General features: G+C 71.8%; 54 protein-coding genes, 2 tRNA genes and 1 pseudogene (2 of these 57 only partly in view). 33 read left to right on the forward strand and 24 right to left on the reverse strand.

Features of this window, described 5'->3' with window-relative positions; translation table 11 throughout:
- The 5 genes in view from ACFE76_RS06150 to ACFE76_RS06170 are tightly spaced (at most 4 nt apart) and all read right to left on the reverse strand, a layout consistent with a single transcriptional unit that may run on beyond the window.
- Positions 1–39 carry the beginning of a peptidoglycan D,D-transpeptidase FtsI family protein gene (locus tag ACFE76_RS06150; protein ID WP_375430866.1) on the reverse strand. Its footprint begins 1,398 nt before the window's first position, so 39 of the gene's 1,437 nt are visible here — the first part of the coding sequence; it begins with the start codon at positions 37–39; the stop codon falls past the left edge of the window.
- Positions 36–1,532 carry an FtsW/RodA/SpoVE family cell cycle protein gene (locus ACFE76_RS06155; RefSeq protein ID WP_375430961.1) on the reverse strand — a complete coding sequence of 499 codons (1,497 nt, stop codon included), beginning with the start codon at positions 1,530–1,532 and terminating at the stop codon, positions 36–38. The genes ACFE76_RS06150 and ACFE76_RS06155 overlap by 4 nt, the downstream gene beginning before the upstream one ends.
- A 2-nt stretch (positions 1,533–1,534) precedes the next feature.
- Complete coding sequence (locus tag ACFE76_RS06160; protein ID WP_375430867.1) at positions 1,535–2,941, reverse strand: PP2C family protein-serine/threonine phosphatase; 1,407 nt, start codon at positions 2,939–2,941, stop codon at positions 1,535–1,537.
- A 4-nt stretch (positions 2,942–2,945) separates the two neighbouring features.
- The gene (locus ACFE76_RS06165) at positions 2,946–3,425 is read right to left on the reverse strand and encodes an FHA domain-containing protein (RefSeq protein ID WP_375430868.1); all 480 of its coding nucleotides are present in this window, start codon (positions 3,423–3,425) and stop codon (positions 2,946–2,948) included.
- A 3-nt stretch (positions 3,426–3,428) separates the two neighbouring features.
- Positions 3,429–4,187: an FhaA domain-containing protein gene (locus ACFE76_RS06170; RefSeq protein ID WP_375430869.1), complete on the reverse strand. Its 759-nt coding sequence runs from the start codon at positions 4,185–4,187 to the stop codon at positions 3,429–3,431.
- A gap of 180 nt (positions 4,188–4,367) precedes the next feature.
- Here ACFE76_RS06170 and ACFE76_RS06175 point away from each other — a divergent pair.
- The 7 genes and pseudogenes from ACFE76_RS06175 to ACFE76_RS06205 all read left to right on the forward strand — a co-directional run bounded on the left by ACFE76_RS06175 (position 4,368) and on the right by ACFE76_RS06205 (position 8,804).
- Positions 4,368–4,450: transfer RNA gene (locus ACFE76_RS06175), tRNA-Leu, on the forward strand.
- A gap of 113 nt (positions 4,451–4,563) precedes the next feature.
- The gene (locus ACFE76_RS06180) at positions 4,564–5,259 is read left to right on the forward strand and encodes a hypothetical protein (protein ID WP_375430870.1); all 696 of its coding nucleotides are present in this window, start codon (positions 4,564–4,566) and stop codon (positions 5,257–5,259) included.
- A gap of 5 nt (positions 5,260–5,264) precedes the next feature.
- Positions 5,265–5,924 (forward strand): response regulator transcription factor, encoded by a 660-nt coding sequence (locus tag ACFE76_RS06185; protein ID WP_375430871.1) that lies wholly within the window; start codon positions 5,265–5,267, stop codon positions 5,922–5,924.
- The gene (locus tag ACFE76_RS06190; protein WP_375430872.1) at positions 5,921–7,327 is read left to right on the forward strand and encodes an ATP-binding protein; all 1,407 of its coding nucleotides are present in this window, start codon (positions 5,921–5,923) and stop codon (positions 7,325–7,327) included. The genes ACFE76_RS06185 and ACFE76_RS06190 overlap by 4 nt, the downstream gene beginning before the upstream one ends.
- Positions 7,328–7,437: 110 nt before the next feature.
- Positions 7,438–8,103, forward strand: coding sequence for a PepSY domain-containing protein (locus tag ACFE76_RS06195; RefSeq protein ID WP_375430873.1), 666 nt, complete (start codon positions 7,438–7,440; stop codon positions 8,101–8,103).
- 84 nt (positions 8,104–8,187) lie between these two features.
- Positions 8,188–8,493: pseudogene (locus tag ACFE76_RS06200) on the forward strand (hypothetical protein); the annotation flags it as partial.
- Between the two features lie 101 nt (positions 8,494–8,594).
- Positions 8,595–8,804: a hypothetical protein gene (locus tag ACFE76_RS06205; protein WP_375430969.1), complete on the forward strand. Its 210-nt coding sequence runs from the start codon at positions 8,595–8,597 to the stop codon at positions 8,802–8,804.
- Between the two features lie 27 nt (positions 8,805–8,831).
- Here the strand turns inward: ACFE76_RS06205 and ACFE76_RS06210 are convergent, their stop codons facing one another.
- On the reverse strand, positions 8,832–8,996 hold the full coding sequence (locus tag ACFE76_RS06210; protein ID WP_375430970.1) for a hypothetical protein: 165 nt from the start codon (positions 8,994–8,996) through the stop codon (positions 8,832–8,834).
- 186 nt (positions 8,997–9,182) lie between these two features.
- On the opposite strand from ACFE76_RS06210, the gene ACFE76_RS06215 reads away from it, so the two are divergent.
- The 3 genes from ACFE76_RS06215 (at position 9,183) to fucP (ending at position 11,877) form a co-directional block, all read left to right on the forward strand.
- Positions 9,183–10,091 carry a LysR family transcriptional regulator gene (locus ACFE76_RS06215; RefSeq protein ID WP_375430874.1) on the forward strand — a complete coding sequence of 303 codons (909 nt, stop codon included), beginning with the start codon at positions 9,183–9,185 and terminating at the stop codon, positions 10,089–10,091.
- 54 nt (positions 10,092–10,145) lie between these two features.
- Positions 10,146–10,451 carry a putative quinol monooxygenase gene (locus ACFE76_RS06220; RefSeq protein WP_375430875.1) on the forward strand — a complete coding sequence of 102 codons (306 nt, stop codon included), beginning with the start codon at positions 10,146–10,148 and terminating at the stop codon, positions 10,449–10,451.
- Between the two features lie 76 nt (positions 10,452–10,527).
- Positions 10,528–11,877 carry an L-fucose:H+ symporter permease gene (gene fucP, locus ACFE76_RS06225; protein ID WP_375430876.1) on the forward strand — a complete coding sequence of 450 codons (1,350 nt, stop codon included), beginning with the start codon at positions 10,528–10,530 and terminating at the stop codon, positions 11,875–11,877.
- Between the two features lie 15 nt (positions 11,878–11,892).
- Here the strand turns inward: fucP and ACFE76_RS06230 are convergent, their stop codons facing one another.
- A complete protein-coding gene (locus ACFE76_RS06230) occupies positions 11,893–12,312 on the reverse strand; it encodes a Rieske (2Fe-2S) protein (protein ID WP_375430877.1) in 420 nt (139 codons plus the stop codon).
- A gap of 114 nt (positions 12,313–12,426) precedes the next feature.
- On the opposite strand from ACFE76_RS06230, the gene ACFE76_RS06235 reads away from it, so the two are divergent.
- Together ACFE76_RS06235 and mmuM are read left to right on the forward strand one after the other, a co-directional pair.
- The gene (locus ACFE76_RS06235) at positions 12,427–13,239 is read left to right on the forward strand and encodes an LLM class F420-dependent oxidoreductase (protein ID WP_375430878.1); all 813 of its coding nucleotides are present in this window, start codon (positions 12,427–12,429) and stop codon (positions 13,237–13,239) included.
- Positions 13,236–14,159, forward strand: a complete 924-nt coding sequence (gene mmuM / locus ACFE76_RS06240; protein ID WP_375430879.1) for a homocysteine S-methyltransferase — start codon at positions 13,236–13,238, stop codon at positions 14,157–14,159. The genes ACFE76_RS06235 and mmuM overlap by 4 nt, the downstream gene beginning before the upstream one ends.
- A gap of 355 nt (positions 14,160–14,514) precedes the next feature.
- Here mmuM and ACFE76_RS06245 read toward each other — a convergent pair whose 3' ends face one another.
- Positions 14,515–15,768 (reverse strand): sigma factor-like helix-turn-helix DNA-binding protein, encoded by a 1,254-nt coding sequence (locus tag ACFE76_RS06245; RefSeq protein WP_375430880.1) that lies wholly within the window; start codon positions 15,766–15,768, stop codon positions 14,515–14,517.
- A 186-nt stretch (positions 15,769–15,954) separates the two neighbouring features.
- Here ACFE76_RS06245 and ACFE76_RS06250 point away from each other — a divergent pair, with 186 nt between their 5' ends.
- Positions 15,955–16,746, forward strand: coding sequence for an SGNH/GDSL hydrolase family protein (locus ACFE76_RS06250; RefSeq protein WP_375430881.1), 792 nt, complete (start codon positions 15,955–15,957; stop codon positions 16,744–16,746).
- Here ACFE76_RS06250 and efeB read toward each other — a convergent pair.
- Genes efeB through efeU form a run of 3 tightly spaced genes read right to left on the reverse strand, consistent with a single transcriptional unit; the run spans position 16,728 to position 20,145 of the window.
- Complete coding sequence (gene efeB / locus ACFE76_RS06255; protein ID WP_375430882.1) at positions 16,728–18,068, reverse strand: iron uptake transporter deferrochelatase/peroxidase subunit; 1,341 nt, start codon at positions 18,066–18,068, stop codon at positions 16,728–16,730. The two genes, ACFE76_RS06250 and efeB, sit on opposite strands and share 19 nt — an antisense overlap.
- Before the next feature lie 14 nt (positions 18,069–18,082).
- Positions 18,083–19,273, reverse strand: coding sequence for an iron uptake system protein EfeO (gene efeO, locus ACFE76_RS06260; RefSeq protein ID WP_375430883.1), 1,191 nt, complete (start codon positions 19,271–19,273; stop codon positions 18,083–18,085).
- A complete protein-coding gene (gene efeU, locus ACFE76_RS06265) occupies positions 19,270–20,145 on the reverse strand; it encodes an iron uptake transporter permease EfeU (RefSeq protein ID WP_375430884.1) in 876 nt (291 codons plus the stop codon). The genes efeO and efeU overlap by 4 nt, the downstream gene beginning before the upstream one ends.
- A 156-nt stretch (positions 20,146–20,301) precedes the next feature.
- On the opposite strand from efeU, the gene ACFE76_RS06270 reads away from it, so the two are divergent.
- Positions 20,302–21,072 (forward strand): SDR family oxidoreductase, encoded by a 771-nt coding sequence (locus tag ACFE76_RS06270; RefSeq protein ID WP_375430885.1) that lies wholly within the window; start codon positions 20,302–20,304, stop codon positions 21,070–21,072.
- A gap of 61 nt (positions 21,073–21,133) precedes the next feature.
- Here the strand turns inward: ACFE76_RS06270 and ACFE76_RS06275 are convergent, their stop codons facing one another.
- A complete protein-coding gene (locus ACFE76_RS06275; protein ID WP_375430886.1) occupies positions 21,134–21,835 on the reverse strand; it encodes a hypothetical protein in 702 nt (233 codons plus the stop codon).
- 88 nt (positions 21,836–21,923) lie between these two features.
- On the opposite strand from ACFE76_RS06275, the gene aat reads away from it, so the two are divergent.
- The 5 genes from aat to ACFE76_RS06300 all read left to right on the forward strand — a co-directional run bounded on the left by aat (position 21,924) and on the right by ACFE76_RS06300 (position 25,996).
- Entirely contained in the window at positions 21,924–22,637 is a 714-nt protein-coding gene (gene aat / locus ACFE76_RS06280; RefSeq protein WP_375430887.1) for a leucyl/phenylalanyl-tRNA--protein transferase, read from the forward strand.
- Between the two features lie 125 nt (positions 22,638–22,762).
- On the forward strand, positions 22,763–23,626 hold the full coding sequence (locus ACFE76_RS06285) for an Fpg/Nei family DNA glycosylase (protein ID WP_375430888.1): 864 nt from the start codon (positions 22,763–22,765) through the stop codon (positions 23,624–23,626).
- A gap of 79 nt (positions 23,627–23,705) precedes the next feature.
- Positions 23,706–24,017, forward strand: coding sequence for a rhodanese-like domain-containing protein (locus ACFE76_RS06290; protein WP_375430889.1), 312 nt, complete (start codon positions 23,706–23,708; stop codon positions 24,015–24,017).
- A gap of 117 nt (positions 24,018–24,134) precedes the next feature.
- Positions 24,135–25,067 carry a manganese catalase family protein gene (locus ACFE76_RS06295; RefSeq protein WP_375430890.1) on the forward strand — a complete coding sequence of 311 codons (933 nt, stop codon included), beginning with the start codon at positions 24,135–24,137 and terminating at the stop codon, positions 25,065–25,067.
- A gap of 134 nt (positions 25,068–25,201) precedes the next feature.
- Positions 25,202–25,996, forward strand: coding sequence for a glycerophosphodiester phosphodiesterase (locus ACFE76_RS06300; protein WP_375430891.1), 795 nt, complete (start codon positions 25,202–25,204; stop codon positions 25,994–25,996).
- Positions 25,997–26,010: 14 nt separating this feature from the next.
- On the opposite strand, the gene ACFE76_RS06305 is transcribed toward ACFE76_RS06300, so the two are convergent.
- Positions 26,011–27,228, reverse strand: a complete 1,218-nt coding sequence (locus ACFE76_RS06305; RefSeq protein ID WP_375430892.1) for an arginine deiminase — start codon at positions 27,226–27,228, stop codon at positions 26,011–26,013.
- A gap of 84 nt (positions 27,229–27,312) precedes the next feature.
- Here ACFE76_RS06305 and ACFE76_RS06310 point away from each other — a divergent pair, with 84 nt between their 5' ends.
- Both ACFE76_RS06310 and mptB read left to right on the forward strand, forming a co-directional pair.
- Entirely contained in the window at positions 27,313–28,107 is a 795-nt protein-coding gene (locus tag ACFE76_RS06310; RefSeq protein WP_375430893.1) for a glycosyltransferase family 2 protein, read from the forward strand.
- Entirely contained in the window at positions 28,104–29,783 is a 1,680-nt protein-coding gene (gene mptB / locus ACFE76_RS06315) for a polyprenol phosphomannose-dependent alpha 1,6 mannosyltransferase MptB (RefSeq protein ID WP_375430894.1), read from the forward strand. Before ACFE76_RS06310 ends, mptB begins: the two co-directional genes overlap by 4 nt.
- Here the strand turns inward: mptB and add are convergent.
- Positions 29,725–30,804, reverse strand: coding sequence for an adenosine deaminase (gene add / locus ACFE76_RS06320; protein ID WP_375430895.1), 1,080 nt, complete (start codon positions 30,802–30,804; stop codon positions 29,725–29,727). The genes mptB and add overlap by 59 nt on opposite strands.
- Positions 30,805–31,075: 271 nt before the next feature.
- On the opposite strand from add, the gene pheA reads away from it, so the two are divergent.
- Positions 31,076–32,005, forward strand: coding sequence for a prephenate dehydratase (pheA, locus tag ACFE76_RS06325; RefSeq protein ID WP_375430896.1), 930 nt, complete (start codon positions 31,076–31,078; stop codon positions 32,003–32,005).
- A 79-nt stretch (positions 32,006–32,084) separates the two neighbouring features.
- Here pheA and ACFE76_RS06330 read toward each other — a convergent pair whose 3' ends face one another.
- The gene (locus tag ACFE76_RS06330) at positions 32,085–33,755 is read right to left on the reverse strand and encodes a diacylglycerol kinase family protein (protein ID WP_375430897.1); all 1,671 of its coding nucleotides are present in this window, start codon (positions 33,753–33,755) and stop codon (positions 32,085–32,087) included.
- Positions 33,756–33,814: 59 nt separating this feature from the next.
- Between ACFE76_RS06330 and serS the strand changes: the two genes are divergently transcribed.
- The 4 genes from serS (at position 33,815) to ACFE76_RS06350 (ending at position 37,666) form a co-directional block, all read left to right on the forward strand.
- Positions 33,815–35,086 (forward strand): serine--tRNA ligase, encoded by a 1,272-nt coding sequence (gene serS, locus ACFE76_RS06335; protein ID WP_375430898.1) that lies wholly within the window; start codon positions 33,815–33,817, stop codon positions 35,084–35,086.
- 49 nt (positions 35,087–35,135) lie between these two features.
- On the forward strand, positions 35,136–35,903 hold the full coding sequence (locus ACFE76_RS06340) for an HAD family hydrolase (protein WP_375430962.1): 768 nt from the start codon (positions 35,136–35,138) through the stop codon (positions 35,901–35,903).
- A 126-nt stretch (positions 35,904–36,029) separates the two neighbouring features.
- Positions 36,030–36,542: a SigE family RNA polymerase sigma factor gene (locus tag ACFE76_RS06345; protein WP_375430899.1), complete on the forward strand. Its 513-nt coding sequence runs from the start codon at positions 36,030–36,032 to the stop codon at positions 36,540–36,542.
- Complete coding sequence (locus tag ACFE76_RS06350; protein WP_375430900.1) at positions 36,539–37,666, forward strand: hypothetical protein; 1,128 nt, start codon at positions 36,539–36,541, stop codon at positions 37,664–37,666. The genes ACFE76_RS06345 and ACFE76_RS06350 overlap by 4 nt, the downstream gene beginning before the upstream one ends.
- Before the next feature lie 141 nt (positions 37,667–37,807).
- Here the strand turns inward: ACFE76_RS06350 and ACFE76_RS06355 are convergent, their stop codons facing one another.
- The gene (locus tag ACFE76_RS06355; RefSeq protein WP_375430901.1) at positions 37,808–38,389 is read right to left on the reverse strand and encodes a bacterial proteasome activator family protein; all 582 of its coding nucleotides are present in this window, start codon (positions 38,387–38,389) and stop codon (positions 37,808–37,810) included.
- A gap of 90 nt (positions 38,390–38,479) precedes the next feature.
- Here ACFE76_RS06355 and ACFE76_RS06360 point away from each other — a divergent pair, with 90 nt between their 5' ends.
- From ACFE76_RS06360 to ACFE76_RS06375, 4 genes are all read left to right on the forward strand, one after another.
- Positions 38,480–40,402, forward strand: a complete 1,923-nt coding sequence (locus tag ACFE76_RS06360) for an ABC transporter transmembrane domain-containing protein (protein WP_375430902.1) — start codon at positions 38,480–38,482, stop codon at positions 40,400–40,402.
- The gene (locus ACFE76_RS06365) at positions 40,399–42,327 is read left to right on the forward strand and encodes an ABC transporter ATP-binding protein (RefSeq protein ID WP_375430903.1); all 1,929 of its coding nucleotides are present in this window, start codon (positions 40,399–40,401) and stop codon (positions 42,325–42,327) included. Before ACFE76_RS06360 ends, ACFE76_RS06365 begins: the two co-directional genes overlap by 4 nt.
- Before the next feature lie 222 nt (positions 42,328–42,549).
- Positions 42,550–42,915 carry a PadR family transcriptional regulator gene (locus tag ACFE76_RS06370; protein ID WP_375430904.1) on the forward strand — a complete coding sequence of 122 codons (366 nt, stop codon included), beginning with the start codon at positions 42,550–42,552 and terminating at the stop codon, positions 42,913–42,915.
- Complete coding sequence (locus ACFE76_RS06375; protein WP_375430905.1) at positions 42,912–43,436, forward strand: hypothetical protein; 525 nt, start codon at positions 42,912–42,914, stop codon at positions 43,434–43,436. The genes ACFE76_RS06370 and ACFE76_RS06375 overlap by 4 nt, the downstream gene beginning before the upstream one ends.
- Positions 43,437–43,505: 69 nt before the next feature.
- Here ACFE76_RS06375 and ACFE76_RS06380 read toward each other — a convergent pair whose 3' ends face one another.
- The 3 genes from ACFE76_RS06380 to selA form a co-directional block, all read right to left on the reverse strand.
- Positions 43,506–44,417, reverse strand: a complete 912-nt coding sequence (locus ACFE76_RS06380; RefSeq protein WP_375430906.1) for a hypothetical protein — start codon at positions 44,415–44,417, stop codon at positions 43,506–43,508.
- Between the two features lie 135 nt (positions 44,418–44,552).
- Positions 44,553–46,328: a selenocysteine-specific translation elongation factor gene (selB, locus tag ACFE76_RS06385; protein ID WP_375430907.1), complete on the reverse strand. Its 1,776-nt coding sequence runs from the start codon at positions 46,326–46,328 to the stop codon at positions 44,553–44,555.
- A 1-nt stretch (position 46,329) separates the two neighbouring features.
- Positions 46,330–47,649 (reverse strand): L-seryl-tRNA(Sec) selenium transferase, encoded by a 1,320-nt coding sequence (gene selA, locus ACFE76_RS06390; RefSeq protein ID WP_375430908.1) that lies wholly within the window; start codon positions 47,647–47,649, stop codon positions 46,330–46,332.
- Between the two features lie 99 nt (positions 47,650–47,748).
- Here selA and ACFE76_RS06395 point away from each other — a divergent pair, with 99 nt between their 5' ends.
- Both ACFE76_RS06395 and ACFE76_RS06400 read left to right on the forward strand, forming a co-directional pair.
- Entirely contained in the window at positions 47,749–48,168 is a 420-nt protein-coding gene (locus tag ACFE76_RS06395; protein WP_375430909.1) for a hypothetical protein, read from the forward strand.
- Entirely contained in the window at positions 48,165–48,494 is a 330-nt protein-coding gene (locus ACFE76_RS06400; protein ID WP_375430910.1) for a transcriptional regulator, read from the forward strand. Before ACFE76_RS06395 ends, ACFE76_RS06400 begins: the two co-directional genes overlap by 4 nt.
- A gap of 8 nt (positions 48,495–48,502) precedes the next feature.
- Here ACFE76_RS06400 and ACFE76_RS06405 read toward each other — a convergent pair.
- Positions 48,503–48,598: transfer RNA gene (locus ACFE76_RS06405), tRNA-Sec, on the reverse strand.
- Between the two features lie 55 nt (positions 48,599–48,653).
- On the opposite strand from ACFE76_RS06405, the gene selD reads away from it, so the two are divergent.
- Positions 48,654–49,646 (forward strand): selenide, water dikinase SelD, encoded by a 993-nt coding sequence (gene selD / locus ACFE76_RS06410; protein ID WP_375430911.1) that lies wholly within the window; start codon positions 48,654–48,656, stop codon positions 49,644–49,646.
- Between the two features lie 97 nt (positions 49,647–49,743).
- Here selD and ACFE76_RS06415 read toward each other — a convergent pair whose 3' ends face one another.
- The 4 genes in view from ACFE76_RS06415 to fdh are tightly spaced (each overlapping or abutting the next) and all read right to left on the reverse strand, a layout consistent with a single transcriptional unit that may run on beyond the window.
- On the reverse strand, positions 49,744–51,057 hold the full coding sequence (locus tag ACFE76_RS06415) for an OFA family MFS transporter (RefSeq protein WP_375430912.1): 1,314 nt from the start codon (positions 51,055–51,057) through the stop codon (positions 49,744–49,746).
- A complete protein-coding gene (gene nrfD / locus ACFE76_RS06420) occupies positions 51,054–52,265 on the reverse strand; it encodes an NrfD/PsrC family molybdoenzyme membrane anchor subunit (protein ID WP_375430913.1) in 1,212 nt (403 codons plus the stop codon). The genes ACFE76_RS06415 and nrfD overlap by 4 nt, the downstream gene beginning before the upstream one ends.
- Positions 52,262–53,368, reverse strand: coding sequence for a 4Fe-4S dicluster domain-containing protein (locus ACFE76_RS06425; protein WP_375430914.1), 1,107 nt, complete (start codon positions 53,366–53,368; stop codon positions 52,262–52,264). The genes nrfD and ACFE76_RS06425 overlap by 4 nt, the downstream gene beginning before the upstream one ends.
- Positions 53,365–55,222, reverse strand: partial view of a formate dehydrogenase gene (fdh, locus tag ACFE76_RS06430; RefSeq protein ID WP_375430915.1) — the 3' portion only. Its footprint extends 1,478 nt past the window's final position; the window shows 1,858 of its 3,336 coding nt (coding positions 1,479–3,336); its start codon lies off the right edge, out of view — the gene reads right to left on this strand; the stop codon is at positions 53,365–53,367. Before fdh ends, ACFE76_RS06425 begins: the two co-directional genes overlap by 4 nt.

Raw genomic sequence — 55,222 nt, forward strand, 5'->3', positions numbered from 1 at the left:
GAGCGCCACGAACGCGACCCGCCGAATGGGTCTGTTCATCCTGCATCACCTGCCGCGCGCAGGGTCCGCGCTGATGCTCCGCGCTTCCTCGCTCCCTCGCGGACGGAGAAGCGTGTCCGCTCACTCACTCGTCCAGAGCGCAGCGCGCTCCCCCCGCTCGCGGGGACCTTGACCAGCTGGGTCGTCTCGGCGTCCGCGCTCAGCGGGCTGACGGTGACCGCGGGCTTGCGGACGTGGTGGGAGATGACCAGCAGCAGACCGACCACGATCCAGTTGCAGACCAGCGACGAGCCGCCCTGGGACATGAAGGGCGTGGTCAGTCCGGTCAGCGGCAGCAGCCGGGTGACGCCACCGAGGATGGCGAAGACCTGCAGGGCGAACGCGAACGAGAGGCCGGCGGCCAGCAGCTTGCCGAACGGCTCACGGCACTGCAGGGCGATCCGCAGCCCGCGGGCCACCACCAGGCCGTAGACCAGGATCACCGCCATCAACCCGGTCATCCCCAGCTCCTCGCCGACGGCGGCGGCGATGAAGTCGCTCCGGGCCAGCGGAGTCAGACCGGGCCGGCCGAGGCCGAGCCCGGTACCCAGCAGGCCGCCCCAGGCGATCCCGAACTGCGCGTTGATCACCTGGTAGTAGAGGTCGTAGTCGGTGAACGGGTGCAGCCAGGCGCCCACCCGGACCCGGACGTGACCGAAGTTGAGGTAGCCGAAGTAGGCACCGGCGGCGAACAGGCACGTGCCGAGGACGGCCCACCCAGCCCGCTCGGTCGAGACGTAGAGCATCATGACGAACAACCCGAAGAACAGCAGCGAGGTTCCCAGGTCGCGCTGCAGCACCAGGATGGCCAGGCTCAGCAGCCACATCGCGAGGATCGGTCCGAGGTCGCGGGCGCGCGGCAGGTCGAGGCCCAGCACCCGCCAGCCGGCCAGGGCGAGCACGTCCCGCTTCTCCACCAGGTACGCAGCAAAGGCGATCGCCAGGCACACCTTGGCGGCCTCGGCGGGCTGGAAGCTGTACGGCCCGACCTGGATCCAGATCTGGGCGCCGAACTTCGCCGTCCCCAGCCCGGGCACCAGCGGCAGCAGCAGCAGCACGATGCCGGCCAGCCCGACGGTGTAGGTGTAGCCCTGCAGCGGCCGGTGGTCGCGCAGCAGCACCGCGACGAGGATGAACATCGCGACCCCGACCACGGTCCAGATCAGCTGCTGACGAGCCCCGGCCGAGGGGGGTGCGTTGATCAGGTCGATCCGGTGGATCATCGTCAGGCCGAGCCCGTTGAGCAGCACCACGCAGGGCAGGATCACCGGGTCGGCGTACGGCAGCCGCCAGCGGACGGCGACGTGGGCCAGCAGCGCCAGCAGGGCGCAGCCGCCCGCGAGGTAGGGAAAGCTCGGTGTCAGCTCGCCAAGCGCGTTGAGGTCGACCAGCGTGTAGCCGCCGAGCCCGATGGCCACGGCGAACGCGATCAGCAGCAGCTCGACCCCCCGGCGCTTGCGCGGCAGGACGGTGACCGGAGCGGCGGTGCTCACGCTCAGCAGCTCGGTTCGGTGCTGGCCGAGCCCGACGGCGAGGCGCTGGCCGACGGCGGGGCCTTGGTGCTCGGCGTCGACTTCGGGGTGGACGTCGGCGTGGGTGAGCCGCTGCCGGTCGGTGTCGGGGCCGGGCCGCCCTTGCGGGCGCACCGCTTCGCGGTCTCGGTCAGCTCGGCCACCGTCTGCCGGGCCGCGCCGAGGCTGGAGACCTCGATGCCGTTGCGGACCATGTCCTGGTAGAAGGTGGGCAGCCCCGTCAGCGTCACCGGCTGCAGCTCGTACACCCGGGAGAGCGGTACGACGATCCGTTCGGGCAGCCCCTGGTAGATCGCGACCTGGTCGCCGGACGCGCCGACGTAGTACTGCGTCCGGCCCCACGCGTACGCGGCGCCGGACGCGGCCGCGACGACCAGCAGCAGCACGAGCACCCCCAGCAGCGGCCGGCGGAACCGGCGGGAGTGCGGCGGCTGCGGGTTGTAGCGGGCCTCGTCCTCGCCGCTGGTGGCCCGCGGCCCACTGCTGACGGCGGTCGCGCCGGGCGCCTCGGCGCCGTGCACGTCCGCCAGGACGTCGTCGTCCTCGTCGTCCGCGGACCCGCCGCGAGGGGACGAGCCGGCGACCGGGAGGGTCCGTTCGGCGGCCGCGCCCAGCACCACCGCCTCCACGGTGTCGGGCCCGGCGGCCGGCGGCCCCTCGACGACGTCGGCCAGGATGATCGTGATGTTGTCGATGCCGCCCTCGGCGTGCGCGTCGGCGATCAGCACCTCCATCGCCGCACCCGGGTCGGCGAGCCGCAGCGCTGCGGCGATCCCGGTGTCGTCCACCAGTCCGCAGAGGCCGTCGCTGCAGAGCAGCAGTCGGTCGCCCGCCTGCACCGGGATCCGGGTCAGGTCGGGGTCGTTGGCCGGCTGGCCGTTGAGCACCTTGAGCAGCAACGACCGGTGCGGGTGGTACGCGGCCTCGGACTCGGCGATCCGACCCTCGTCGACCAGCGACTGGACCCAGCTGTGGTCGTGGGTGAGGCGTTCGAGCCGGTCGGCGCGGAACAGGTACGCCCGGCTGTCGCCGATGTGCGCCAGGCCCAGCCCGGACCCGTCGAACAGCGCGCCCGTCACCGTGGTGCCCATGCCGTCGAGCGAGCTGTCGTCGCGGACCAGGGCGGCGATCCGGTCGTTGGCGTCGGCGACCGCGGCGGCGAGCACGGGCAGCAGCTGGTCGCCGTCCAGCGGCCCGTCGACCTGCCGGATCGCCTCGACCGCCACGGCGGAGGCCAGGTCACCGGCCGCGGCGCCGCCCATGCCGTCGGCGACGAGCAGCAGGTGCGGGCTCGCATAGCCGGAGTCCTGGTTGTTCTTGCGGACCAGCCCGATCTCGGAGTGGGTGACGAAGCGGAGCAGCAGCGTCATCGCCTCAGGGCTCCAGCTTGAGGATGGTCTTGCCGATCCGGACCGTGTCCGACATCGAGATCGCCGTCGGCGCGGTGATCCGCGACCCGTTGACGTAGGTGCCGTTGGTCGAGCCGAGATCCTCGACGTAGCTGCCGCTCTCCGCGGCCACGACCCGGGCGTGCCGGGTCGAGACGTAGTCGTCGTCGAGGATCAGCTGGCAGTCCGCGCCGCGGCCGATCAGCACGACCCCCGGCGCCAGCTCGGCCGACTCACCGGTCTGCGCGCCCTGGACGATGCTGAGCACGCGCGGGGCCCCGCGCGGGCGCCGGACCCGGCGGGGCGGGGGTGGCGGGGTCTCGAGCTCGCGCGCCTCGGGCTGGTCGGGGGTCGGGACGGTCCGGCCGAACAGGTCGGTCCGGATCACCGAGACCGCAGAGAAGATGAACAGCCAGAGCAGCGCGAGGAACAGCACCTTGATGACGGTGAGCGCGATCTCGGACACGGGTCAGCGACCGGCAGGTGCGTGCACGAGCATCCGGGTCGAGCCGATCTCGATCCGCGACCCCTCCTGCAGAGCGGCCTCGGTCACCTTGTGACCATTCACCGTGATGCCGTTGGTCGAGCCCAGGTCGACGATGTCGACCGAGACGCCTGGACCGCTGGGCGTGACCCGGATCTGGGCGTGCAGCCGCGAGATGCCGGGATCGTTGATCCGCAGGTCGGCCTCGGTGCCACGGCCGATGACCAGGCCGGGCGGCTCGAGCGGGTGCCGGGTGCCGTTGACCTCGAGCACGAGCCGGGACCGGGCGCGGACCGCCGAACCTGGGTCGGTCACGCGGTCGGCCGGACGGGGCGGCGCGGGCCGGTCCTCGGCCGCGGCGCGCTCCTCGACCCCGGCGACCGCCTCCGAGGCGACGGTGAACCGCCCGGTCGGCAGGGCGGCGTCGAGCTCGAAGTGGATCCGGATCGGGCCGTTGAACACGTAGCCGGTGTCCGAGGCGTGCGAGCGCAGCTCGGTCGCGAGCTCGCTGGTCAACGTCTTGCTGTACGGGGCGAGCTTGTCGTGGTCGTGCGGTGACAGGCCGACGACGAACTCGTTCGGCACCAGCCGCTTGTCGCGGGACATGAGCTTGGCTTCGGCGTCCAGCTCGCGCTGCAGCCGGGCCGCGATCTCGACCGGCTGCACGTCGCCCTTAAACGCCCGCGCGAACGCACCGTTCACCGCTCCCTCGACTCGCTTCTCGAAGCGTCCGAAGATCCCCATGTCCCCTCCTTCCGGCTCTCGTCTCGCGAGAAGAGTAACGGGAGTGACGCGCTGTGCCGTCAGTCCCGCGCGGTGCCGTCGCGTCGGGTCGGCTGGTCGGCCCGAAACCGGTCAGGCCGCATCCCGCCGACGTGCTAGCCTTCTCCGGCTGGTTCGCACGGGCAAAGCCCGGCGGATCGGGCGCGAGTGGCGGAATGGCAGACGCGCTGGCTTCAGGTGCCAGTGTCCGAAAGGACGTGGGGGTTCAAGTCCCCCCTCGCGCACACGTCGAGGGAACGCTCCTCACAAGATCGAGGCTGGGCCACCCTGAACGGGGCAGGTCCAGCCTCGACCAGTTATGGGACGTCGTACGCGTCCCTCGAGGCGAGGAACCGACATGGTCAGCCGGCACAGGAGGATCGTGGCCGGGACGGCGACGGTGTTCACGGCCGCGGCTATCGGGGCGGGCCTGACCGTGACGGCCCAGGAAGACCCCGCGGTGGAGGTCGGAGCCGTCTCGGTCGACCAGGTCCAGGTGGCCACACCGGCGGCGGGGACGAGTCCGCGTCGGGAGCAGGTCGAGGCGTTGGAACAGCTCGACGGTCTGCTGAGCTCGCCGGGCGACGACCCCGCAGGCTTCTCCGTCGGCCCCGTCGAGCTGGAGTTCGGCCCCGAAGCCTGGATGACGGCGGCCGGGCCGAGCGAGGACTTCGACGGCGACGGCCAGCGGGAGCGGCTGGTGGCGGAGCTGAAGGGCCTGGTCGGCCGCCCCGTGACGGTGCTGGTGCGACTCGACGACGACGGTGACGAGGCCAACGTCTACCGACTGAACGGCCTCACCTTCCGCGACAGTGCGGGCGGACGGCCACCCTGGATCGACCTGGACGCCGACGTCGCGGACGCGGCGTCGTGGCAGACGATCCGGTCCGCGGCGGCCGCCGCTGTCGGCCCAGGCGCGATCGTCGACGAGCTCGAGTGGCAGAGCGGCGGCGACGTCTCGTGGGAGGTCGACGTCATCGCGGCTGACGGTCGTGAGCACACCGTCCTGCTGGACGCCCTTGCCCAGGTCCTCGACGTGCGTCTCGGTAGCTGAGGGCCATGGCCATCCTGGTGATCGAGGACGAGCCGGGGATCGCCGACTTCGTCCGTCGCGGACTGGAGGCCGCTGGTTTCTCCGTCGAGGTCGAGTCAGACGGTCAGCTCGGGCTGGAGGCCGCCCAGCGTACGGACGTCCAGCTCGTGGTCCTCGACCTCGGACTGCCCGGGCTGCCGGGTGAGGAGGTGCTGACCCGGCTGCGGACGCTGCGGCCGGCCCTGCCGGTGATCGTCCTCACGGCCAAGGCGGCGGTGTCGGACCGGGTGGCCAACCTCGACGCCGGCGCCGACGACTACCTGGTCAAGCCGTTCAGCTTCAGCGAGCTGCTGGCCCGGGTGCGGGCTCGGCTGCGCAGCCCGGCCCAACCGTCCTCAGTCGTGCTGGAGGCCGGAGGGATCCGGCTCGACGTCCGGACCCGCGAGGCCACCGTTTCAGGCCAGTCGGTAAGGCTGTCCTCGCGCGAGTTCTCCCTCCTCGAGGTGCTGCTCCGGCACCCCGGACAGGTCCTCTCCCAGACCCAGCTGCTCGACCTGGTCTGGGGGTACGACTTCGAGGGCGCGTCGAACGTGGTCGAGACCTACGTCCGGCACCTGCGCCGCAAGCTCGGCCCCGAACGGATCGAGACCGTCCGGCGGGCCGGCTATCGCCTGGTCAGCCCGTGAGGCACGCGCTCCACGTACGGGTGGCGGCCATCGCGGTGGGCGTGAGCGCCCTGACCCTGGTCATCGCCGCACTGGTCACCCAGGAGCTGATCCAGGTCGGCTACCGTCAAGAGCTCGACCGGGTGTTGTCCCAGGAGCTCGACGAGGTGCGCCTCGGTCTGCCGACGGAGCTGAGGGAGGCGGCCGGCGACGACGGCGAGGCCACCACCGCCGAGGTCGACGCCGCTGCTCAGCGCTACCTCGCGGTGCATCCCGGCAGCGACCGGCACCTGATGGTCTTCGAGATCGGCTCCCGCCAGCTGAGCACCCGCGACGGTCCACCGGAGCTGCTGCGACTGCAGCGACTCGGCACCCTGCCGGCCGGGACGCTCGGCAGCCTGCGCACCGTCGACTCCCCGGCCGGACCGGTGCGCATCCTGAGCGCCCCGCTGACCAACGCGACCCAGACCATCGGCACGGTCACGGTCGTCGGACCGCTGTCGGAGGGGCGCCACCAGAGCCGGACGGCGCTGGTCCGGATCGCTCTGGCAGGAGGGATCGGCCTCGCCGTCGGCGGGGTGATCCTGGTCTTCGCCGTCCGCCGCGCCCTGCAACCGGTACGGGCGCTCGCGGTCGCCGCCCGGTCGGTGGACCTGTCCGACCTGAAGTCGCGGGTCCCCGACCAGGACCGCCAGGACGAGGTCGGCGTGATGGCCCGGGAGTTCAACCGGATGCTGGATCGGGTCAGCGACGACGAGGAGCAACGGCAGCGCCTGCTGTCGGCCATCTCGCACGAGCTCCGCAGTCCGCTCGCCGTGGCTCGCGGTCACCTGGAGCTGTTCGAGACGCTCGGGGCTCGCCCCGGCTATTCGGCGACGGACACCGCTGCCGTTGTCCGGCGCGAGCTCGACCGGCTCGGTCGGATCGTCGAGGACCTGACCGCCCTCAACCAGGGCGAGGTCGCTGGCGCGACCGCCCGTGACCCGGTCTTCGCTCCGGACGTCCTGGACGCGCTGGCTCATCGGGTCGAGGGTCTCGACTTGCCGCACGTCAACCTGGGCGTCGCCCCGCCGGTCGTCCTGCTCGGGGACGAGGACCGGCTGACCCAGGCGCTGCTCAACCTCGTCGTCAACGCGCGGACCCACACCCCCGCCGGCACCCAGGTGAGCGTCCAGTCCGACCTCCGTGCCGACCGGATCGTCTTCCGGGTGATCGACGACGGACCGGGCATCGCGCCTGAGGTCCTGCCTCGCGTCTTCGAACCGTTCGTGACGACCAAAGAGGGTGGGCCGAGCAGGTCGTCCGGGCTCGGGCTCGCGGTCGTGAAGGCGGTCACCGAGGCCCAGGGCGGCGAGGTCACGCTCGACAGCGGCCCGCAGGGGACCACCGTGTCGTTGGCCTTCCCGGTCAACACCGGCGCCTGACCCAAGGGCGCGGGAGATGACAGGTCTTTCAGGTTCGCCCCACGTGTCCGTCATCTGAGGACGGTGAACTTGACGCACACCGACCCCAAGACTGCCCGTGAGGAACCACCATGAAGATCTCGATCGCCGCCCTCAAGAAGCCGCTGGCCCTGAGCGCAGTCACCGCCCTGACGTTCGCCCTCGTCGGCTGCTCAGGCTCAGACGAGCCAGCCGCCGTCCCGCCCGCCGCGAGCACGTCGGCCAGCGCACCGCCGGCCGACGCGTCCCCGACCACCTCTCCCTCGACCGCCGCGCCCAGCGCCTCAGCGTCGGCCAGTGCGAGCGAGAGCGCGTCCGCACCGGCGGCCGCTGCGGGCAACGACGTGCTGCTGGCGGCAGGCCGGTTGGGGACGCGTGAGGTGTCCGCCGGCTCGGTCTCCTCGATCGAGTCCGAAGGCAACGGCTGGGAGGTGCACGTGGTGACCGCGAACGGCAAGGAGCAGCAGCTGCGGGTCGACGCCACCGGCAAGCGGGTCGTGTCCGGGCCCACCGAGGACCCGGCCGACGCCGAGGACCGGGCCGAGAACCAGCAGTACGCCCAGGCCGACCTCGACTACCGCGACGCCGTCAAGGCCATCGAGGGCGAGATCGCCGACGGCGTGGTCAAGGAGCTGAGCCTGGACCGGGACAACGGTCGCACCATGTGGGAGGCCGACGTCACCGCTGGCTCGGAGCAGCGGTCGGTCCAGGTCGACGCTGACAACGGGGACATGGTCAGCAACCGGATCGACGACTAGGAGTGGTGTCAAACGCCGACCTACTGCGACATGTCCTCAATGGTCCCGGCGCGTCGGGCGGGCGGGTGGTGAGTCGGCCTGGCGGTGCTCGGGCTGCTCGCCGGCCCGGCCGCTCACGCCGGGGCAGCACCACGACCGGCCACCGCGCAGGTCGCCGATCCGCCCCTCGGACCGGCGGTCAGGGCCCCGACCGCCGCGGCCGCGACGAGCTCAGCCGACGACCCGGTCAGCCGCGTCGTCGCCATCTCGGTCGACGGCTTGAACCCCAACGCGATCCGTACGCTGGGCGCGTCCGGCGCGCCGAACTTCCATCTGATCCGCGAGGGGGCCGTGACGCTGAACGCGCGGACCGTCCGGGAGCAGACCCGCACGCTGCCCAACCACACGAGCATGCTCACCGGCCGGCGGATCGACGCGCGGTCCGGCGGCCACGGCATCACGATGAACTCCGACACCGGCACGACCGTGCACCGGGCCCTCGACTGCCGTTCATGGTCTGGGGTCCTGGGGTCGCCGCGGGCCTTGACCTCTACGCGATCAACCCGACCTACCGCACGCCCGGTGCGGCCCGGACCAGCTACAGCGGCAGGCAGCCCATCCGCAACGGCGACCTTGCCGACCTGGTCACCGACGTCCTGGACCTACCGCTCGTCCCCGGAGCGGAGTTCAACCGCGCCCGGGCGCTCACCGTGTCTCGGTGAGCGCCCGGGTGGTGGGGAGGTAGGAGGTCAGCTGGCCCGCTGGTCGGCGAGCTCGCGGGAGGCCTCGGTGCGCGGGGTGCGCTCCGGGGAGGTACGCGGCACGTAGGTGGCCTGGAGGACGGCGCCCCAGGCGACGAGCCCGACCAGGGCAAAGAGGGCAAGGACGAAGATGATGACGGGGACAACGGACATGGGGGTGCTCTTTCCATCAGGAGGGTGGGGTGGGTTCCTCCGACGTTGAGGTCCCGTTCGCAAGACCGCGGCCAGCGCTGGGATGCCCCCTGTGCGGCTCGTGCGGTCTGGTACTAAGGATCCGCCGGGACGCGGGCGGCGTCCAATGTCTGCCGCTCATCGCATCCATGCCGGACAGTTATGGGTGTGGACACCGATGCTCTTCGCTGGTTCCAGCAGGTCGCCGACGGCGTCACGGTCACCGAGGTGAGCGAGGTCGAGGGCGTGAGCCAGCCCGGCATCTCCCGGGCACTCGCCCGGCTGGAGGCCGAGATCGGCACCCCGCTGCTCCGCCGGTCGGGGCGCACCTTGCGGATGACCCACGCGGGCTCAGCGTTCAAGCGGCACGTCGACGCACTGCTGCACCAGCTGGACGACGGGCTGGCGGCGGTCGAGCAGGTCATCGAGCCCGATACCGGAACGGTCGCGCTCGCCTTCCAGGTCTCGCTCGGTACCTGGCTGGTGCCGGACCTGGTGCGCGGTTTCCGCCGCGAGTGGCCGCGGGTGCACTTCGCCCTGACCCAGGTCGGCGACGACGGCGGCCCCGCCGTGCTGGCGCGCGGGGACGCCGACCTGGTGCTGTCGACCGTAGCGACCCAGGACCCGGCGGTGGTGCGGCAGCGGCTCTTCGACGAACCGCTCCGGCTGGCCGTACCGGCCGACCACCCCCTCGCCGGGCGGTCCGAGGTCCGGCTTGCCGACGTCGCGGCCGAGCCGTTCCTGATGCTGCGGGCGGGATCGGCCCTGCGCCGGCTGTGCGACGAGCTGTGCCACGCGGCCGGTTTCACCCCCACCGTCGGCTTCGAGAGCGAGGACGTGCACACCGTGCGCGGCTTCGTCGGCGCCGGCCTCGGGGTCGCCCTCGTCCCCGGGTCCGACCGGGGAGCCGCCGGCGCCCCGGCGTCCCTCCGCTACCTCACGGTGGTCGACGTGCCCGCGGTCCGCGAGATCGCGCTGTCCTGGCCCGCCGAACGGCGGCTGCTGCCCGCTGCCGAGCTGTTTCGTCAGCACGTCATCGAGCGGGCCCGGACCGGACGGATCACCCCACCCACGTAGGAGGCCTCGGCCGGGAGCAGGATGGCCACCGACCCACTTCTTGAGGAGGACACGATGGACGACAACGTTGACGGCCCACTCTTTCTGGTGGTGACCATCCGCCCTCGCCTCGACCGGATGGCCGAGGCCGAGGCCCAGCTGCAGTCGATGCGGGCGGCGACGCTGCAGGAGGAAGGCTGTGTCTTCATGCACCTCGTCCAGGCCGACGACGAGCCCGACACCTGGGTGATGCTCGAGCACTTCCGGTCCCGTGCCGCCTGGGACGAGCACATGCTGACCAAGCACAACACCGAGGGGAACCTCGCGCTCGAATCCTTGCTGCGCCAGCCGTCCGAGCTGCGCCTGTACAGGGCGAAGTAGCAGTGCCGCCGGTCTGCCGATAGGTTGCGAGAGAGCGGCGACTGGAGCTGAGCGCCGCAGCAGAGGGGAGCGGTCAATGACGACGAGGAACGAGCCCGAGGTCGAGCAGCAGGAAGAGTCGAGCGACACCCATCTGGTCTACCCCCAGCTGGTCGTGCCCTTCGTGCTGCTGATCCTGTGCTTTGCCGCGTGGGGATCGGCCGCCAACCTCAGCGAGGTGATGGTCAGCGTCTTCCGCAAGATCTTCACCGGCATGTCGAACTTCCAGTCCGGCCTGGTGACCTTCGCCTACTACGGGGCGTACTTCCTGCTGGCGATCCCGGCGGCCTTCATCAACCGCCGCTTCGGCTACAAGACCGGTGTGCTGACCGGACTCGGGCTGGCCGCTGTGGGCGGGGTCCTCTTCTTCCCGGCCAGCCAGGCGTTGACCTACGGAGCCTTCCTGGCCGCGCTGTTCGTGCTGGCCGCGGGGTTGTCGATCCTGGAGACGTCCGCCAACCCGTTCGCGATCGCCATGGGACCGGAGGAGACCGCCACCCGGCGGCTGAACCTCGCCCAGGTGTTCAACCCGGTCGGCGCCAACGTCGGCGTGCTGCTCGGCGCCATCGTGATCACGCCGAACATCATCCTGGGTCGCAAGGGTGTGCCGGACCCGACCGGACCGGACCTGCTCGCGGCTCAGGAGCACGACCTCAACGTGGTCCTCGGCCCGTACCTCGGCATCGCCGCCGTGCTCGTGGTCATCTGGCTGCTGATCGCCTTCAAGAAGATCCCCGTCCCGCAGGAGCAGATCGAGCAGGAGCTGCTGGCCGGCGGCGACGAGCAAAAGAAGGGGTGGCTCGGCCGGCTGGCCCGCAACCCGCACTACCGCTACGGGGTGGTCGCGCAGTTCTTCAACATCGCGGCACAGGTCGGTACCTGGTCGTTCACCATCCAGTACGCGGAGAACGTCGTGGGCGCGACCCCGCGGGCCGCCGGCTGGTACCTGCAGGCCAGCCTGATCCTGTTCCTGGTCAGCCGGTTCGTGATGTTCGTGCTGCTCGGGATCTTCCGTCCCACCAAGCTGCTGGCCGCCATGGCGGGTCTCGGCGTCGTGCTCGCGCTCACCGGGGTGCTCAGCCCGAACATGGTCGGGCTGATCGCCGTGGTCTGCATCTCGCTCTGCCTGTCGCTGATGTTCCCGACGATCTACGGCGTGGCCCTGCAGGGGCTGGGTGCCGACACGAAGTTCGGCGCCGCCGGCCTCGTGATGGCCATCCTCGGCGGAGCGCTGGTGTCGCCGGTGCAGGGGGCGATCGTCGACGCCACGGGCAGCCAGGCGGCCGGCTTCCTGATCCCGGCCTTCGGCTTCGCGGTCGTGCTCAGCTACGCGATCTTCGACCTGACGACGAAGCGGCACAGCGAGGCCCTGGTCGGCGAGGTCTGACCCCGTCCGGGGACCTCAGGCGGGGACCGACAGGGTGTCCCCGCTGACCGTGACGGTCTTGGCCGGCAGGGCGCTCGGGGCAGGACCGGCCACGACAGCGCCGTCGGTCAGGCTGAACGCGCTGCCGTGACAGTTGCAGTTGATCGTCGTGGTGACGTCGGCGACCGGGCAGCTCGCGTGCGTGCAGATGGAGGAGAACGCCTTGAACTCCCCGGCCTTCGGCTGGGTGACCACGGTCTTCGCGTCGGCAAAGATCGTGCCGCCACCCACCGGGATCGCGCTGGTCGGCGAGCTCACCGGCGTGCCGGTCGCGGGCGGCGCCGACGAGGAGGTGCCGTCGCTGCCGCAGGCGGCCAGTCCGCCGAGCGCGGCGGCGCTGAGGCCGGCACGGATCAGCTGCCTGCGGCTAAGGGTCGGACGTAGGTACGGGTTCATCGTGCTCCGGGTTTCGTCGAGTGCGAGAGGTTGGCCAAGGCGGGTCGTGCACCGCCATTCTGCCTGGCGGCGCAACGAGGGACCGCTGTCGATGGGCAGGATTAGTCTCAACGGGTGACCGATGAGACCGAGCCGTCCTACGCCCACCGTCCGCTGCGGGTCGGGGTCCAGCTGCAGCCGCAGCACGCGACGTACGCCGAGCTCCGAGCGGCCGTGGACGCCGCTGAGCAGTCGGGCGTCGACATCGTCTTCACCTGGGACCACTTCTTCCCGCTGTCCGGCGACCCCGACGGGCCCAACTTCGAGTGCTACGCCATGCTCGCCGCCTGGGCCGAGCAGACCGAACGGGTCGAGCTCAGCGCCCTGGTCACCTGCAACTCCTACCGCAACCCCGAGCTGCTCGCCGACATGGTCCGGACCATCGACCACATCAGCGGCGGCCGGGTCATCCTGGGCATCGGTGCCGGCTGGTTCGAGCGTGACTACACCGCGTACGGGTACGAGTTCGGTACGGCCGGCAGCCGGATCGCCGCGCTCGGGGACGCGCTGCCCCGGATCCGGCGCCGCTTCGGCGCGCTCAACCCCGCGCCCACCCGGCCGATCCCGGTGCTGATCGGGGGCGGCGGGGAGCGCAAGACGCTGCGGCTGGTGGCCGAGCACGCCGACATCTGGCACGGCTTCGGCACGCTCGAGGAGCTGGCGCACAAGAACGAGGTGCTCAACTCCTGGTGCGCCGAGGTCGGCCGCGACCCGGGCGAGATCGAACGCTCCACCGCCGTGCAGCAGGGACCCGATGAGGTGGCCGCCTCCTTGACGGGGATGGGCGAGCGGCTGATCACCTTGGACACCGACGGCAACGCGGGTTTCGACCTGTCGCTGACCCGCGACTGGGTGCAGTACCGCGACGAGCTCAACGCTGGCCGATGACTGCGCCCGGGCTACGGGAGCGACTGTCGGGCGGTGAGGTCGTGCTGCTCGACGGTGGGCTGGCGACCGAGCTCGAGGCGCAGGGCCACGACCTGACCTCGTCGTTGTGGTCGGCACGGCTGCTGGCCGATGCCCCCGACGCGATCGTCGCCGCGCACGCCGCGTTCTTCGCCGCCGGCGCCGAGGTGGCGACCACCGCCTCGTACCAGGCGTCGTTCACCGGGCTGGCGGCCGCGGGCGTCGGCCGGGCCGAGACTGCGCGGCTGCTGCGCCGCAGCGTCACCCTCGCCGAACGGGCGCGCGACGAGGCGGGGCAGCCCGAGCGTTACGTGGCCGCGTCGGTCGGCCCGTACGGGGCGGCCCGCGCCGACGGCTCGGAGTACCGGGGCGACTACGGCCTGAGCGTCAACAAGCTGCGCGCCTGGCACCGGCCACGGCTGGAGGTGCTGGCCGACACCGCTGCGGACGTCCTGGCGTGCGAGACCGTACCCTGCCTGGCCGAGGTCGAGGCGCTGGTCGCCGAGCTGTCGCGGCTCGGCCGGCCCGCCTGGCTGTCGATCACCTGCGCGGACGGTCGGACCCGGGCGGGGGAACCGGTCGAGGAGGCGTTCGCGCTGGCCGGCTCGGTCGATGAGGTCGTTGCGGTCGGCGTCAACTGCCTGGCCCCGGCCGAGGTCGAGTCCCTGGTCGCGGTGGCGGCCGCCGCCAGCGGTCGACCGGTCGTCGCCTACCCGAACCGGGGCGAGACCTGGGACGCCGCGCAGCGGCGCTGGTCGGGTCCGGCGTCTTTCCCGGTGGACGCCGCCGCAGGCTGGGTCGCCGCTGGCGCCCGCCTGGTCGGGGGTTGCTGCCGCGTGGCCCCCGCCGACATCGGCGCGCTCGGCGCGGCGCTGAAGCCCGAGCAGGCGCTCCTCGCGTGACCGCGACCAGCGCGCCCTGAGCCTGTCGAAGCCCTGAAGGGGTGTGCGCAACCTCCCGAACCGCGCCCGAGCAAGAGGCGCCTCGACGCGCGGGCCAACGTCTTTCGGTCACCGGGGCTCGGGGCTCGTGGTCGCGGAGCCCACGGTCTGACCTGATCCACAGGAACCTCGGACTCTGGTGTGATGCGCCTCACAGAAGGAGCGAGCACGCTGGAGGGCATGGACACCACGCAGCTGCTGTTGACCGCCGGCTCGGTCGCCGGCATGGTGCTCGTCGGTCTGATGGCGATCGTCCCGACCGCCATGGAGACCGGCTCCGACCCGCACGACCGTCGCCCCTCCCGCTCGGCCGGCCTCAGATCACGGGCAGCCGCAACCGCGGGTCCTGGACGAGGTCGATCAGGTCACCCCGGGTGACGCTGAGCGGGCGACCGCGGCTGGCGTTGCGCGCCACGACGGTGATCACCTGGTCACCGTCCGGGCTGTACTGCACCTCGATCCCCTCCGACAGCTGGGTGCTCTCGCTCAGGCTGAAGCGGTTGCCGTCCAGGAACCGCTGGCTCACGCATCCCTGACCCGTGGTCCGACCGCAGCGGACTGCGGCGCTGTAGCCGGTCGCGATCTGGAGATAGACCTCGGTGCCGCCGCGGTCCTGCCGGAACACCTCCAGGCCGAGTGCACCGTCGCCGCCCTTCCAGAAGCTCGGGGTCTCGTACCGCGGGTCGTAGGAAAAGCTGTAGCCCGTGAAGTACTGGCTGTCCGGGTCGAGGCGGTCGGCGGTGACCCTGGCCATGGCGGTCCGCCAGTCCCGCATGACGGTGGCCTGGCAGGAGGGGACCTTGATGTCGCACTGCGCCGTCACGGTTCCCGGGTGATCGACCGTCGGCGAGGGGAGGACGGATTGGGGTGCCGAGACCGGCGGAGGTGCAGCCGCGGGGGTGCCCGTGCCGACGCGGACGGCGCCCACCAGGCCCAGGACGAGGACCACGACGGCGGCGACCAGCGCGGCGGCGTGCCGGGCGCGGCGCTGCCGGACCAGCTGACCTGCGTGCGCGAGGTCCGCGGCCGCGTCGGTGGGTGGTCGCTGCTCGAGGTGCGCGCTGGCGACAGCCCGCAGCTCGTCTGGGAGCCAGCCGAGCGGCCGCATACCGGGCCTGGCCGCCGTGAGCAGGGCCGAGGCCTGCTGCGCCCACATCTCCACGGTCGCCGCGTTCGTCTTCAGCACGGTGGCAGCCTCAGCCGAGGAGAGCCCGGCGTAGACGAGGAGGACCAGGGCGGCGCGGGGCTCCGGCGCCAACCGCTGCAGGTCAGCGAGCATCCGTGGCGTGTCTCGGGTGCGGCCCTCGCGCAGCTCGACCCGCCCGCCCGCCGACCACGGTGGGGCGAAGAAGGCCGGACGGGGCCGGACGAGCTCGCCCAAGGCGTTGGTCAGCCGGTCGCCATCTGGTGGGCGGGCGCCGCTGCGGGCCAGTACCGACTCGGCGAGCCGGTCGGCCCGGTCTGGGTCCGCGGCCAGCAGCAGGGCGCACCCGTGGATCAACGTCCGGTAACGGTCGGCGAAGGCGACGAAGTCCTGGTCGCGCACGGACCCGGCAGAACTCGCGCTCATCGCACCACCCTCCTCGACCGATCCTAGAAGGGTGGTGTCAAACGTCGACCGACTGCGCGGCACCGGGCACGCACCGGGCTTCGTTGCCGTCGTCGCGGAGAGGACCCCGCTGTCCGACTCCTCCGGCCACCTTGACCGGGGGACGGGGATCACCTCCCGCGAACGGCGGAGGACAATAGTCGGGTGATGTTCCGACGGTACGTAGCGATCGGCGACTCCAGCACGGAGGGGCTGGAGGATCCGGACGGCCACGGCGGCTACCGCGGCTGGGCCGACCGGCTGGCTAGCCACCTCGCCAACGGCCAGGACGAGCCGCTCGAGTACGCCAACCTGGCGGTCCGCGGCTTGCGGATGCACGAGATCCGGACGACCCAGCTCGAGCCGGCGCTGGCGCTTGCCCCCGACCTGCTGACCGTCTTCGGCGGGGTGAACGACGCGATCGGGATGCGTTGCGACTTCGGCACGATCGCCGCCGACTACGACGCGGTCTTCGGCTCCGCGACCGACCAGGGCGCCACCGTGCTCACCTTCACCATGCCCGACCCGGCCGCCATCAACCCGCTCGGCCGAGGCCTGCGGCAGCGGATGTACGCCCTGAACGCGATCATCCGCGGCACCGCCAAGGCCTACGGCGTCCTGGTCGTGGACTTCGAGCGCTACCCGGTCGCTGAGGACCCGCGGCTCTGGTTCGAGGACCGGCTGCACGGCAACACCCTGGGCCACGAGCTGGTCGCCGCCGCGCTGGCGCACCGGCTGGGGGTGGCCGGATTCGACGACAGCTGGACCGCTCCGCTGCCCGACGCACTGCCGCAGTCCCGGCCGCGCGAGCAGCTGGCCACCGACCTCGACTGGGCGGTGCACTTCCTCGCCCCGTGGTTCGGTCGCAACCTGCGCCGGATCCCGCACGGCCTGGGAGTCACGGCCAAGCGTCCCGTCCCGACCCTGGTCCCCCGTTCGGATCAGGCGAAGAGCGCCTGACCGAGGTAGCCGCCTTGGGCGACCCCGGGCGGAACGGCGAACAGCGCTGAGCCGGTGTGCTGCAGGTACTCGCTCATCCCGTCGCCGCGGGCGATCTTGGTCTGCATCGGGATGTAGTGCGTCCGCGGGTCGACGACGTAGGCCAGGAAGAACAGCCCGGCGTCCATCCGCCCCAGGCTGGTGCTGCCGTCGACGAAGTTGTAGCCGCGGCGGAGCAGCTGGACGCCCTTGTTCTGGTCAGGGTGCACCAGCCGGACGTGGGCGTCGGCCGCGACCAGCGGCTGTTGGTCGGAGCCGAGCAGGGCGAAGTTCGGCTGGGTGAACTCACCGCCACCGGACAGCGGCGCGCCCTCGGCCTTGCTGCGGCCGACGACCTTCTCCTGCTCGCTGAGCGGCTGCCGGTCCCAGATCTCGATGGTCATGTTGATCCGCCGCGCCACCAGGTACGAGCCGCCGCTGAGCCAGGCGTCCTTGGTCCCAGAGGTCGGCGGCACCCAGACGTGGGAGTCGAGCAGGCTCGGCTCCTCGGCCTTGAGGTTCATGGTGCCGTCCTTGAACCCGAACAGGTTCCGCGGGGTGGTCTGGCTCGTCGAGGTGGAGGACGTCCGGCCGAAACCGAGCTGTGACCAGCGGATCGCGGCCCGGCCGAAGGCGATCCGGGCCAGGTTACGGATCGCGTGCACCGCGACCTGCGGGTCGTCGGCGCAGGCCTGGACGCAGAGGTCGCCGTCGGACCGGTCCGGGTCAAGGTTGTCGCCGGGGAAGTGCGGCAGCCGGCGCAGGGCCGCGGGCTGGCGCTCGGCGATGCCGTACCGGTCGCGGCCACCCTGGCGGAACAGGCTGGGCCCGAAGCCGAACGTCAGGGTCAGGCCCGAGGACGGCAGCCCGATCGCCTCGCCGGTGTCGTCGGGTGGCGCGTCGTAGGGACCAGAAGTCGCGCCGAACGGGCCGGCGTCGCGGCCCTGGGTCATCCGCGCCGCGGCCGCGGTCCAGTCCTGCATCAGGGTGACGAGGTCGGCGCGGTCGTCGGAGACCATGTCGAACGCGGCGAAGTGCAGCCGGTCCTGCGCCGGGGTCACGATCCCGGCCTGGTGCTCGCCGTAGAACGGGTACGCCGCGGAGCCCGGCGCCGCTGCTGCGGCGGTGGAGGACGGTCCGTGGCTGGCAAGCCCAAAGCCGCCGGCCAGCCCGGCACCGACTCCGGCCGCGCCCGCCCCCGCGGCCCCGAGCAGGCCGCGCCGAGAGACGCCACGCCGGGTGGGTGGGACGGCGCTCGGCTGGGGGCCGAGCTCGGGTGAGGCTTCAGAGCTGGGCAGGGTCATCGGTGCGTGGATCCTCAGACGACGGCGGCGGTCAGCGTGGACAGCGGCTCGGCGAGGGCGTTGACGGCGTTCGACAGCGCCTTGACGTCGGCCTTGGAGAGGTCGTCGTAGGAGACGAAACCATCGCCGGACCGGTGCTCGTCCAGCAGCTTCTGCAGCGCGGTGAAGCGGGCGTCGATCTGGGTGTCGAGCTGCGGGTCCTTCTTCTGCAGCAGCGGTCGCAGCCCCTCGAAGCCGACCCGGGCGCCGTCGACGTTGGCCTGGAAGTCGTACAGGTCGGTCCGCGACCAGGTCTCTTCCTCGCCGGTCACCTTGCTGGTGGCGACCTCGTCGAGCAGCCCGCGGGAACCGTTGGCGATCTGGTCGGCGGTGTAGGTGAGGGTGCGCACCTTGGTGTTCAGGGTGGTCGTGTTCTTGACCAGGTCCGTGGCGTAGGCCTTGCGCGCCGCGGTGGTCAGCGGTGTGTAGTTCTTGGCGCCGGCCGGCCACAGGTCCTTCTCCAACCGGTGCCAGCCGGTCCACTTCTGGCCGGGTTCGAGGTCGGCCTCACGCAGGTCCATCTTGGGGTCGAGGTCGCCGAAAGACTCCGCGACCGTCTCGATCCGTTCCCAGTGCACGCGGGCCTGCGGGTAGAGCGTCCGGGCCGCGTCGTCGTCGCCGGCCTCGTAGGCCTTGGCGAACTCGTCGGTCTTGGCCAGCAGCTGCTCGGCCTGGTCCTGGATGTAGGCCTTGTAGTTCTTGTTGGCCGTCGCCACGAGCACCTGGTCGTCCTCGCTGGGGGCGAGGTCGGTCCCCGAGTCCGAGACCGCGAACGGAGCCCGGATCCCGTCGCCGACCATCCCGGGCTTGCAGGCCGTGAAGTACGACCCGGGCGGCGCGCTGAGCACGAGGTCGCGGGACAGGCCCGGACCGATGTTCTCCACCTCGCCGAGGATCCGCAGCCCGTCGGAGCCGAGCACGTAGAACTCGTTGATCTTGGTCCCGGCGTTGGTTACCGAGAAAGTGAGCTTGCCCGAGGGTGCCGACGCGGCCGAGACCTGGCAGCCGGTGTCGCTGGCTTCGACGGTCATCGCCCGGCTGTCGACGGTGCCGTCACCCGACTGGCCCGCGGGAGCGTTGTCGGTGCAGGCAGACAGCAGCGGCAGGCTGAGCACGGCGCAGGAGGAGACCAGGGCAAAGCCCCGGGAGTGGCGACGACCGGTCACGGTCGGGTCCTTCCGGTAGGAACGGGGACCGGCGTGGCCGGCCGAGGTTGAGGCAGGGTGCGGGCGTGGACCCGGCGCAGGAAGACGACCATCGTCGGCACGAAGTAGGCGAGCCAGACGGTGGCTTCCAGCACGGTGGTGGCGGGGGAGAAGTTGAAGATGCCCTTGAGCAGCGTCCCGTACCAGGAGGTTGGCGGGATCGCGCGCGAGACGTCGAAAGCGAGGGTGTTCAGGCCGGGCAGAAAGCCGGCCTCCTGCAGGTCGTGGACGCCGTAGGCCAGCACGCCGGCGGCCACGATGATCAAGAAAGCGCCTGTCCAGGTGAAGAACTTGGTCAAGTTGATCTTGATCGCGCCGCGGTACATCAGGTAGCCGAGCAGGACGGCCACGGCGATGCCGAGCGCCGCACCGGCCAGCGGCATGGCCGTACCGGCGGTCTGCCGGGTCGCCGCCTCGGTGGTCGCCCAGAGGAACAAGGCGGTCTCCAGACCTTCTCGGCCCACCGCCAGCGTGGCCACGACCGCGAGGGACCAGAGGCCGGCTCCGGCCGCCCGGTCGACCTGGGAACGCAGCTGGCCGGCCATCCCACGGGCCGCGCGCGCCATCCAGAAGATCATCCAGGTGACGAAGCCGACAGCGATGATCGAGAGCGACCCGCCGATCAGCTCCTGGGCCGAGAAGGTGAGGCCCTTGGGGCCGAAGGTCAGCGCCGCTCCGAAACCGAGCGAGACGACGACCGCGACCGCAACGCCCACCCAGACCCGCCAGATCAGCTCGTGGCGGCCGGACTTCACGAGGTAGGCGAGGAGGATGCTGACCACGAGGGCCGCCTCCAGGCCCTCCCGGAGGCCGATCAAGAAGTTCGCGAGCATGTCCGTCCCCAGCTGGTGCCCGGTCGGCCATCGAGCCGGCAGCTCCTGTAGGTGAGCCTCTCCTAACTTAAGTCAGCCTGCCCTGACTCGCAAGTAAGTGTGAGGGAACCTACTCTGCCTTCGCCCGAGCGGAGCGAGGGCAGATAGGTTTTGCACGTGTTCCGCCGTCAGCCACCCCACCGACAGCGGATCCTCATCACCGGGGCGTCGGCCGGTCTGGGAGCGGCGATGGCCCGAGCGTGGGCAGCGGACGGGCGAGACCTGGCCCTGTGTGCCCGGCGGCTGGGCGAGCTGGAGCGGTTGCGGGACGAGCTGGTGGCGCTACGGCCTGGCATCACGGTCAGCGTGCACCCAGTGGACGTCGGCGACCACGCAGCCGTCGACGCCGCGTTCGACGACGCGGTGCTGGCCCTCGGTGGGCTGGACCGGGTGGTGGCCAACGCCGGGGTCGCAGCCAGCGGATCGCTCGGCCTCGACGAGGCGGCGGGGAACCGGCTGACCGCGCAGACCAACTTCGTCGGGGTGCTGCACCAGGCCGAGGCGGCCCTGCGGATCTTCCGCCTGGCCGGCGCCGGCCACTTCGCGGTGATCTCGTCGATGTCGGCGCTGCGCGGGATGGCCGGCGCGATGAGCGTCTACGCCGCCAGCAAGGCGGGGGTCTCCGCCCTCGCCGAGGGCCTGCGCTCGGACCTGTGGGACACCGACATCCGGGTCAGTGCGATCCATCCTGGTTACGTGGACACCTCGCTGGCGGACGCCTTTCCGCAGCCCATCTTGATCAGCAACCTGCCCCGGGCCACTCGCGCCATCGTGGGCGCGATCGACCGGGAGGCGCCACGAGCGTACGTGCCCGCCTGGCCCTGGGCCGCGCTCTCGGTACCGATGCGGCTGCTGCCGCTGGGGATCTACCGGCGCTTCGCCGGCTGACGTCCAGCGACTTGTGTGGAGAAACCTTGCGTAGTCGCGAGGTTTCTCAACACAAGAATCCTCAGCGGCGTAGTGCGCGCCGAGCCACCAGCTCGGACTTGGCGTACTTGCCGATCTGGGCGGTGGCGACGCCGTCCATCACGGCCCCGATACCACCGCCGACGAGCGGGATCCGCTTGGTCATCACCAGGGCGAGGTTCTTGCCGCCGATCCGACCGGCGAGGTCGGAGACGACCTCTTCGGCGACCCGGCGGTCCAGGTCAGGGTCGAAGACCGGGGCGGTGGCCACCGCCATCGGCGAGGTGGGGAGCTTGCCCTCCATGATCAGCTTCACCACCTGCTCGCCGCCGAGCAGGCACATCACGAGCGCGGTCCGGACCCGGTTGTCGTCGAGGTCGTAGCCGCGCAGGTGGGCGATCGCGGCCACCATCCGTACCTGGACGACGGCTACACCCGTCAGGTTGGCCGGGATCGCCACGGGCAGCACGGCCACCCCGCCGAGGTTGGTGACGAACCCTTGGGCCGAGGCCAGCCGGACGTGGAAGTCGATCAGGGACTCCACGGCGGCGTCGGTCGAGCCGGCGTTGCGCTGCAGCTGGCGGGCCGCGCTGGCCTTGGCGCCTGGCAGCTTGCCGTAGCCGTCGATCGCGAGCTCGAGCACCCGGCGGAGCGCTCCGCCGGCCGCCTGGGGTTTGGCCACCGCAGTCGCGACGGGGCCGATCCCGCGCGCGATCATCTTTCCCACGTCCTGGGCCGATGGCATGCGCCCAGCGTACGTGCCACGGCTCAGCCGCCCGCCCAGACCGACCCCGGTCTTCCCCCGGTCGCGGCCCCGGGCGGAGAATGCGCAGATGGCTGTGTCGCGCCGCTCCGAGCCTGCCGACGGCCCCTTCGGACCGCCGGAACGTTGGCGCGAGGACGACCTGATCGCGGTGAGCCGGACCTTCGACGCCGACCTGGTCTGCAGCGCGTACCGCAGCGGGGTCTTCCCGATGCCGGCCCGCGGTGGGCTGATGGGATGGTGGTCCCCGCTGGACCGGGCGGTCCTGCCGCTCGATCGGCTGCGGGTCACGCGCTCGCTGGCCAAGATGGTCCGCCGGTACGAGATCCGTGTCGACTCTGCCTTCGACGCGGTGCTGGACGGCTGCGGCGACGAGCGGCGCCCGGACGGCTGGATCGACGACGACATCCGCCGCGTCTACCGCGGGCTGCACCGCCAAGGGGTCGTCCACTCGGTCGAGGCTTGGACCCAGGACGGTCAGCTGGCGGGCGGCCTGTACGGGCTCAGCCAGGGCGGGCTGTTCGCCGGGGAGTCCATGTTCCACCGCGACGACATCGGCCGGGACGCCTCCAAGGTCGCGTTGGTGGCGCTGGTGGGACTGCTGACCGCAGCCGGGGCCGAGGGACGCGTGCTCGACGTGCAGTGGGCGACCCCGCATCTGCAGAGCCTCGGCGTGGTGGAGGTGACGCGCGAGCAGTACCTGGCGCGGCTTGCCAAGGCCCTGACGCTGCCGGAACCGAACTGGGCCGGATCGCGCGCCTCCGTCGAAAGGAGGAGCTGGTGAAACACGCCCCGCGAGCGGAGCGAGCTTGTGCGCATTTCGTTTCACCAGCGACGACGTCGACGGAGGGCCAGAGCGCGATCCGCGCCCGAGCGGAGCGAGGGCAGAAGATGCAGCCATAATGGCTCATGCCTGAGATGCCGGAGGTGGAGTCGCTCGCCCACTTCCTCACCGAACGCCTGGTCGGCCACTCGATCGCGCGGGTCGAGCTGGCCGCGTTCAGCGCCCTCAAGACCTACGACCCGCCGCTCTCGGCGTTGAACGGGCTCGAGATCTCAGGCGTCGCCCGGCACGGCAAGTACCTCGACATCGACGCCCAGGGCCTGCACCTGGTCTTCCACCTGGCCCGGGCCGGCTGGCTGCGCTGGCGGGACGCGCTGCCCGAGGCGCCGGCCAAGCCGGGCAAGGGGCCGCTCGCGTTGCGGGTACGGCTAGAAGACGGCTCCGGCTTTGACCTGACCGAGGCCGGCACCCAGCGCAAGCTGGCCGTGCACGTGGTCGCCGACCCGCGGGACATCGCGATGGTCGCCACCCTCGGACCCGACCCGCTCAGCCCGGACTTCGACCGCGAGGCCCTCCGCGCCGTCCTCGTGGGGGCGGGGCGATCGCAGCTCAAGGGGGTGCTCAAGGACCAGCGCACCATCGCGGGGATCGGTAACGCCTACTCCGACGAGATCCTCCACGCGGCGCGGCTGAGTCCGTTCAAGCCGGCCGCCACGCTCACCGATGCCGAGCTCGACATCCTCTTCCACGCGGTCAAGGACGAGCTGTCGGGCGCCATCGCCCGGGCGGAAGGCCTGGCAGCCAAGGACCTCAAGGGCGAGAAGAAGTCGGGCCTGCGAGTGCACGGCCGCAAGGGCCAGGCCTGCGACGTCTGCGGCGACACGATCGCTGAGGTGTCGTTCGCCGACTCGGCCCTGCAGTACTGCCCCACCTGCCAGACGGGCGGCAAGAAGCTGGCCGACCGACGGCTGTCCAAGCTGCTCAAGTAGGGCCGGCGGAGCGTTCGGGGCCGGTCGTAGATCTTTGTCGATCTCGTGGCTCGGCGCGAGAGGTCGCTATCCTGGCGCCGTGATCTCAGGGGACGTGCCGACCATCCAGTCTGCCGACGTGCAGGGCCTGGTCTCGGAAGGGTGGACGTTGCTCGACGTCCGCACCGACGAGGAATGGGCGAGCGGGCGCATCCCCGGGTCTCAGCACGTGCCGATGGACCAGGTGGTCGACCGGCTGCCCGAGATCGGTGACCGGGTGCTGTGCGTCTGCGCCGTCGGGGGCCGGTCGGCCCGGGTGACCCAGTACCTCCGCGGTCAGGGCCGCGAGGCGCTCAACGTGGACGGCGGCGTGCACGGCTGGGCCGCCGGCGGCGGAGCGATCGAGGCCTGACGCGCTGTTCGACCCGTGTCGTCCACCGCAAAGTGGGTACGACAAGACACAGAACGCGCGGTTAAGCAGCTCAGCCGCTCCTCGGAGACGCGTCGCGTCCCGATACCAAGGAGCCGTATGTACCTGCACATCCAGAAGCTGATCAACGAGATCGCGATCGACGAGCCGGACCCCGCAGCCGCGAACGCCCTGCAGGAGGGCCTCGGCGGCCAGTTCGGCGAGATGCGCACCATGATGCAGTACCTCTTCCAGTCGATGAACTTCCGCGGCGACCCGTCCTCGCAGCCCTTCAAGGACCTGCTCCAGGGTGTCGGCACCGAGGAGATCAGCCACGTCGAGCTGATCGGCACCACCATCGCCCGGCTGCTCGACGGCGCTCCCGGCTACTCGGGCAAGAAGACCGACCCGGTCGACAAGCCCGGCGCCAAGGGCGCCACGCCGCTGACCATCGCCAAGGACGCCGGCAACATCCACCACTTCCTCGTCGGTGCCCAAGGCGCGCTGCCCGTCGACGCCGCCGGCAACCCGTGGAGCGGTTCCTACGTCTACAACTCGGGCAACCTCGTGCTCGACCTGCTCTACAACCTGATGCTCGAGTCGACCGGTCGGCTGCAGAAGTGCCGGATCTACGAGATGACGAGCAACAAGGCCGCGCGCTCGACGATCGCGTACCTGATCGTCCGGGACCAGGCCCACGAGAACGCGTTCGCGAAGGCGCTCGAGAGCCTGGGCGTCAACTGGGGCAAGACCCTGCCGATCCCGAAGACCAACGCCGAAGCCTTCCCGGAGGTCAAGAAGCTGGTCGACAAGGGTCTGCAGAGCATCCAGTACACCTTCGACGCCGAGAACCTGAGCCAGGCGGCCAAGCTCTACCGCGGTGCGTCCCCCTCCAACGACGGCACTGAGCTGAGCACCGCCCAGATGCCGGAGGGCGGCACGCCGATCACGATCGCGCCGGAGCGGCGCGAGGAGTTCGCGCCGGGTCTGGACGCGGAGCTGCTCTCGCTGATCCAGGCCACGGCTGAGATCGAGATCGCCGAGAACAGCTAGCTCGTCGCCGTCCCGGGAGGCCGTCGCCGACGCCTTCCGGGACCTTCCTCTCTGTCACTATGACGTCGGTCACACTTCGTGGGTTCGCTTTCGGTTGCCTCGCGCGGCGGCGGGACCGATGAGACGCTGACGTTGTGCCGGCAATCTTCGCGCACCGTGGTTTGTCCTCTCGCTTCCCCGAGATGACACGTGCCGCCTATCAGGCGGCGATCGAGTGGGCTGCCGCCACCGGCAGCGAGCTCGGGCTCGAGTGCGACGTGCACTTCGCCGCGGACGACCAGCTCGTCTGCCTGCACGACCTGACGCTCCACCGCACCGCCGCCATCCCCAGCCGTGCGATCGACCTCACCGTTGCCCAGCTGAAGCAGATCGACTTCGGCTCGTGGCTGCAGGTCGACCCGGCCGAGGACCAGCGAGAGCTGATCACCCTCGCCGAGCTGCTGTCGATGACGATGGCCGCGCGCGCCAACGGGGTGGCCGTCTCGCTGGTGATCGAGACCAAGCACCCCAACCCCCGTTCGCTCGACATCGAGGACCGGTTGGCGGAGATGCTCACCGAGATCGGCTGGGACGCCGCCGGCTCACCCGTCCGGGTGATCTCGTTCTCCTTGGCTGCGCTCGAGCGGCTCGGCCAGCTGCTGCCCGCCCTGCCCCGCAGCCTGCTGGTGGAGTTCGACCTCGAGCCGTGGCGCGACGGCCGGCTGCCGGAAGGCGTCCACGTCGTCGGCCCCGAGCTCGAGCTGCTGCGCGCCGACCCCGGCTTCGTGGCCCGCGCCCGCGCCCAGGGCAACGAGGTGCACGTCTGGACGGTCAACCACCCCGACGACATCCGCTTCTGCCAGGACCTCGGGGTCACCGGCCTGACGACTGACTACCCCGACCTGGTCACCGAGGTGCTCGCCACCCCGGTCCTGGCCGAAGCCAGCTAGCTCGGGACGCGTCGTCAGTCGCGGCTGATCGGGCAGGACATGCAGCGAGGGCCGCCTCGGCCGGAGCCGAGCTCGGAGCCGGCGATGGCCAGCACCTCGATCCCGGCGTCGGCGAGCCGGGCGTTGGTCTCCTCGTTCCGCTCGTACGCGATGGCCACCTTCGGCTCGATGGCCAAGGTGTTGTTGCCGTCGTCCCACTGCTCGCGTTCGGCGGTGACCGGGTCGAGGCCGGTGTCGATCAGCCGCAGCTGGGCGATGCCCATCGCCGCGGCCGCCGCCTCCAGGAACGGTATCGGACCGTCGACCTCGAGCTCGCCGTCGTGGCCGGCGCGTACGGCCAGCGCCGAGAGCCGGTGCGCGACGTTCGGGTACATCACCACCGCGTCGGTGTCGACCATCGTGCAGATGGTGTCCAGGTGCATCGTCGCCCGGTCCTGGTCGATCGGGACGGCCAGGATCGTGTGGGCCAGACCCTCGGCGAAGACGGTCCGGGCCAACCGTTCGGCGCCGGCTGGGGTGGTCCGCTCGCCGACGCCGACCGCGAGGACGCCGTCCGCCAGGGCCAGCACGTCGCCGCCCTCCAGGTGCTCGAGGTCCCAGCCGTGGATCCGCTCGACCCCGGCGAACCGCGGGTGAAAGGTGTAGATCAGCTCGGTCAGCTGGGTCTCGCGCCGCCGGGCGTGCATCGCGAGCGAGGTGATCGTCACCCGGTCCTGCACCCAGACGCTCGAGTCGCGGGTGAACAGCAGGTTGGGCAGCGGGTTGACCAGGAACTCCTGGTCCGGCAGCAGTGCGGTGACCAGGCTGCCCGACTCGTGCACCTCGTCGTTGCGAAGCCCGGCCATCATGATCGTGGCGAGGTCGTGCTGGTCGAGGTCGGTCGCCATCCCCGTCAGGTACGCGCGCAGCCGGTCGCCCAGTCCGAGGCCGGAGAGGGTCAGCCGGATCGCCTGCTCGCGCGCGTCCGCCTCGGCGAGGGCCTCGGTCAACAGCTCGGCCAGGTAGAGCACCTCGACGTCGCGGCTGCGGAGCACGGCAGCGAACGCGTCGTGCTCGGTCTGCGCGCGGTCGACCCACGGCAGTCCGTCGAAGAGCAGCGCGTCGTTGTTGCGTGGGGTCAGCCGCTTGAGCTCGGGGCCGGGGCGGTGCAACATCACCGTCCGCAGCCGGCCGACCTCGGAGCGGACGCCAGGCGTCGGGTCGGTCACCGGGATCACCGGGGTCGGGCTCATGGCCCGCACCCTATCCGCCGACCCCGTCGTCGATGCCGCCGCAGAGCCCTGGTGATCACCGCCGCACGCTATAACCTTGGCCGCGTGAGCCCAGTCCTGGCGCGCGTCGCCTGCGTCATCCCGGCCAAGGACGAGCAGGACCGCATCGCCGCCACGGTCACCGCGGCCAAGTCCCTGCCGCACGTCGACGTCGTGCTGGTCTGCGACGACGGCAGCTCCGACGCCACCGGCCAGCACGCCGGCGCAGCGGGCGCCATCGTGGTCACCCATTCCCGCAACCGCGGCAAGGCCGCAGCCGTCGAGTCGGCAGTCAACGCCCTCGGGGTGATGGAGCAGCGCGACGGCCGGCCCGAGTGCGGCACGCTGCTGCTGCTGGACGCCGACCTGGCCGACTCCGCCGCTGCGTGCGCACCGCTGATCGAACCGGTCGTCGCGGGCCGGGCTGACCTCACGATCGCCGTGCTGCCCGCCCAACAGACCGAGTCGGGCGAGACTCCCGGCGGCTTCGGCCTGGTGATGGGGACGGCCGCGCGCGGGATCACTGAGCTGACGGGCTGGACGCCCCAGGCGCCACTGTCGGGCCAGCGCTGCCTGACCCGGCGGGCGTTCGAGCTGGCCAGTCCGCTGGCCGCAGGCTGGGGGGTGGAGGTGGGCATGACCGTCGACGTGGTGCGGGCCGGGCTGACCGTGCTCGAGGTGCCGGTGGAGCTGCGACACCGGGCGACCGGACGCGACCTCGCCGGCCAGCTGCACCGGGCCAAGCAGCTGCGGGACGTCACCCGGGCCCTGGTGTCTCGCGGCTGGGTGTCGGTCGGTCTCGACGAGGTGCGCAGCGCAGGGCTCTCCTCCCTGCTCCGGCGCCGCGGACGGCCCGAGTGAGCTCGGTCCGCCACCGCCGGCGCTCGGGCGGCAACCCCGCGAAGGTGACGGTGGTCTACCGGCCGATGCAGTGGCACCGCAACCACCGGTACGGGCTGGTCGGCATCGTCAGCGCGACCGTGCTCACCGTGGTCACCGGTTTCCTCGGACCCTCGGCGGTCACCCTGACGCTGGGCCCGCGGGACTCGCTGCTGCCGCCCTGGTACCTACCGGCCGGCCTCGTGCACCCGAACGAGTGGTTGGTCTCGGTCATGATCTGGCTGGCCATCGTGGTCGGTGCGGTCGGGCTGTTCGTCGCCGTGCGGGCGATGGCGGACGGGTGGAAGCCGAGCGTCAAGCGCCTCTTCGGCCTCGGCGCCGTGCTCAGCCTGGCGACGATCTCGGTGCCGCCGATGACGTCGGCCGACGTGTTGATGTACGCCGGGTACGGTCGGCTGCAGGTGCTCGGGCGCAACCCGTACGAGATCACGCCCGCGGAGGTGTTCCGCGGCCAGTTCGACCCGGTGATGCGGTTCACCGAGCGGCCCTGGTACGACACCCCGAGCGTCTACGGGCCGATCACGACCTGGACCCAGCGCCTCGCCAACACCCTCGGCGGGGAGAACATGCACGACATCGTGTTCTGGCTGCAGGTGTTCGCGGTGGTGCCCTTCCTGCTCGCCGGCGCGGGCATCGTGGCGCTGGCGCACGGCGACCTCGCTCGCCAGCGCCGGGCCGTCCTGCTCACCGTGGCCAACCCCGTGCTGATCTGGGCGGTCGTCGCGGGGGCGCACAACGAGGCGCTCTCGGTGATGTTCGCCGTCGGCGGCCTGCTGCTGATGCGGCGCAGCCCGTTCGGCGCGGGCGTCGGCATCGGCCTCGCCGGCTGCGTCAAGCTGAGCATCGGCATCTGGGGCCTCGCCATGTTGTGGGCGTACCGCCGCGAGCCCAAGAAGGCGCTGCTGCTCTGCCTCGGTACGGCGATCCCGATGGGCCTGTCCTACGTGCTGTGGCAGCCGACCGCGTTCTTCCAGGTGCTGCGCAACGGCGGCTACGTCTCGGTCGGGTCGTGGGCCAATCCGGTCTTCCGCTTCCTGGACCTCTTCACCACCGGCTTCCACGCCAAGGTCGTGACCGGGGTGATCTCCTACGCCGGCCTGTTCGTGATCGGCTGGATGCTGTCCCGGGCCGTGCCGTGGACGGCGGCGCCGGGCCTGCCCCGCGGGGCCGACCTGCGGCAGGACCCGCTGACCATCGCGCTGCGTACCTCGCTGGTGCTCAGCGTCGCCTGGTTGATCACGTCGATGTACACGCTCAGCTGGTACGACCTGATCGCCTGGATGCCGCTGGCCGCGCTCGCGGCCAACAAGCTGGACCGGATCATGCTGCTGCGGATCGCGCCTCTCTCGCTGGCGTACGTGCCCGGTCGGGCGATCGACGTCGGGCCGAGCCTGGACTTCACCGCCAACCGGATGCGCGACACCGTGTCACCGATCGTGCAGTTCGCTGTCCTGTTCGCCGTGGTCTGGTGGTGGCGCCACCCTGAGCGGCCCGAGCTCTTCCCGCACCGCACCCAGGCTGGACACACGCCTCCGGTCGCGGCGCCGGTGACGGCCGCTCCGGTCACCGTCGGCCGGGTCAGCGCCCCGAAGCGCCCGCAGCCGACGTCGAGCCCGAGCGCGCGACGTAAGCACTGATCTCCTCGCGCAGGGCGGCCTTGCTGGTCGCGGGCGCGAACGAGGCGTCGACCGCTGCCCGGGCGAGGTCGGCCACGCCGTCGGCGTCCAGGTCGAGCAGCCGGGCGGCGATCCCGTACTCGCGGTTGAGGTCGGTGCCGAACATCGGCGGGTCGTCGGTGTTGATCGTGACGAGCAGACCGGCGGCGACCAGGGCCGGAAGCGGGTGGGCGTCGAGGTCGGGTACGACGCCGAGGGCCACGTTGGAGGTGGGACAGACGTCGAGGACGATCCGGTGCTCGACCAGGTGCTCGACCAGCCGGGGGTCGGCGAGGCTGGTGACGCCGTGCTCGATCCGTTCGGCGCCGAGGTTGAGCACCGCGTCCCACACCGTCTCAGGTCCGCTGGTCTCGCCGGCGTGGACGACGCTGTGCAGCCCGGCGGCCCGCGTCCGGTCGAACTGGTCGCGGAACATCGAACGGGGGAACCCGATCTCGGAGCCGCCTATGCCGAAGCCGACGAGCCCCGGGACGTCCTGGTCGAGCGCCGCCGACGCGGTGACCTCGGCGGCCGGCAGCCCGAAGTCGGCGGGGATGTCAAAGATCCAGGCCAGCTCGACGTCGAAGTCGCGGGCGGCGCTCACCCGGGCGTCCTCGATCGCCTCCAGGAAGGCCGGTAGCGGCAGCTGGTCGGAGACCGAGATGGACGGCGTGACGGTCAGCTCTGCGTAGCGGATCTGCGACGCGGCCATGTCGCGCGCCACCTCGTAGGTGAGCAAGCGGACGTCCTCGGCGGTCCGGACCAGGTCGACCACCGAGAGGTAGGTGCGGATGAAGTGCGGGAAGTCGGTGAAGACAAAGAAGTCGGCCAGCGCCGCCTCGTCGGCCGGTACGGTGCCCGGGTGCCGGGCCGCCAGCTGGGCCACGATCCGGGGCGACGCCGAGCCGACGTGGTGCACGTGCAGCTCCGCCTTCGGCAGACCGGCGATGAAGTCCTCGATGTGGCCCTCCGGACGTGACGGTGTGAGTGTGTGTCCTGACATCGGGACACACACTCACACTATGACGATCCGGCCCCGACCTGAGCGGCACTTGTCCTGAACGGCGTAGGCGCCCTGCACCGGGCTGGCACAGCGACCCGGCGGTGCGGACGCGACCTACCGCTGGTGGGACGGCGAGCACTGGACGCGTTGGCTGACCCACGACCCGGCAGCCCCTGACCCGGTCAGCCCGCCGCCGGCGATCACCGCGCTCAACGCCTCGCCCGACACCGTCACCGCGACGTTGCGGACGGCTAACCACTAGCCTGGCCCGGTGCCTGGAGTCCCGCCCGCCCACTACGGCTACTTCGGACCGGCCGGCACGTTCACCCACCAGGCCCTGCTGACCCTGCCGGCCCTGCGCGGCGAGCCGATCCCGTACGCGACCGTCGGCCAGGCCCTGCAGGCCGTGCGCGAGGGCGAGGTGACCTCGGTGCTGGTGCCGATCGAGAACTCCGTCGAGGGCGGAGTGACCGCGACCTTGGACAACCTCACCTACGGCGACCCCCTCGTCATCACCCGCGAGGTGCTGCTGTCCGTGCAGTTCACCCTGTTCGCGCGCCCCGGCACCGCGCTGCCCGACGTCCGGCACGTCCTCACCCATCCGCAGGCGGCGGCCCAGTGCCGCGGCTGGCTGGCCGCGCACCTGCCCGAGGCGGTGGTGACCGAGGGGGGTTCGACGGCCGGTGCCGCAGCGGAGGTGGCCGACCCGCAGTCCCGCTTCGACGCCGCCATCTGCGCCCAGGTGGCCGGTGAGATGTACCGGCTGGCCCCGCTCGCCGAACGGATCGCCGACAACGCTGATGCCGTCACCCGCTTCGTGCTGGTGTCCCGGCCCGGCCCGGTGGCCCCACCGACCGGCGCCGACAAGACCACGATGGTGCTGTTCATGCGCGAGGACCATCCCGGCGCGCTGCTGGAGATCCTCGAGCAGTTCGCCAGTCGCGGGGTCAACCTGTGCCGGATCGAGTCCCGGCCGACGAAGCGGACCCTCGGCGACTACTGCTTCTCCATCGACGCCGAGGGCCACCTCGACGACGCGCGGCTGGCCGAGGCGCTGATGGGGCTGCACCGGATCTGCGCCGAGGTGGTCTTCCTGGGCAGCTATCCCCGCGCCGACCAGGAGCGCCCGGCCATCCGGGTCGGTACCGCCAACGCCGACTTCACCGCCGCCGCCTCCTGGCTCCGACGCCTGCACGGCTGAAGTTCCCCCGACTTGTCAGCGTGGGTGGTCGCCATAGCCGCCACCCACGCTGACAAGTCGGACCAGGGGGAGGGTGGCGTCAGCGGTTCTCGACCCCGGCGATGGCGTCGGCGGCGGACTGTTCGAGGGCGTCGGCGGGCTGCTCGCGGGAGGCGCTCAACGTCCGGGGCACGCGCAGGGTCAGCGCGCCGGGCAGCACCTCGGCCACCATCGTGCCGCACTCACCGACCGTGTCGCCGTCCAGCTGGTAGGAGTCGCGCTCCTCGACGGTGATGGTGACCTTGCGTCCGGTCAGCCGGTCGAGCTGCTCGTCGCCGCGTCGCTGGCGGGTGAGAACGCGGGTGGTGATCCGGACCCAGTCGGCCGCGGTCCGGGGCGAGGCGATCATCACGTCGAGCAGTCCGTCGTCGTACTTGGCGTCGGGGATGAGCGGGATGTTGGCCTGCAGGTAGCCGACGTTGCCGACCAGGATCACGTGTGCGCGGCGGCGCAGCGGCGGCTGGTCGTCCACGGTGATGGTGGTGTGCAGCGCGGGGTGGTTCGCGTTCTGGGCGGCAGAGACGAAGTAGGCGGCCGAGCCGACGGCCTTCTTGAGGTCCGCGTTCGTGCCGTCCATGATCACCGCGTCGATGCCGATGCCGCCCATCACCGCGCAGTGGTCGGGTTCACCGCCGTCAACGCGGATCTCGACCAGGTCGACGGCCTTGTCGACGCCGTCGAGCGCCACGTCGAGCGCCGCGCCCCGGTCGAGCGGGATGCCGATGTTGCGCGCCAGCAGGTTGCCGGTCCCCGACGGGATCAGGCCGAACGGCACGCCCGTCCCCGCCAGTCCGGAGCAGATCACCCGGATCGTCCCGTCGCCGCCGGCCCCCAGGACGAGGTCGACCCCCTCGGCCACCGCCTGCCGGGCCAGCGACCGACCTGGATCGTTGACCGAGGTCTCCAGCCAGAGCGGCGGCGCCCAGCCGCGCTCAGCCAGCTCGTACTCCACCTGTCGACGGAACGTCACCCAGTCGACGACCTTGGCCGGGTTGAAGATCACGGCGGCCCGACGCGGGGTGGCGCCGTCCGCGTCGTGGCCCGACCGGCCTCGGACCAGCTCGGTCACGAGGTCGTGCGGTACGGGCAGCCGGACGCCCGCGACGATCAGGCTGAGCACGGCCGCCAGCCCGCCGAGGAGCAGGCCGCCAACGATGTCGGTGACGTAGTGCGCTCCGAGCAGCCAGCGGTCCAGCGCGACCGCGATCAGCACGAGCACCGAGCCGGTCTGCCAGAGCAGCCGCGCCCGGACGCTGCGTCGGCTGACCGCGAAGGTCGCTCCCACCCCGATGGCGAGGACGGTGACCGCCACCAGGTGGCCGGAGGGATAGCTGTAGCCGTTCGCGGTCACCAGCCCCAGCGCCTGCGCCGGCCGGTCGCGTCCGAGCAGCACCTTGAGCAGCGTGGCGCCGCCCCAGCCGAGCACGACCATCAGCACCAGGGCGACCGACAGCTGCCGCAGCCGTCGACGCGACGCCCAGGCGGCGACCGCGAGCAGGGCCACGTAGTCCACCGCCGGCCAGGTGACCAGCGCGAACGCTCCCGCGATCTGCGCCTCCGCCGACAGCGGGTCGACCGGGGCCGGCAGGGCGCGGCGGTCGTAGGTCTGCAGCGGCGCCCAGGTGAAGGTGAGCCAGGTCCAGACCGCCAAGGCCGCCAGCAGCACGCTCGCGATCACCAGTGCGGCGGGGCGGGGACGGCGACGGGGCACGGTCGATTCTCGCAGGTCCCGAACCCTGGGCCTGCCGGTTACCTCGATAGGCTGAGGCAGTGATCGACGTCAAGGTCCTCCGCTCCGACCCCGACCGCGTCCGCGCGTCCCAACGGGCCCGCGGTGAGTCGGAGTCGCTCGTCGACGAGCTGTTGGCGGCTGATGAGACCCGCCGCGGGGCGATCACCACGTACGAGGAGCTACGGGCCGAGCAGAAGGACCTGGGCAAGCAGGTGGCCAGGGCCAGCGGCGACGAGCGGGCTGCGCTGCTCGCCCGGACCCGCGAGCTGGCCGAGGCCGTCAAGGCCGCCGACGCCAGGTCCGGTACGGCCACCGCCGAGTTCGACGCCTTGCTCAAGGGGGTCGGCAACCTCGTGTTTCCCGACGTCCCGCCCGGCGGTGAGGACGACTACGTGGTGGTCGAGACCCACGGCGAGCGGCGCGACTTCGCGGCCGATGGCTTCGCCCCGCGTGACCACCTCGAGCTCGGCCAGCTGCTCGGGGCCATCGACGTCGAACGTGGCGCCAAGGTGTCCGGCGCGCGGTTCTACTACCTGACGGGTCAGGGCGCCGAGCTCGAGCTGGCCCTGATCAACCTGGCGATGGGGCTGGCGATCCGTAACGGTTTCACCCCGATGATCCCGCCGGCGCTGGTCAAGGCGTCCGCGATGGAGGGCACGGGCTTCCTCGGCCAGGCGGCGCAGGACGTCTACCACCTGCCTGAGGACGACCTCTACCTCGTCGGTACCGCCGAGGTGCCGCTGGCGGCGTACCACTCCGACGAGGTGCTGGACGCCGCGGGCCTGCCGCTGCGGTACGCCGGCTACAGCCCCAGCTATCGGCGCGAGGCCGGCTCCTACGGCAAGGACACCCGCGGCATCTTCCGGGTGCACTGGTTCGACAAGGTCGAGATGTTCGTCTTCTGCGCCCCCGAGGACGCTGAGGCTGAGCACCAGCGGCTGCTGGCCTGGGAGAAGGAGTTCATCGACGCGCTCGAGATCCCCTACCAGGTGCTCGAGCTCGCCGGCGGCGACCTCGGCCTGAGCGCCGCCCGCAAGTACGACTGCTACGGCTGGCTGCCCACCCAGGACCGCTACCGCGAGATCACCTCGACCTCGAACTGCACCGACTTCCAGGCCCGCCGGCTCAACATCCGGGCCCGCTTCCCCGGCGGTACGGGTCCCGTCGCCACCCTGAACGGCACCCTGTGCGCCATGACCCGGACGATCATCATGATCCTGGAGAACCATCAGCAGGCCGACGGTTCGGTCCGGCTGCCGGCGGCCCTGCGACCGTTCCTCGGCGGACGCGAGCAGCTGAGCCCACGCTGATGAGCGCCCGCTGATGAACATCTCCGCAGCACCGGGGTGGCGTCCCGGGCTGGTGGCGCTCGACGTCGACGGCACGGTCGTGGACCGCAACGGCCTCCTCCCGCCTGCCGTCGGCGCGGCCATCACCGCCGTGGTCGAGGCCGGCGTCCCGGTCGTGCTCTCCACCGGACGCAGCTGGCACGGCACCCGCGACCTGGTCGACCTGCTCGGACTGCCGCCCGGACCGTCGGTCTGCTCGAACGGTGCGGTGATCGTCCAGTACCCGCCCGAGGAGATCGTGCAGGCGATCACCTTCGACCCGCGCGACGTGATCACCCGGGTCGAGGAGTTCGCCCCGGGCACGCTGATCGCGGTCGAGGAGATCGGCCGTGGCTACCGGCTCAACCGACACTTCCCGGAGGAGGACCTGACCGGGGAGATGATCATCGAGGACGCCGCCCAGCTGAGCGCCCGGCCGGTGACCCGGATCATCCTGCGCGACCCGCACGGCTCGTCGGAGGACTTCATCGCCCTGGCCGCGCACCTCGGCCTGCACGGCGTGACCTACTTCGTCGGCTGGAGCGCGTGGATCGACATCGCTCCCGAAGGCGTCAACAAGGCGACGGCGCTGGCCCAGGTGGCCGCCCAGCTCGGCGTCCCTCAGGACCGGGTGCTGGCCTTCGGCGACGGCCGCAACGACATCGAGATGCTCGGCTGGGCCGGCCGCGGGGTGGCGATCGGCGACGCACCCGCCGAGGTGCAGGCCGCCGCCGACGTGGTCACCGACCTCTTCGCCGACGGTGGTCCGGTCGCTGAGCTGCGGCACTGGTTCGGCTGACCTCTGCCGCCGCCACCGACGGGTGTGGGGCGGGACTAGATTCCCTCGGGGGGAAGCAACCTTCGAGGCCTCGGCGAGCGTCTACCGGAGGGAGCGGTTCCGCTCCGGAGAGGCGGCGTCGAAGCGGTGATCACTCGTCCGAGCCGTGACTCCGAGTTCTCGGCCTACGTCGCCGAGCAGCGCGACCGGTTGCTGCGCACCGCCTACCTGCTCTCAGGAGACTGGGCCCGGGCCGAGGACGTCACACAGATCGCGCTGTCGAAGCTCTACCTGGCGTGGCACCGCGTCGAGCAGAGCCGCGACGCGTACGCCCGGCAGATCGTCGTCCGGGCCGCGGTGGACGAGCGCCGGCGGCCGTGGCGGCGGGAGGTCAGCACCCCCGACCACCTGCTCGACGCCGGACCGGCCCGCGAGCAGGACGACCTGCCGCAGGCCCTCGTGCTACGGGCCGCGCTGCTGGCTCTGCCCCCGCGTCAGCGGCAGGTCGTCGTGCTGCGCTTCTACCAGGACCTGTCGGTGCAGGAGACCGCCGAGATCCTGGCCGTCACCACCGGCACGGTCAAGAGCACCTGCGCGCGGGCCTTGCTCCACCTCAACCACCTGCTCAGCGAGACTACCGAGGACGGCATCCGGCGATGACCTTGATCGACCCCACCAACTTCGAGGACTGCTTCCTCGACCAGCCCGGCCGACCGCCGCTCAGCGACGACCTGGGGCGGGCCCAGCGGTACCGTCGCGCGGCGCTGGTGCGACGAGGCTGGGCCGCGGGACTGGCCACCGCGGCCATGGTCGCCGTTGCCGTCGGGCTCACCACCCCACCGGCCCTCCAGACCGCGGTCCCGGTGGCTCCGCCGGCCAGCAGCTCGGCTCCAGCCCCGACCGAGGAGCCGACGAGCGACTGGCCGACCCTGAAGCAGATCGCCGACCAGCAGCGGGTCGACAAGGCGTTGGAGCCGATGTCGAAGATCGTCAAGAACGACGGCGGGAACGACCCCCACTACGCCACCTCGTCTGTGTCGATCGAACAACAGACCGCCACCATCTACTGGAAGGGCGCGGTGCCCAAGCTCGTCCGTGACCTCGAGGGGACCACAGCCACCGGCGTCAGGGTCTCGATCGTCCCTGCCGCCTACAGCCAGCGCGACGCCAGCCGTGCTGCGCACGACCTCATCGCCGCCGGCCGTCGAGGGGCGATCCCGCAACCCAACGGTGTCGCACTCAGCAACACCGCCGACAGTCTTGTCGTCGGGTTCAGCGCAGTCGACTTCGACCGGTACGGGCAGGCGCAGCTGAGCCGCGACGTCCGCTCCGTGACCGACTTACGGTTTCGGCTGATCCAGGCGTCCCACACCTTCACCGAAAGCCCAACGGTGGAGCCGTACGCCGCCGTCAGCGACGCAACGATCGCTGCGCTGCGCTCACAGGGCACCGAGCTCACGGTGGTCCAGACCGACCGGTCGGCTGACGCGGCCGTCGAGGCGGCCAGTGACTCTTCCACCAAGCGGCCGGTCGAGGTGTCCCTCGCTCGCGCGACGGTTCGGGACTACCAGAACGTGTCGTCCAGCGACCCCGACGCGACCGGCAAGCGCCTGATCCAGGACCGGCTGGTCTGGGTGGTTGTCTTCGGCAAGCAACGCCAGTACGTGAGCCACCCTGGCTCGGCGCCCGGCCAGAAGTCATACACGCTGTACCAGATGGTCAGCTTGGCCTCGCTGGTCGACGCCAAGACGAACAAGGTCCTCTACGGCGAGACCTTCGGCTGAGTCTGCCTCAGGCGGCCCGGGCTCGGGTGTGACGGGGCCGAACGCGATCCGGTTCCTCTGCTTCCCACAACAACTTGCGACATGGTGCCGCGTACTCGCGGCACTGTGTCGCACGTTATTGGGGTCGCAACGTGTTAGCGACTAGAGGTACATGCCTCCGTTGCCGGACGGGCCCTCCTGGGGAACGGGCACGGCCGTACCGGCGGGCAGGGCGCGGCGCATCTGCTCCAGCTGCGCGCGGGCGGCCATCTGCTGGGCGAAGAGCGCGGTCTGGATGCCGTGGAACAAGCCCTCGAGCCAGCCGACGAGCTGGGCCTGGGCGATCCGCAGCTCGGCGTCGCTCGGGATCTCGTCGGCGCTGAAGGGCAGCGCGATCCGTTCGAGCTCAGCAACCAGCTCGGGGGCCAGACCGTCCTTGAGCTCGGCGATCGAGGCGGCGTGGATCGAGCGCAGCCGCTGTCGGCTCGCCTCGTCCAGCGGCGCGGCCTTCACCTCGTCGAGCAGCTGGCGGATCATGTTGCCGATCCGCATCACCTTGGCGGGCTGCTCAACCATGTCCGTCACCGACCTGATCGGCTGGTCGGACGTCTCGACCCGGTCCGCCGGCGGCCCCTCGACCGCCATCGCCTGCGGCGTGACGACGAAGACACGGCCGTCCTCGGTGGCCCCGGCGACAGCCTGGCCGCCGTGGGAGTCCGATCCGTCCGTCTGCTGCTCAGTCATGCGCTCGATCATAGGAGGGGCGCTAACAGTCCTGGCGGAACCGTAAACGGGTGGAGACGCGCGAGCCGACCCGCCTACAGTGATGCGGTCATGCATGATTTCCCGCCGGTCGTCCCGGACTTCGAGGATCCGGCGCCGAGGCGGCCGCGGGACTTCGGAGCCCCCGACGCCCGGACCCCGACCCGGTTCGTGCTCTGGCTGTTGCGCCAGCAGTGGCCGCTGCTGCTGCTGCTCACCGGCGTGACCGTGGTCCAGTGGCTGCCCGGCGCACTCGGCCCGTACATCGTGGGCCGGATCGTCGACGACGGCATCACCCCCCGCGACCTCGGGGTGGTCGGCCGCTGGTGCCTGGTGCTGCTCGCCCTGGTGCTGGTGGGGGCCGGCGCCGGGGTGCTCGGCCACACCCTGATCGTGCGTACCTGGCTGGTCGGGATGTTCGCCGCGATCAAGCTGGTCACCCGCAAGGTGACGCAGATGGGTCACGTGCTGCCCCAGCGGACCCCCACCGGGGAGGTGCTCAGCGTCGCGACCGGCGACTCCGACCAGTTCGGCGGTCTCGGTGAGGTGCTGTCCAACCTGGCGGGCGCGCTCGTGGCGTACCTGGTGATCGCCGTCCTGGTGCTGTCCACCTCCGTGCCGCTCGGCCTGATCGTGCTGATCGCCGCACCGGTGCTGGTGGTGCTGGCGCTGCCGCTGCTCCGACCGCTGCAGCGACGGCAGACCGAGGAGCGGACCCAGCTGTCCGAGCTGACCTCGCTCGCCACCGACATCGTGGCGGGGCTGCGTATCCTGCGCGGCATCGGCGGCGAGGACACCTTCTCGCGCAACTACGCGGTGCAGTCGCAGCGGACCCGCGCAGCCGGGCTGGCCGCCGGCCGTTGGCAGGCGGCGGTGGACTCGGCCAGCGTGCTGTTCTCCGGCCTGTTCCTGGTGGTGCTCACCTGGCTCGGCTCGCGCGAGGTGTCGGCCGGCCGGCTCACGGTCGGTGAGCTGATCAGCCTGTTCGGCTACGCCGTGTTCATGGTCTGGCCGATCCAGGTCTTCTTCGAGTCGGCCCAGAAGTGGGTGCGGGTGCTGGTGTCGGCGCGCAAGGCGATCGCGGTCTTTGACCAGCAACCGCCCTGGCACAGCCCCGCCGAACCGCTCCGGCTGCCCGCCAGCGGTCAGCTGCACGACCACGCGTCCGGCTTCACCGCCGAGCCCGGCGAGCTGACCGTGATCGTCTCGGCGCTGCCGGACGACTCGGCCGCGCTGGCAGACCGACTCGGCCGCTACCTGCCGGCCGAGTACGAGCCGGTGCCGCTCGACATCGAGGGGGTCAAGGGTCGCGCGGCCCGCCAGGCCCGCGCCCAGCAGCGCCTCGAACGCGCCCGGCTGGTCGACCGCGACCGCCGGCTCGCCGAACAGCGCTGGGGCGTCAGCCTCGGACCGGTCGACCTCGGCGACGTCGCCTTGCGCGAGGTCCGGGACACCATCGTGGTCAGCGACGCCGCGAGCCAGGTCTTCGCCGGCACCCTGCAGAACCTGGTCGACCCGCACAGCCGGCTCAGTCTCGCTGAGGCTGAGCGCGCGCTGCACACCGCCGCGGCCGAGGACGTCTTCGCGGGCCTGCCCGGCGGCTGGCAGGGTCAGATCGACGAACGCGGCCGCGGCCTGTCCGGCGGTCAGCGGCAGCGGCTCGTGCTGGCCCGCGTCCTGGCGCTCGACCCGCCCGTCCTCGTCCTGGTCGAGCCGACGTCCGCGGTCGACGCCCACACCGAGGCGCTGATCGCGCGCCGGCTGGCTGAGCACCGGCGCGGCCGGACGACCGTCGCGACGACCGTCTCCCCGCTGCTGCTGCACCACGCCGACCGGGTGGCGTTCCTGGAGGACGGCCACATTGCCGCCACCGGTACGCACGAGGAGCTGCTGGCCACCAGCGCCGGCTATCGCCGGGTGGTCTCGCGCGAGGAGTCCGACGGCGCTCTTCCCGATGGGGCGGCAGCCGACAGCACGCCGGAGGAGGCGCGATGACCGAGCTGCAGACCGAGCTGTCCGGCTCGGCGGAGACCTGGCGGACGGGCGCCCCCGAGCCGGCGTTGCCGTACGAGCTGGTCCGCCCGCGTACGGGCTCGTTGCGCGCGCGGCTGACGGCCTGGCGTGGGCGGCACCTGCTGCGCGAGACCCGGGCTGATGACTATTTCCGTACCTCCCGTCGACCGGAGCGGGCGTTGCCGGTCGCTGACCGGACCGAGGTGCTGGTGTTCCTTCGCGGGCTGTTCCTCAGCCGCCGGCTGCTGGTCACCGCGTTGCTGGTGCTGCACGCCCTCGCGGCGGTGACGGGGCTGATCGTGCCTCGGGTGCTCGGCCACCTGGTCGACCTGGCGTCGGCCGGCCCGACGGCGACCGCGCGGCTGGACGGGCTGGCGCTCGCGGTGACCGCGGTCGTGGTCGGCCAGGCTGCGCTCACGTTCGCGGCGCTGCTCACCTCGGTCCGGTTCGGCCAGGACCTGCTGGCCGAGGCCCGGGAGTACATCGTGCGGACGGTGCTGCGGCTGCCGCTCGGCCGGGTCGAGAGTGCCTCGTCCGGCGACCTGGTCACCCGCGTCACCCGCGACGTCGGGGCGATGAGCGAGAGCGTCCGGTTCGGACTGCCGGAGGCGATCATCGCCGCCATGACCACCGTGCTGACCGTCGGCGCGATGGTGCTCAACTCGTGGCTGCTGGCGCTGCCGCTGCTGGTGAGTATGCCGGTGCTGTACGTCTCGGCCCGGCGTTACCTGGCGCGCGCGCCCAAGGGCTACATCACCGAGGGCGGCACGTACTCGCGGATCAACACCAGCCTGACCGAGACGGTCGAAGGCGCCCGGACGATCGAGGCGCTGGGGCTGCAGCGGGTCCGGGTCGAGGTCGGCGACAACGACGCCGCCGTGTCCAGCCAGGCCGAGCGGTACACGATGGCGCTGCGGAACCTCCTCTTCGGCGTCCTCGGGCTGGTCTTCGACACGCCGCTGGTGATGGTGCTGCTGGTCGGGGCGTACGGGTACACGGCCGGGCTGGTCACCCTCGGTCAGATCACGGCGGCGACCCTCTACGTCCAGGCGCTGGTCGAGCCGTTGCAGCGGCTGCTGCGCAACATCGACCGGTTGCAGGTCGGCATCGCGTGTACCGCGCGGCTGCTCGGCATCGCCACCGTGCCGCAGGACCGGGAAGCCGGCGACGCGCTACCGGTCGACGACCGGCTGGTCGGGCAGGACCTGCGCTTTGCCTACCGCGAGGGGCACGACGTGCTGCACGGCGTCGACCTCGACCTGCGGCCGGGGGAGCGGTTGGCGGTGGTCGGACCGAGCGGGTCGGGCAAGTCGACGCTGGGCCGGCTGCTGGCCGGGATCAACGGACCGCGGACCGGGTCCGTGACGGTCGGTGGGGTCGAGCTGACCGAGCTACCGCTGCCGGTGATGCGGACCCAGGTGGCGCTGGTCACCCAGGAGCACCACGTCTTCGTCGGGACCGTCCGGGACAACATCCTGCTGGCCCGCGAGGACGCCGGCGACGAGGCGGTGCGGGAGGCGCTGCGGACCGTCGACGCCGAGGACTGGGTCAGCCGGCTGCCGGGGCAGCTGGACACCCTGCTCGGCGCCGGCCACCACAAGCTGACGCCGGCCCAGGCGCAGCAGGTCGCGCTCGCCCGGCTGGTGGTGGCCGACCCGCACACCCTGGTGCTCGACGAGGCGACCTCGCTGATCGACCCGCGGACGGCCCGGCACCTGGAGGGGTCGATGGCCGCGCTGCTGGAGGACCGTACGGTCGTGGCCATCGCGCACCGACTGCACACCGCGCACGACGCGGACCGGATCGCCGTGGTCATCGACGGCCGGATCGCCGAGCTCGGCAGCCACGCCGAGCTGGTGGCCGCCGACGGCGAGTACGCGAGCCTCTGGCGGGCCTGGACCTCCTGAGTCTGGTCGTCGGGGTCAGCACCCTGCTCGGTCACCTCGTACGCCTGCCCGCGGGCGCCGACCGGGCGGTCGAGCCGGCGTTGGCCGATCCTGAGCCCGGGCCCACGGCGACCCAGATACCGGGTCGGCTGCTGCCCAGCTGTGACCGGCTGCGCATCGCGCTCTCGTAGTAGTCGTCGCCAGCTAGTAGACAATGCCAAATAGTGGGTCTAGCCTGAGTGCATGAGCACGGCAGAGCTGGTCACCCGAGACCCGCAGCTGCTGAAGGGCGTCCTGCCGCTGCTGGTGCTCACGCTGCTCGCTGAGGAAGAGTCGTACGGATACGAGCTCGTCGGCCGGCTGCAGGCCGGCGGTCTGGCCGGTATCGCGACCGGCACGGTCTATCCCGTCCTCTCCCGGCTCGAGCGGGAGGGCTGGCTCGGCTCCCGGCTCGTCGCCTCCGACGCCGGACCCGCTCGCAAGTACTACCGACCCACCCCCGCCGGTCTACGCCACCGCGACGCGTCCCAGGCTGCCTGGGAGTCCCTCGCCGAGGTCGTGAGCCGCGCGCTACCTCGATCCATACCCCGGACGAAGGAGATCTCATGACGATGTCGCTGGTTGACCGCTGGGCGCGGTTCCGCTACCTGCAGAGCCTCGAGCTGCGCCTGGACTGGATGCCCGGACGCCGCCGCCGGGCCGTGCTGCGCGAGCTGCGGGACAATCTGGACGCGGCCGCCGCCGAGCGGGGAATGCGTTCCGCGATCGCCGACCTCGGCCGGCCCGCGGCGCTGGCGAGGGAGTACGTGGCGGCCGAACCGGTGTACCGGCCCCGTTGGACCTCGGGGGCCCTCGCCGCGGGCGTGGCGTTCGGTGCCTGGCTGTACGCCACCCTCTTCTACACCGTCGGCATGCTCGACGCCCTGGCGTCCACCGGCACCGCCGCCCCGGCCACCGGCAGCTTCCTGGGCACCCACGTCCAGGCGGCCGCCAACGCCGACGGGCTCTCGGCCGGCTTCACCGGCTTCCCGTGGGCGCCGCTGCTGGTGGTGCTGCTGACGTTCCTGCTGGTCAGTCGCGCCTGGAACGTCCTGCCCGGACGCCGCAACCGTACGGCCGCGCTGGCCTGACCCTGCTCTTGCCTCCCGAAGGTGGCTTTGCCACCGCTCGAGCGGTGGCAACGTCACTTCCAGGAGGCATCAGCGAGCACGAGCGAAGGCCCGCCTCAGCCGATCGCCCAGCACCCGCTCGCGCTGGAGATCTGACGAACCCCACCGCACCATGGCGTAACCGAGGTCTCGGACGGAGTCCTCTCGGTGCTTCTCGCCGTGGACTACTTCGCCGACGGTCTGGCCGGGCTTGAGCAGCCGGCCGTACTTGACCAGGCCGTCGAACTCGCCGACGGTGCGGTGCTCTTCCCAGCCGAAGTCGCACCGGGCGATGACCCGGCCGTTGGCGTCGACCACCTCGTACTGTAGGGACGAGGGTGGCAGGCCGATGGCGTGCAGCACGACCCGGCTGTGGGACTCCCCGGCACTCTCGCTCCGCGCGTCGGCAAAGGCGACCACCCGACGGGCCGTGGCGACACCGGGCCGACCGGCCGCCCTGGCCAGCACCTGCTCGACCTCGGTCCGGTCCAGACCCGTACGCAACGCAGCGTCCGCGGCGGCCACCGCGTCCGCGAACGGGAGTGTGCGACCGAGATCGACGACGGTACGGGCCAGGGAGGTGACGGGGAGGCCGGCAACGACGGCGATCTCCCCCTCGGCGAGGGGTGCGGCGTACCGGTGGACGTGTCCGCGACGGCCGGATGCGGCTCCGGCGCTGGTGACCTGGACGTGGTCAAGGGGGCCGGGCGGCACCGGCAGACCGTAAAGGACGGCGGCCGACACGTGGCTGACCACAGCCGCGCTCAGCATCGGCATCGTGGCCGCGACGAGCTGACGGTGGCGGCTCTCCTCGCCCAGCTCCGCGTCGTCGCGGCTGTACGCCCCGCGACGGAGGTGCTGGAGCTCGCCCCTTCGAGCCAGCTGACGGAGGTCGCTGTAGCGGTAGCCCTGAGCGACCAGGTCGCGCGCAAGGAGCACGGGCGGCGGCGGGAGGTTCGACATCTGCCCAGCCCAGCAGACGGTGCACCGCCGGGCGAGAGGGCGAGGGCGATCTGTGGACAACTCATCTCGTTGCCGCCCGAAAGTGGCTTTGCCATCGCTCGAGCGGTGGCAAGAGCACCTTCAGGCGGCAAGAAGTTAGCGGCCGCGGACCTGGCGGTGGCCGCTGTCGAGCCGTACGGTCCAGCCGCGGCGGTCCAGGTGCTCCAGCAGGGGGACGGCGACCCGACGGGTGGTACCGAGGGCCTGCCGCGCCTCGCTGGTGGTGAAGGGCTGGGGCAGAGCGGCGAGGACGCGCATCGCCTGGGCCGGCCCGGTGGGCAGCAGCACGACGTCGGGGCCGAGCCGGACGAGCCGTCCGGTACGTTCGGCGGCGGCGAGCTCGGCGGCGCCGAGGCGCCAGCGGTCCAGGTCCGGTCGCTCCGGCGCGCCGAACGGGGACGCGGTCAGGTGGGCGGTCAGCTCGGCCAGTCCGGCTTCGGCGGCCCCCAGGTCGGTGGTCGCGCCCGGCCGGGACAGCCGTCCGTCGCCGTACGCGAGGCCGGCCGCCTGCGCCACCGCCAGCAGCAGGTCGCGGTCCGGCACCCCGACCTTGCGGCGGGCCGCGTCGAGGGTCAGCCGCGGGTCGAGCGGCTGCGCCTGGGCCTGCTCGTCCAGCGCCGACCCGAGCGCCTGTTGCCACGCCTGCCACTGGTCGGGATCGATGAGCCACTCGCCGCTGACCTTGACCCGGTCCGTCGCCGTCGTCGGGACGCCCAGCGCGGTCAGGGTGGGCGCGCGGACGGCCCGACGGCGCCGGACCTGGTCGGCGAGCGCCGCTGCGGGGTCTGCTGCCCCGACCGTGGTGAGAGCGACGGCACGAGCGGCGGCGGCTCCCCGGCGCCTGAGCGGCGGGGGATCGGCGTCCAGCACGACGGCCCCGGCGGCGACGGCGTGCCGGCCGGGATCGCGCAGCACCAGCCGGTCGCCCGGCTCCAGGGGCTGCGGCTGAGCTAGGGTCAACCGAGCGGTCGTCGCGCCGAGCGGTCGGACGTGGACGGGCACCGCGGCCGTCCCGGCGTGCAGCACCAGCTCAGCCGGCAGGTCGCTCACCTCACCCGTCTGCAGGCTCAGCCGGACGTCGACCACGGCGGTCGTCGGCCAGGCTTCGGGGGTCAGCAGCGCGTCGCCGCGACCCACCTCCTCGACCTCGACCCCGCGCAGGTTGACCGCCACCCGCGCGACGGCGGCCACCTCGCTGCGGTCCGCGCCCAGGCTCTGCAGCCCGCGCACCCGGACGGTCCGGCCGCCGAGGACGAGCGCGTCGCCCACCCGTACGGTGCCGGCGCCGAGGGTCCCGGTGACCACCGTGCCGGCGCCCCGGATGGTGAACGAGCGGTCGACCCAGAGCCGGACCCGACCGTCCGTACGCGGCGGCGGCAGCCGCACGACCAGGCCGGCCAGCGCCGTTCGCAGCTCGTCCAGCCCGGCCCCGGTCCGGCCGGACACCGCCACGGCGGGGACCGACCCGAGGCTGGACCCGCTGATCCGCGCCTGGGCCTCGGTCACCGCGTCCGCCGGGTCGGCGAGATCGCTGCGGGTCACCACCAGCAGCCCGTGCTGCAGCCCCAGGGCGTTGACCGCGGCCAGGTGCTCGGCGGACTGCCGCCGCCACCCCTCGTCCGCCGCCACCACGAACATCACCGCCGGTGCCGGACCGAGGCCGGCGAGCATCGTCGCGATGAAGCGTTCGTGCCCCGGGACGTCGACGAACGCGAGGGTCCGACCGGCGACCTCGGTCCACGCGTACCCCAGGTCGATCGTCATCCCGCGCCGCTGCTCCTCGGCGAAGCGGTCCGGCTCCATCCCGGTCAGTGCCCGGACCAGCGTGGACTTGCCGTGGTCGACGTGACCGGCCGTGGCGACGACGTGCACCTCAGTCGCCGGTGATCGCGAGCACGGACTCCAGCAGGTCAGCATCGGCCTCGGTCGGGACGCAGCGCAGGTCGAGCAGGCAGCGACCGTGCTCGAGCCGGCCGACGACCGCGGGGTCGCCGAGCCGGAGCGGAGCGGCGTACGCCTCGTCGAGGGCGACCGCCCAGCCGGGGAGGGTGAGACCGGGGGCCCCGCCGCCGCCCACAGCTCCCGCGGAGGCGACCACGTCGGCAGACCGGCCGGCCGCGACCAGCGCCGCCGCCACCGCCTCGGCCCGGGTCCGTAGCGTCTCGGGGTCGGCCCGGAGCGCCGCCCAGGTCGGGGTGACCGGCCCGCGCAGCGTCGCCTCCAGCGCGGCGAGGGTCAGCTTGTCCACCCGCAACGCCCGGGCGAGCGGGTGGCGGCGTAGCCGTTCGACGACGTCCGCGTCCCCCAGCAGCAGGCCAGCCTGGGGTCCGCCGAGCAGCTTGTCGCCACTGGCGGTGACCACCGAAGCACCGTCCCGCAGTGCGGTTGCCGCGTCCGGCTCGTCGGGCAGCAGCGGGTCGGGCGCCAGCAACCCGCTACCGATGTCGACCACCACCGGGACGCCCAGCCCGGCCAGCTCGTGCACGCTCGTCGCCGCGGTGAACCCCTCGACGCGAAAGTTGCTGGGGTGGACCTTGAGGATGCAGCCGGTGTCCGGGCCGAGGGCCGCGGCGTAGTCGGCCAGCACCGTCCGGTTCGTCGTGCCGACCTCGCGCAGCCGCGCGCCGGTCGAAGCGATCAGGTCCGGCAACCGGAAGCCGTCACCGATCTCGACCATCTCGCCCCGGCTGATCACCACCTCGCGGCCGGCCGCCAACGCCGTGGTAGCCAGCACGAGAGCCGCGGCTCCGTTGTTGACCGCCAGCACCGAGCCGGCGTCCGGGACGGCCTCGGCCAGCGCGGCCAGCGCTCCCCGCCCCCGGCGCGCGCGACGGCCGTCCGCCAGGTCGAACTCGACGTCGGCGTACCCAGCGCTGCGGACTACCGCCTCGACCGCCGCGGCGGAGAGCGGCGCGCGGCCCAGGTTGGTGTGCAGCACGACGCCGGTCGCGTTGAGCACCGGACGGGTGCTGCTGAGCGAGGTCGGCAGGGCGGCGACGGCCGCGTCGGCCACGGCCTCGGGGGTGATCTCGCCGGACCGGGCGGCGACCTGAGCCGCCACCACCGCCAGCTTCACGGTCTCGCGGCCGAGGTGTTTCGCCGCGGTCGCCAGGCGCGGGTCGGCCAGCAGGTCGTCGGTCCGTGGGATGCGCCGCCGCGGGTCGCCGGCGAGGCAGATCTCCGGTGTCGGCACCCGGCGATCCTATGCGGCCACGAAGGACCAGTACTTGCCTATCAGGAAAATAAGACGTAAGTTGCCTGTCAGGAAAGTAACTCGAGCAAAGGATCCACCATGGACGCGCACGAAGCTTCCGCCGTACTCGCCGAGGCCGAACGACGCCGTCAGCAAACCGTCACCGCCGGAGTCGCGCCGTGGCCCTGGCGTCTGCTCGGGGTCTGGGCCGGGGCCCTCGTGGCGTACGGTCTGGCCCTCGACCTCGACCTGGTCTGGGTGGGCGGACTGCTCATCATCGCGGCCCTCCTGGCGGGCGGTCAGCGGATGGTCCGACTGCGAGGGACGCACACGCCCTCGCGCTGGGCGCTGGCCCTCGCCGTTGCCGTGGCCATGCTGGTGGTCGACATCGCCGTCCAGTCGCTGGTCCGGTGGGCCGACGGGCCACTGCCCAACGCGGTCGGCGCGCTGGCCGCAGCCCTGCTGCTGCTGCTGGTCCGCCCGATGCAGGCGCGGATCGCGGCCGCGCGACGGCCGTGACGCAGCTCGGGACAGGATCGGTCGCCCCGGGGACCGGGGGTCTGGACGAGTTCGTCCACACCCCCGCCCGACTCGCGATCCTGTCCCTGTTGGCCCCGGCCGACTGGGTCGCCTTCTCGTTCCTGCGCGAGACCATCGCCACCAGCGACTCGGCTCTCTCCAAGCAGCTCCGAGCGCTCGAGGAGGCCGGGTATGTCGAGTCGTTCAAGGACCGCAGCGCCCGGCGCAGCACCTCGGTACGGCTCACCGCGCACGGGCGGAGCGCTTTCGAGACCTACCTCGACGCGCTCGAGCAGCTGGTGGCGCGGGCGCGCGGGGCCGGGTAGCAGGGAAGTGGCGGAGGCGGACGGGAATCGAACCCGCCAAACCGAGATGCTCGACTTCACCGGTTTTGAAGACCGGGAGGGCCACCAGGCGCCTGTACGCCTCCGCCGCCGAGAGTAGCCGAGGTTTGACCTCAAGCCCGTCTCGGTACTGTCCCCGACATGACCTCGACGACGGCGCCCTACCGGCTGACTCAGTACGCGCACGGCGGCGGCTGCGCCTGCAAGATCCCGGCCGGCGAGCTGGAGCAGATGCTCGGCGGACTCACCCCGTGGACGTCGGACGACCTCGTGGTCGGTCTCGCCACTGGCGACGACGCAGCGGTCGTCCGGATCGAGAACGGGCAGGCCATCGTCAGCACCACCGACTTCTTCACTGCCGTGGTCGACGACGCGTACGACTTCGGCCGGATCGCCGCGGCCAACGCCCTCTCCGACATCTACGCGATGGGGGCGCGTCCGGTGGTCGCGCTCAACATCGTCGGCTGGCCGCGGGACGTGCTGCCGATGGAGCTGCTGCGCGAGGTGCTGCGGGGCGGGATGGACATCGGGCGCCAGGCCGAGGTGCACGTGGCCGGCGGTCAGAGCATCGACGACCCCGAGCCCAAGTACGGGATGGCCGTCACCGGCCTGGCCGACCCCGACCGGCTGCTGCGGAACGACCGGGCGCGGGTCGGGCTGCCGGTCACCTTGACCAAGCCGCTCGGCGTCGGGGTGCTGAACAACCGGCACAAGGCCACCGGCGAGGTCTTCGCCCACGCCATCGAGGCGATGACCCGGCTGAACCGCGCCGCGTCGGAGGCCGCGCTGGCCGCCGGGGTCGAGGCGGCCACCGACGTCACCGGGTTCGGGCTGCTGGGCCACGCGTACAAGATGGCCCGCGCCTCCGGGGTGACGATCCGCATCGACGCGGCGTCCGTGCCCTACCTGGACGGGGCGCGGGAGGCTTTGCGGGACGGCTACGTCAGCGGCGGCACCCGGCGGAACCTGGAGTGGGTGCGGCCGCAGCTGGACGCCTCGGTGAGTGAGGACGAGCTGTTGCTGCTCGCCGACGCCCAGACCAGTGGCGGGCTGCTCGTGATCGGGGAGATCCCCGGTTCACCGGTGGTCGGCGAGGTCGTCGTGGCGGGGGACCACCCGCTGGTCGTCCGCTGACCGTTGCTTCTGGCCACGGCGGTGAGGCCCTGAACGGCATACGGTGCGACATGGTGCCGGGTACTCGCGGCACCATGTCGCACCATCTTTGCGGGTCTTAGCGGCGAGGCTTCGCCTTGGTCCCCAGCGCGCCCTCGTTCGGGTCCTTGCGGACCCGGGGCAGCCGGGTGAGGATCGGCAGGATGATCGCGACGAGGGCGATGATGCCGATCGTGGTGTAGCCGGTGGTGTAGTCCTTGTCCGAGCCGATCAGCTTGGCGGCGATCAGCGGACCGACCACCCCGCCGAGGCTCCAGCCGATCAGCATCAGGCCGTAGATGCCGCCCGCGTTCTTGACCCCGAAGAAGTCGCCCGCGGTCGCCGGCATCGTGCCGAAGGCGCCGCCGTAGCAGAGGTAGACCACCGCGGCCAGCACGAAGAACAGCGCCGCGTTGTGCGCGTGCGGGACCAGCAGCAGGCAGATCCCCTCGAGCGCGAGGATCGCGACGAAGGTGGGCATCCGGCCGAGCTTTCCGGAGACGGTGGCCCAAAAGATCCGGCCGGCGCCGTTGAACAGCCCCAGGAGCCCGACGGCGGTGGCCGCGGCAGCGGCGGTGTACCCGGCGACGTCGGCAAAGCTGGCGGCGGCCTGGGAGATGAACGAGATACCGGCAAGCACGGCCAGCGTCAGCATGCCGGCGAGGGTGTACCACTGCCAGGTGCGCAGCGCCTCGCCCTGGGTGTAGTCGCGGCCGCTGTCGACGACCTTGCCCGAGGTGGCCGGGGTGTAGCCCGGCACAGCGTAGCCCTCCGGCGGGTTGCGGAAGAACAGTGCACCGGCGACAGCGAGCACCAGGTAGGCGATGCCGAGCGGCAGGAAGGCCGAGGTCGGCACGTCCGGGTTGCGCTTGATCAGCGCCTGCGCGATCGGGGCGGTGACGACTGCGCCGAAGCCGAAGCCGCCGACCGCGAGCCCGGTGATCAGGCCGCGCTTGTCGGGGAACCACTTCTGCAGCATGGCGATCGGCACGATGTAGGCCAGCCCAAGGCCGAAGCCGGCCAGCACGCCGTACCCGATCACGAGCAGCGGCAGGTCAGCCCTGTCCGTGGCGAACGAGGCGACGATGACGCCGACGCCGTAGATGACCGCGCCGATGACCGCGACCGTACGCGGGCCCCGGCGGTCCTGGATCCGGCCGCCGAGGTAGGTGCCGATGAAGATCATCCCGATCGCCACCTCGAACGGCAGCGTCGCCTCGGGCTTGGTCAGCGTGAACGGTCCGGCCTTCTGCAGGGCCGAGCTGAAGACGCTCCAGGCGTAGACCGCGCCGAGCGACAGCTGCAGCAGCAGTGCGGCGATGACCAGCCCCCAACGACCCACCGCGAGGTTGCCTCCGGTCGTCGAAGCGGAGGTCCGGGCTGCGGTGCTCATCGGGTCTCCTGCTCGGCGCCCTCGCTCGCCGCGGCGGCTTCGGCCGCGCGGCGTCGGTCCAGTCGTTCCCGTTGGGGGACGACCGTGTACCTCGGGTCGTGCGCCGACTCGATACCGGCTTCGAAGACGCCAAACCGCGTACAGGCCGAGCCGGCCAGTAGCGCGACCCCCGAGAGGGCGGCGGCGATCCGGCTCCGGCCACCCAGCAGCAAGGCGCCGGTCGCGCCGGTGGCGGTGAGGATCTTGCTCGCGCGGATCAATTTCCCCGGCTTGCCGTGGTGCAGGGCCTCGGCGGACAGACCCATCGACCGCTCCATCCGGTGCTCGACGGCCAGCTCGGCGATCGCTCCCGCGACGGCCAGCCGGCGGGCGGGACCAGCCTCGCTGAGCGGGGCGAGCAGCATGCCCAACCCCCCGGACGCGGCCGCGGCGGAGCCGACGAAGACGAACGGCAGCTCGCGGTGCGCGTCGTGCCAGGCCGGCGTCGAGGTGTCGGTGAGCAGCACGGCGGTGTAGGAGGCGACGGCCGGGGCGAACACGGCGGCCGTCAGTCCGGCCGGTCGGGCCGCCCAGTCGAGCAGGGTGCTGAGGACGCCGAAGCGGACGGGCAGCAGCTTGGCGATCTCGGCGGCACCGGCCACCACGTTCCCCGGCCCGTACGCGGTCAGGATCCACGTGCCCACCGACATCGGTGAGGTCGGCTTGAACACCCGCAGCATGTTGACGAAGCGTTCCGGCCGGCCGAGGTCGGCGACGAGCGCCACCAGGCTGACGGTGATCGCGCCCGTGGCGCTGATCCGGGCCGCCCGCCGGAGCGTCGGCCGGGCGGACAGGTCGGCGCCCGCGCCGAGCAACGACGAGCCGCCCGCGATGCCGCCCATGAACAGGTACAGCGGGATCGCCGCTTCCCAGGGCGCGGCCTTGACCACCGGCCGCCCGTAGTAAGAGGTGAAGGTCGCGTCCGGGACCATCATCTCCTCGGCGCGGCCCTTCTTCCGCCGGCCGCCGCCGCGACCCCCGCTCCGGCCTTCGCCGCCGCGACCGCCACCGGCCGTACGCTGAGCCGCCGCGGCCGCGCTGCCGCCGCCGGCCGAACCGGGGACGGCGTTGAGGCCGTCGACCGGATTCTTCGGACCGTCGGCGTTGATGTCGGGGTTGGCCGCCTGACCGACCGGCTGCTGACCGCGGTCGTACCCCTCCTGGCTCACCGCTGTCCTCCCGTGGGGCGCCGCCCGAGGAAGGCGGTCGCCGCCGCGGCCAACAGGCCGAGCGCGGCCAGGCCGGCGTGCCGCCACATCCGCGGAAGGTCGGCGGTGGTGACGATCGGGTCAGGCGGGAAGCCGTACACCTCGGGCTCGTCCAGCAGCAGGAAGAACGCCCCCGCGCCGCCGACCCCGTTGTCCGGGTCCTCGGCGTAGAGCTGGGCGCCCATCACGCCCGCCTCCTGCAGCGCCGCGACCCGCTTCTCCGCCCGTTCGCGCAGCTCGTCCACGTCGCCGAACTGGATCGACTGGGTCGGACACGCGTTCGCGCAGGCCGGGGTCTGGTCGTGGCTGAGCCGGTCGTAGCAGAGCGTGCACTTCTGGGCGATGCCGCCGTTCTTGACCGCCGGTACGCCCTTCGCGGTCTTCTCACCGATCCGCCGGTCGATCACGCCGAACGGGCAGCCGGCCACGCAGTAGCCGCAGCCGTTGCAGATGTCGTCCTGCACCACGACCGTGCCGAACTCGGTCCGGAACAGCGCCCCGGTCGGGCAGACGTCGAGGCAGCCGGCGTTCGTGCAGTGCTTGCAGACGTTCGAGGCCATCAGCCAGCGGAAGTCGGTCCGCTCGCCCGCGTCCGGGGACGCGCTGGGCAGGTCGAACGCCGGCATCCCGAGGTCGACCAGCGGCTTGTCGTGCACCGAGCGCGCGAGCGAGCCGAGGATGTCCTCCGACACCGCTGCGTCCAGACCCAGCCCCTCCACAGCCTCAGGACGCAAGGTCTCCGGCACGCCGATCGTGATGCCGGTGTCGAGGTTGCCCATGGGGAGGCGCTGCTCGATGAACTCCACGTGCCGCCAGGTGCTCGCCCCGAGGGCGCCGGTGTTGTCGTAGGAGCTGCCGAGCAGCTCATAGATGCCGTCCTGCGGGACGCCGTTCCACTCCTTGCAGGCCACCTCGCAGGCCTTGCAGCCGATGCAGATCGAGGTGTCGGTGAAGAACCCCTTCCGGGCGGGCGGTGTCGAATACCCCGCGCGTCGTGCGGGCCCGTCCGAGCCGGCGGAGGTGAAGGCCTGGTCTCGGCCGAGGTGGCCGTCGGGCTCACTCATGGGGTTCCTCCGTCGGTACGGTCGCCGGCATCGCTTCGGTGCTTGCCATCGGCGCCCTCAGGTGGCGTCCGCTGCTGGTTGCCGGTGGCGAGGGTGACGCCGGCGCGGGCGCGGTGCTCGGCGACGAAGTCGAGCAGGGCCGCACCCCGCGGACGACGTCCGGGCTGGATGTCGCAGGAGCCGACCTTGGTCTCCTGGATGTGGACGTTCGGGTCGAGCGTCACCCCGAAGAGGTCGTTGGCCGAGTCGCCGCTGATGATGGCGTCCTCGCCGACCCCCCAGTGGTACGGCAGGCCGATCTGGTGGATCGTCTTGCCGCCCGCCCGCAGCGGCACGACCCGTTCGGTCACCATCACCCGGGCCTCGATCGCGGTCCGGGCGCTGATGATCGTCGCCCAGCCGTTGTTGACCAGCCCGCGCTCACGCGCCAGCTCCGGCGACACCTCGCAGAAGAACTCCGGCTGCAGCTCCGAGAGGTACGGCTGCCACCGGCTCATCCCGCCGGCCGTGTGGTGCTCGGTCAGCCGGTAGGTGGTGAACACGTACGGGTAGAGCCCCGAGCCCGGCTCGTCGCCGGACGGGTTCTGCAGGTTGTCCTGCCTCGGGAAGACTTCCCGGGTCGGGTTGGACTGCTGCCGCGACATCGGGTTGCTGATCGGGGACTCCTGCGGTTCGTAGTGCACCGGCAGCGGCCCGTCCAGCAGCCCGCTGGGCGCGTACAGCCAGCCCTTTCCGTCGGCCTGCATGATGAACGGGTCGTCGCCGGCCAGCCCGGCCGGACCGGACGCGCCCTCGGGCGGCCGGTAGGACGGCGCCTTGCCGACCTCGAAGTCCGGGACGTCGTGCCCGGTCCACTTCTGAGCCTCCTCGTCCCACCAGACGTACGCCTTGCGCTCACTCCACGGCTTGCCCTGCGGGTCGGCCGAGGCGCGGTTGTAGAGGATGCGTCGGTTCATCGGCCAGGCCCAGCCCCACTCGGGCGCGACCCACGACTGCTCACGACCAGGCATCCGCCGCATCGACTGGTTGACCCCGTCGGCGTAGACGCCGGTGTAGATCCAGCAGCCGCCGCTGGTCGAGCCGTCGTCCTTCATCTCGTTGAAGGTGTTCAGCGTCCGGCCCGCCTTCTCCCCGGTCAGGTGGAAACCGTTGATCTCCTGCAGCACCGCGTCGGCGGAGATCTCGCCGGACTCGTCCAGCGGGTAGTCCCAGGTCAGGTTGAGGATCGGTGCGTCCCGGTGGTCGGTCGAGCCGGCCAGCCGTTCCCGGATCTTCTGCCCGAGCAGGTAGAAGAACTCGAGCTCGCTCTGTGCGTCCCCGGGCGGGTCGACCGCCTTGTGGTGCCACTGCAGCATCCGCTGGGTCTGGGTGAACGTGCCGCCCTTCTCCACGTGCGCTGCGGCCGGGAAGAAGAAGACCTCGGTGTCGATCTCGTCGGTCTTCAGCTCACCGGTCTCGATCTCCGGCCCGTCCTTCCAGAACGTGGCCGACTCGATCATGTTCAGGTCGCGGACCACCAGCCACTTGAGGCGGGCCAGGCCCATCCGCTGCATCTTGCCGTGCGCCGAACCGACGGCCGGGTTCTGGCCGAGCAGGAAGTAGCCGTCGATCTCGTCTCGCAGCATCGACATCACCGTCGCGTACGTGCCGTGGTCGCCGGTCAGCCTCGGCAGGTAGTGGAAGGCGAAGTCGTTCTCCGCGGTCGCCGCGTCGCCCCACCACGCCTTGAGCAGGCTGACGGTGTAGCTCTTCGCGTTGGTCCAGAAACCCTTCTGGTCCGGGCTCGCGATCTCGGCGACGAACTCGTCCAGGGAGTCGTGCGGACCGGCCTTGGGCATCGGCAGATAGCCCGGC

Source organism: uncultured Friedmanniella sp., from assembly GCF_964244005.1.
Taxonomy (GTDB): domain Bacteria; phylum Actinomycetota; class Actinomycetes; order Propionibacteriales; family Propionibacteriaceae; genus Microlunatus.

What these genes read in the sequence shown, in the direction of transcription:
- ACFE76_RS06160 (WP_375430867.1), bottom strand. Translation starts at nt 2,941, where the DNA reads ATGACGCTGCTGCTCCGCTTCGTCACCCACTCCGAGATCGGGCTGGTC.
- ACFE76_RS06170 (WP_375430869.1), bottom strand. Translation starts at nt 4,187, where the DNA reads ATGGGGATCTTCGGACGCTTCGAGAAGCGAGTCGAGGGAGCGGTGAAC.
- ACFE76_RS06180 (WP_375430870.1), top strand. Translation starts at nt 4,564, where the DNA reads ATGGTCAGCCGGCACAGGAGGATCGTGGCCGGGACGGCGACGGTGTTC.
- ACFE76_RS06185 (WP_375430871.1), top strand. Translation starts at nt 5,265, where the DNA reads ATGGCCATCCTGGTGATCGAGGACGAGCCGGGGATCGCCGACTTCGTC.
- ACFE76_RS06195 (WP_375430873.1), top strand. Translation starts at nt 7,438, where the DNA reads ATGAAGATCTCGATCGCCGCCCTCAAGAAGCCGCTGGCCCTGAGCGCA.
- ACFE76_RS06205 (WP_375430969.1), top strand. Translation starts at nt 8,595, where the DNA reads ATGGTCTGGGGTCCTGGGGTCGCCGCGGGCCTTGACCTCTACGCGATC.
- ACFE76_RS06210 (WP_375430970.1), bottom strand. Translation starts at nt 8,996, where the DNA reads ATGTCCGTTGTCCCCGTCATCATCTTCGTCCTTGCCCTCTTTGCCCTG.
- ACFE76_RS06220 (WP_375430875.1), top strand. Translation starts at nt 10,146, where the DNA reads ATGGACGACAACGTTGACGGCCCACTCTTTCTGGTGGTGACCATCCGC.
- fucP (WP_375430876.1), top strand. Translation starts at nt 10,528, where the DNA reads ATGACGACGAGGAACGAGCCCGAGGTCGAGCAGCAGGAAGAGTCGAGC.
- ACFE76_RS06230 (WP_375430877.1), bottom strand. Translation starts at nt 12,312, where the DNA reads ATGAACCCGTACCTACGTCCGACCCTTAGCCGCAGGCAGCTGATCCGT.
- mmuM (WP_375430879.1), top strand. Translation starts at nt 13,236, where the DNA reads ATGACTGCGCCCGGGCTACGGGAGCGACTGTCGGGCGGTGAGGTCGTG.
- ACFE76_RS06245 (WP_375430880.1), bottom strand. Translation starts at nt 15,768, where the DNA reads ATGAGCGCGAGTTCTGCCGGGTCCGTGCGCGACCAGGACTTCGTCGCC.
- ACFE76_RS06250 (WP_375430881.1), top strand. Translation starts at nt 15,955, where the DNA reads ATGTTCCGACGGTACGTAGCGATCGGCGACTCCAGCACGGAGGGGCTG.
- efeB (WP_375430882.1), bottom strand. Translation starts at nt 18,068, where the DNA reads ATGACCCTGCCCAGCTCTGAAGCCTCACCCGAGCTCGGCCCCCAGCCG.
- efeU (WP_375430884.1), bottom strand. Translation starts at nt 20,145, where the DNA reads ATGCTCGCGAACTTCTTGATCGGCCTCCGGGAGGGCCTGGAGGCGGCC.
- ACFE76_RS06275 (WP_375430886.1), bottom strand. Translation starts at nt 21,835, where the DNA reads ATGCCATCGGCCCAGGACGTGGGAAAGATGATCGCGCGCGGGATCGGC.
- aat (WP_375430887.1), top strand. Translation starts at nt 21,924, where the DNA reads ATGGCTGTGTCGCGCCGCTCCGAGCCTGCCGACGGCCCCTTCGGACCG.
- ACFE76_RS06285 (WP_375430888.1), top strand. Translation starts at nt 22,763, where the DNA reads ATGCCTGAGATGCCGGAGGTGGAGTCGCTCGCCCACTTCCTCACCGAA.
- ACFE76_RS06295 (WP_375430890.1), top strand. Translation starts at nt 24,135, where the DNA reads ATGTACCTGCACATCCAGAAGCTGATCAACGAGATCGCGATCGACGAG.
- ACFE76_RS06305 (WP_375430892.1), bottom strand. Translation starts at nt 27,228, where the DNA reads ATGAGCCCGACCCCGGTGATCCCGGTGACCGACCCGACGCCTGGCGTC.
- add (WP_375430895.1), bottom strand. Translation starts at nt 30,804, where the DNA reads ATGTCAGGACACACACTCACACCGTCACGTCCGGAGGGCCACATCGAG.
- ACFE76_RS06350 (WP_375430900.1), top strand. Translation starts at nt 36,539, where the DNA reads ATGACCTTGATCGACCCCACCAACTTCGAGGACTGCTTCCTCGACCAG.
- ACFE76_RS06355 (WP_375430901.1), bottom strand. Translation starts at nt 38,389, where the DNA reads ATGACTGAGCAGCAGACGGACGGATCGGACTCCCACGGCGGCCAGGCT.
- ACFE76_RS06360 (WP_375430902.1), top strand. Translation starts at nt 38,480, where the DNA reads ATGCATGATTTCCCGCCGGTCGTCCCGGACTTCGAGGATCCGGCGCCG.
- ACFE76_RS06365 (WP_375430903.1), top strand. Translation starts at nt 40,399, where the DNA reads ATGACCGAGCTGCAGACCGAGCTGTCCGGCTCGGCGGAGACCTGGCGG.
- ACFE76_RS06370 (WP_375430904.1), top strand. Translation starts at nt 42,550, where the DNA reads ATGAGCACGGCAGAGCTGGTCACCCGAGACCCGCAGCTGCTGAAGGGC.
- ACFE76_RS06375 (WP_375430905.1), top strand. Translation starts at nt 42,912, where the DNA reads ATGACGATGTCGCTGGTTGACCGCTGGGCGCGGTTCCGCTACCTGCAG.
- ACFE76_RS06380 (WP_375430906.1), bottom strand. Translation starts at nt 44,417, where the DNA reads ATGTCGAACCTCCCGCCGCCGCCCGTGCTCCTTGCGCGCGACCTGGTC.
- ACFE76_RS06395 (WP_375430909.1), top strand. Translation starts at nt 47,749, where the DNA reads ATGGACGCGCACGAAGCTTCCGCCGTACTCGCCGAGGCCGAACGACGC.
- selD (WP_375430911.1), top strand. Translation starts at nt 48,654, where the DNA reads ATGACCTCGACGACGGCGCCCTACCGGCTGACTCAGTACGCGCACGGC.
- ACFE76_RS06415 (WP_375430912.1), bottom strand. Translation starts at nt 51,057, where the DNA reads ATGAGCACCGCAGCCCGGACCTCCGCTTCGACGACCGGAGGCAACCTC.
- ACFE76_RS06425 (WP_375430914.1), bottom strand. Translation starts at nt 53,368, where the DNA reads ATGAGTGAGCCCGACGGCCACCTCGGCCGAGACCAGGCCTTCACCTCC.